Source organism: Pedobacter sp. NEAU-ZC8, assembly GCF_059278965.1.
This window is the reverse complement of sequence record NZ_JCAJXC010000005.1, coordinates 173015-219114: the sequence shown is the minus strand read 5'-3', so window position 1 is coordinate 219114 and position 46100 is coordinate 173015. Positions and strand designations below refer to the sequence as shown.

Genomic DNA, 46100 nt, shown 5'->3' with positions numbered 1-46100 from the left:
TTGAAACCGTACTTGTTTACCTCGCTGCGTTTTTATAAAATGACATCTCTTTAATGAACTTTTCGGCATCTCCTCTCGGTTTGCCTTTATATGTTGCAGATCGCCTAGCTTGTGTTTCCCAGTCTTTCTTGTCTGGTCTGTTTAACTAATCGCTCTGTTTCAATCTTTGTTATTTGCCGTGTTTAACATCCGTTAAGTGGCTCCCTGTTTGTTGGGACTGCAAAGGTAGTAATGATTTTGATATTGTCAAGAATTTATTTCTAAATTTTTTCTTTTTGTTTTTCACTGTTTCCAGTGATGGTTACCTGCTAGAGGTAAACGCAAAAAGAGACATTATCTTACTCCTTTTCAGCCTTTCAAATCTTTCTTCTTTATCCTTTTCACTGTTTCCCTTCCTCCGAAGCGGAGTGCAAATGTAGAAGAAAATTTCATCGCTGCAAAACAATATGTAGAAATATCCTGTTTAAACCTGCTAACCTCTTGAAAAACAAGCGCAATGATTTGCACAGCTTTTCACAATGCTTCGTGTCGCTTGTACAATAAGGTAAACCGGTAGGTTAAAACTTGTATTTCAAAGTGGTTTCAGCCTCAAATTTCAGTTTCAGGCCTGGTCAATCCAACACATTGCTGCTGTTTTAAGTTAATTTAACATCACTCATCTTAACATCAGCCTGTCTTCAACCCGGTCTACTTTTCGATAAAATGCACCAAACTCAGTACTGCCTTTAATAATTCAGCAACATCCCAATTCCAAAGCCTGGTACCCATGAACTTTCCTTTTGGGCCTATGCTACAATTAGCTCGGCCTTCCAACTACAAAACAACATCAAATAATTCGAATCGCCACCCTGCCCATGTTTAGATATAAATACAGTCATTGCTATATATAATAGGATACACTCCGGGACAGCAGGATTTCAGCATAGCTATATAGCGTGCTCTGTTAAGCAGAATCACAAATCCATCATTACGGAGCATACACACTTATACTATATAGGTCCTAAATAAAACTCCGCTTGAGCGGTGAGCATTTGAGGAGCTGTTAAGAACTCCAATCGACACATCATTCACTCAACGTCCAGCTAAAGAAAAATCAACAGGTGTATAGTGCCAGCCGCAATACAGCGCCCGCTTGTATAGCCATTTTGGAATTAAATCAAAAAATCACCGTAGCCTTCTGGAACAGCCAGGCCCCAAAATGCCGCAGCAAACCCTATAGAACCAGCACGCCGCAGCTTCGGATCAAACGCAGACCACAGCCACACCTGACCCACACCTCACCCACATCAAACGCACACCGTAAGTGTGTCTGCGCTGTGTTTGCTGTGCATCAGACCTGAAGCTGAACAGGGTATGCACCGGGACCGTTAAACACGAATGTTTAACCAGTGAGCATCCCGACCTCAGCCACGTCAAATACATCAGCACAGCCGTGCATGCTGCCCTTCTTTTTTTGTGTTAAAAAATGTTAATGACTTGAAAGGATGAATGCCTTTCGATAGCTTAGCGGACTATTATTTTTAATTGACGTTGTCGTATTATTACTTATCTTTGCAGAATGTTTAAAATTAAACACTTAACTTTTTTACTACTAACAATCTTGACTTTATCTATTGCCGGATGTAAAAGTCAGTTTGAAAAAATCCGCCTTAGCAATGACGTTGCTAAGAAATATCAAGAGGCTGTTAGACTTTACAATAACAAGAACTATTCAAAAGCATTAATTTTATTCGAAGACCTGACGCAAAAATACCGGGGACGGGCTGAAGCGGAGGACTTAAATTACTATTACGCATATACCTTATATCGTTTAGGCGATTACACTACTGCCCGCTTTCAGTTTAAAAGCTTTGCCGATATCTATCCAACAAGTAAAAATGCAGAGGAATGCCGCTATATGTATGCGTATTGCTTCTACCTGGAGTCGCCGGCTTCTACCTTAGATCAGGAGAACACGTATAAAGCAATTGACGCGATGCAGCTGTTCATCAACCTATATCCTAAAAGTGAACGTGTTGCACAGGCTACACAGTACATCAACGATCTACGGGGCAAATTGGAAGATAAGGCTTACGCCAATGCTAAATTATATTATGACCTTGGCGGTTATGACATCAGCAATTATAAAGCTGCCGTAGTAGCACTACAAACGGCTCAGGTAGAATTCCCGGACATTAAATATGCAGAAGAAATGGACCTGTTGACCGTTAAGTCACAGTACCTGTATGCAAAGAACAGTTTTGAAACCCGCCAGGAAGAGCGCTATACTGAAGCAATCCAGTTTGCAGACGAGTTTGTACAATCACATCCGGAAAGCAAATACCTGAAAGAAGTAAACGATTTAAAAGCCGACAGCGAAGCTGGCATTGAAAATGCGAAGCGTGTGCTGGCAGAAGTTGCAAAACAAACTGAAAAGTATAAAGAAACGCTTGAAAAAGAAGCGAAAAGAGATAGTACTAGAAACACGATTAAAACCCCAACAACATAATGAATACGAACAAACCCGCTGTACCAAATACAACCGTTACCAGAAATGTTAATGATTTAGATCAGAAGACCGAGAATATCTATGAGTCTTTAGTGATCATCGCGAAGAGGGCAAATCAGATCTCTAACAACATCAAAGAAGAGCTACACGGTAAACTGGCAGAATTTGCGTCTTCAAATGATAACCTGGAGGAGATTTTTGAAAACAGAGAACAAATCGAGATCAGCAAGCACTATGAGCGTATGCCGAAGCCTTCATTGATCGCTATTGATGAGTTCCTTAATGGTAAGGTTTACCACAGAAACCCAGCAAAAGAAGAAAACACCAAGGCATAGTTAACCATTGCATCTCCAATTGCAATAAAGCATGCTTAAAAATAAAAACATTATCCTTGGCGTTTGCGGCAGCATCGCAGCGTATAAATCGGCCTCCCTGGTCAGATTGCTCGTAAAAGCCGGTGCAAACGTCAAGGTTATTCTCACTGCAAATGCGGCAGCTTTCATTACGCCGCTTACCCTTGCTACCCTCTCTAAAAATCCAGTTTACACCAAATATTACGAGGAAGAAACCGGCGTATGGAGCAACCATGTGGAGCTTGCATTATGGGCCGATTACATCCTAATCGCACCTGCCAGTGCCAATACGCTTTCCAAAATGGCCAACGGTGTTTGTGACAACCTGCTTTCAGCAGTGTACCTTTCCGCAAAATGCCAGGTGCTTTTTGCACCTGCTATGGATTTGGACATGTGGAAGCATGAAAGTACACAGGGAAATATCCGTAAGCTACTGGCCTTTGGTAACCTGATGATCGCACCGGGAAGTGGAGAACTCGCCAGCGGATTAGTGGGCGAAGGTCGCCTGGCAGAACCGGAAGAAATCATGGATTTTCTAAACGCTCAGATCACCCAGGGTATGCCTCTGCTTGGCAGAAAGGTGCTGGTTACTGCCGGCCCCACCTATGAAGCGATCGATCCTGTCCGCTTTATTGGAAATCACTCCTCCGGGAAGATGGGCTTTGCAATAGCGCATGCCTTTGAAAACCTCGGCGCGGAAGTAACGCTGATCAGCGGCCCAAGTGCAGAGCAGTCCAGTGCAGGCATCAAGCGCATCAATGTGCGCAGTGCCGCGGAAATGCACCAGGCTTGTATGGAACATTTCAAAGCGGCATCCATCACAGTCATGAGCGCAGCTGTAGCAGATTATACACCAGAGAGCGTTGCAACGGAAAAGATTAAAAAACAGGATCAGACACTTACCATTACGCTAAAGAAGACCGCAGACATCCTGGCCGAACTGGGCAGTCAAAAAACTGCGGATCAGATCCTGGTGGGCTTCGCTTTAGAAACTACCAATGAAGAGGAACATGCAAAGCAAAAACTGCAGCGTAAAAACCTTGATTTCATCGTCCTGAACTCGCTGAACGATTCCGGTGCAGGTTTTGGTGTCGACACCAACAAAATCACCATCATCAATAAAGCCTTGGAGAAGAAGACCTATGAGGTAAAGTCCAAAGCTGCTGTAGCAGCCGACATCTGCCAGGAAATTATTAGCTTGCTCTGATATGAAACGAACCCTGTTGCTTATCCTTCTGTGTTGCCTGCTTAAGCAAACGTACGCACAAGAGTTGAATGCCAGGGTACAACTGCTCGCCCCTACTGTTTCAAATCTCAATCCGGCAACCTTGCAAATGCTGCAAGAGGCCATGCGCAACTTTCTGAACAATAATAAATGGAGCGCAGACACCTACCTGCCACAAGAACGCATTACCTGTAATTTCGTGATTACCGTTAGAGCCTGGGACGGTAATGCCGGTTACCAGGCAGAAGCACAGATACAATCCTCCCGGCCTGTATTTGGCAGTACCTACAACAGTACGCTGCTAAATTTAAGCGACAAGGACTTCAATTTTACCTATACAGAAGGGCAACCGCTGGACTTTTCGGATCAGCTGTTTATCAATAATCTAAGTTCCATGCTGGCCTTTTATGCTTATACCATTATAGGTCTTGATAAGGACAGCTTTGCCAGACAAGGGGGAACACCACTTTTTACTAAGGCACAGCAGGTGATGAATGTTGCGCAGAGCTCTGGTAATGCCGGCTGGAAAGCTGCCGATGGTTTAAGGAACCGCTATTGGCTTAATGAAAACCTGTTAAACAGCAATTACCTGCAACTGCGGGATTTCATTTACAGCTACCATATTGAAGGTCTTGATCGTTTAGCGCAGGACCAGCATACTGCATCGCGTAATCTTTTTAAAAGCCTCACAGACCTTAGTGGGTTAGACAAGCAACGACTTGGCGCTTACTTTCCGAATATCTTCTTTTCGGGTAAAGCGGAAGAGTTCGGTAACATCTTCTCAGGACTCAATGCTGCCCAAAAACGCAGTGCTTTGGATCTGCTCTCGGGTATTGATCCAGCAAATGCAGGCAGGTACGAGGCGTTAAAGTAAAGTCAGCACAGGCTCACTCGGTGCTAACCACGGTGTAACATAGCTAACGAGCTTCCAGGTAATCCCCTATATCACAATTCCTTATTTCTAAATATTTTCAAAAATAATTTGCATTCTACGAATACATTCGTAGTTTTATATACGAAACAATTCGTAGTATAAAAGATGGCAACAGCGATAGAGATAAAACCGACGGAAAGTGAATTAGAGATTCTACAAATTTTATGGGCAAAAAAGAGCTGCACCGTGCGGGACGTGCACGAGGTTTTGGCACAAAACAAAGATGCCGGCTATACAACCACCTTGAAGCTGATGCAGATCATGCATGAAAAAGGGCTTGTCGCCCGCGACACCAGCTCAAAGACCCACGTTTACAAAGCCCTGGTAAACCAGCAACGGACACAGCAGCACCTGGTTAGCCGGATGATTGACAACGTTTTCAATGGATCTGCAAGCCGGATGGTGATGCAGGCCTTAGGCAACCACAAAGCGAGCAAGGAGGAGCTGGATGCAATTAAACAATATCTAGACGATTTAAGTAAGAAATAAAATCATGGAAACATTATTTAACACAATCATCAGTGCATTTGGATGGAGTATGTTTCATTCCCTATGGCAAGGCGCAGTGATATATGGACTGTTGTTTTTAATCCTAATGGCTGTCCCCCGAATAACGGCACGGCTGAAGCATAATCTAGCCTTTGGCGCAATAGCCCTGATGTTTGCGAGTTTCCTGTTAACTTTTGTTTCCATTTTAAAAGTGCCGAGCGGGGCATTAACGTTAACGCTTAACCAACAGGTTTCCCTGGCAGCAGAATTGGCCGCAGCTCCAGAAACTGCCGGCTTTGTGCCTGTTGCGGAGCACTACTTTCCCTACCTGGTTGCACTTTATGGCTTGGGTGTGATCGTGCAAATCATAATTCTTTGGTACAGCTACCAAAAGCTTGAACTGGTTAAACATGCTGCGCATGATTGTGTTCCGCCCTTGTGGCAGGAAAAGTTCCAGGCTGTGCTGTTAAAACTGAATATTAAAAAGCCTGTACTATTTAAGCTGTCTGACAAGGTCAATGTGCCGCTGGTTATCGGCTTTTTTAAACCGATCATCTTATTTCCGGTAAGCATGGCGACACAGCTTGATCTGCAACAGGTAGAAGCTATCCTGATCCATGAATTGTCTCATGTGCGCCGCAATGATTTTCTGCTCAACCTGATTAAAACTGCTATAGAAACGGTGTTATTCTTCAATCCTTTTGTATGGCTCAGCAGCAGGTTTATCCGCATAGAACGCGAACATGATTGCGATGATCTCGTGGTGAAGTTTACCGGCACACCCCTGACCTATGCACATGCCTTATTGAAAATAGAAATTTTAAAGGAAAAAGATACCCCGGCTTTATCACTTGCCGCAAGTGGCAACAGCCAGCATTTGTACCATAGAATTAAAAGAATCACCGATATGAAGACGACGTACATGAGCGCGAAGCAACGCATCTTTGCGATTTCCCTTACCTTGGGAACGATTATTTCACTGGCATGGGTAAGTCCGGCTAAAGACAAGGAAACTGTAAAAACCGCTGCTGCCGACGTGGTCAGACATTTTACACTGGATAATGTACAGGCAATGCCTAAAATGGACCTGCCGATAGACACCCCACCACAAAAGAAGAAAAAGGTTAAGATCATCACGGTAGATGAAAAAGGCAATAAAAAGGAGTACAATGCAGTTAGCAAGCTTCCGGATAGTCTCCGCATTGAGGAGCCAGCCCATGTATACAGGTTTAAATCTGATGGTTACCCAATGGATTCCACAACGGTGATCTCCTTGAGAAGAAATGCAGAGTCGATACGCAAACATTTTGATTCGCCTGAGGAAAAAGCCAAATGGGAGAAACTGGCCCTGGAAATGCAGAAAAAGGGCGAAGCCTTCGCTAAGCGCTTTAATTCACCGGAAGAGCGGGCTAAATGGGAGAAGCTTGGCTTGGAGATGCAGAAGCGAGGTGAAGTATTCACCAGGCAGTTCAATTCACCAGAAGAGCAAGAAAAACGTAAGGCGCTTACAGAAAAGATGAAAAAGCATGCCGAGGAAATGCGTTTAAAAATGAACAGTCCTGAACATCGTGAGGAGATAAAGAAGTTGAACGAGGAGTTGCGTGAAAGCTCTAAGGAGCTGCAGAGAATGATGATCAGCCCCGAGATAGAAAATCAACTTAAAAACTTGAATCTGAACTTCAAGTTTGACACGGATGCAAATGAATCTATCGCACTTCGCAACTCTGAAGAATACAAGAAATTGAAAAAGGAATTTGAAGAAAAGGTGGAGAAACTGAAAAAGAAACAGGAAAAAAGAAAGTCCTGATTGTTGACCAGCTGAATGGTCAAAGAACGATTATCGAAAAAGGCAGATCTTTATCTGCCTTTTTTTGTTGTAAAGAAAATAAACATGCGAGGCTAAGTTTTCATTAATTTAGCGATGAAATATGCTACAAAAACTTTCTATACGTAATTACGCATTAATTGATAGTGTTGAACTTGAGCTGGAGAAAGGTTTGAACATTGTAACCGGGGAAACCGGTGCTGGTAAGTCCATTATGCTGGGCGCTTTGTCGCTGATATTAGGTCAGCGGGCAGAAACCAGGTATTTTTTCAATCAGGAAAAGAAATGTGTGATTGAAGGCACGTTTAAACTGAACGAGAACTCACAGCATCTTTTTCTTGAACATGACCTGGATTACCAGGAAGAAAGCATCCTGAGACGTGAGATCTCCATTGATGGCAAATCTAGGGCGTTCATTAACGATACCCCGGTAACGCTTTCGGTGATGAAACAGGTGGGCGAAAAGCTGATTGACATTCACTCGCAACACGCCACTCAGGAAGTTAGTGATGCGGCTTTCCAGCTATCCATCGTGGATACGTTGGCCAACCATATGCCACTGCTTACCGATTATCGCCAGAAGTATCATGCATATCGTAAGCTCAGCAAACAACTGGTGGCCATGCAGACTGCTGCAGATGAAGCCAGAAGTAAACAGGACTATGAGCAATTCTTGTTCAATGAACTTGAGGCGGCTAACCTGAAAGCTGAAGAACAGGAACAGTTGGAAGCCGAACTTGAACTCCTGAATAATGCGGAGAGCATTAAACGTAGTCTGGTAAACAGCTACGCAATGCTGAGCGAGCAGGAAATTGCTGTGCTGCCAATGCTGAAAGAAGTGGTTAGTCAGCTGAACAGCATTGAAAAGTATAATCCGGAATACGAAGCGCAGAACGAACGACTTAAATCTGCCGTGATTGAATTGAAGGATATCTCTGAAGAGTTGATGGCTTTGGACGAGTCTGTGGTTTTCAGTGTGGCAAGGGTTGAAGAAATTAATACCCGCCTAGATGTGATCTATGCTTTGCAACAGAAACACCGGGTGAAAACGGTTGAAGCGCTGATCCAGATCCGCGAGGATTTAAGCAACAGCCTAAACAAGATGCTGAGTGGCGATGAGGAGATCGAAAAGCTGCAGAAGGATTTGGAAATACGACGTGCTGAACTGGAGAAAAAAGCGGATAAGCTTTCTCAGAACCGGAGCAAGTCTATTAAGAACTCTGAAAAGCAGGTCGATGAAATCCTGATGCAGGTGGGCATGCCAAATGCTAAGATCCATCTGGAGCAAACTGTTCTGGAGGACTTAGGTAAAGACGGCAAGGATCAGATCACCTTGTTATTCTCAGCAAATGCTGGTCAGGCTCCTGCACCGGTAGGCAAAATTGCTTCAGGTGGAGAGTTATCGAGGTTAATGCTTGCCATTAAGTCCATCATGGCGAAACACACCGCATTGCCGACCTTGATCTTCGATGAAATTGACACAGGTATTTCCGGAGAAACGGCTTTGCGTGTCGGGGACGTAATTGGACATCTGGAGAAAAACATGCAGGTGCTTTGCATTACACACCTCCCCCAAATCGCTTCAAAAGGCCAGGCCCATTACTTTGTATACAAACATGAGGCTAAAGATAAGACCACTACCGGGATCCGCCGATTGTCGGCAACGGAGCGGGTTGATGCTATCGCTGAGATGCTTAGCGGGAAAAACCCGGGTAGCTCTGCCTTGGAAAATGCGAAAGACCTGCTGGGCTATAAAAATGAATAAGCCAGATACTGAAAAGAAAATTTTGCTAACTTCGGGTTTGTTAAGTTAGGCCTTAACAACAACATTAAAAGTAGAAATATGTACAACTTATTAAAAGGTAAACGCGGCATCATTACCGGTGCATTAGATGCAAATTCTATCGCATGGAAGGTTGCTGAAAAAGCACATGAAGAGGGCGCAACATTTGTGTTAACCAATGCCCCTATTGCTATGCGCATGGGTGAGATCAACACTTTGGCTGAAAAAACTGGCTCACAAATCGTTCCTGCTGATGCAACCAATGTTGATGAATTGACCAACTTGTTTACTCAATCTCAAGAAATATTAGGTGGTAAAATAGATTTCGTATTGCACTCGATCGGTATGAGTGTTAATATCCGTAAAAAAATCCCTTACACAGAATCTAACTACGACTACTTCATGAAAGGTATCGACGTTTCTGCGATGTCTTTCCATAAAATGCTTGCTGTAGCGAAAAAACTGGATGCAATTGCTGAAGGTGGTAGCGTTGTAGCCCTAACTTATATGGCTGCTCAGCGTACCTATCCTTTCTATACAGACATGGCTGATATTAAAGCAATGCTGGAATCTATCGCAAGAAGCTTCGGATACCACTATGGCGTAGAAAAGAAGGTAAGGATTAATACCGTTTCTCAATCTCCAACCAAAACCACTGCTGGTACAGGTATCAAAGGTTTCGGTGACTTCTACGATTTTGCTAATTCAATTGCTCCTCTTGGCAATGCAGATGCAGAATCTTGTGCAGACTACTGCGTAACCTTATTCTCGGATCTAACCAGGATGGTTACCATGCAGAACTTGTTCCATGATGGTGGTTATTCATCTACTGGTGTAAGTGATGATGTAATGAAGCGTTTAGGTATTGGTAACGAAGGCGAATAAGCTGTCAGTCACAAAGCTATCTGCCCTTTAAATAATATGTTAAAAGTCCCCCATGGGGACTTTTTTATTTGCATATATAACTAATATATTAGTTATTTGAGGACATGATTAAACACCTCCTACTCTGCTGTTCATTCCTCTTGACGGGCATGGCTTTACATGCACAGAACCTGTCCATTACAGGCGTAATTAGGGACAAGAAAGGCGTTGAACTACCTGGTGCAGGGGTGTATCTGAGCAATTATAAAAATGCCACATCAACAGACGCTGAAGGAAGGTTTACCTTGAGTAATCTGAAGCCTGGCAACTACGATGTGCTGGTGCAGATGATGGGCTTCCTGCCCTATACCAAAAATGTTGTACTCTCCGATAAGTCTGTAAGCATTCAGATTGTGTTGCAGGAGAATAGCATTCAACTGAACGAAGTAGTTATTCGTACAGACCCCAACCGGGAAAAGTATTTACAGGTATTTAAAGAGTTCTTTATTGGTAAGACACCTAACTCGGAAAAGTGCAAAATTCTAAATCCGGGAGTACTGCGGGTGGATTATGATAAGGATCGCCGGATATTGACGGTAAAGTCGGATGATTTTCTGATCATCGAGAATAAAGCCTTAGGTTATCAGCTGCGCTATATGCTGCAGTTCTTCGAGTATAATTACAACACCCGGATTGTTTATTACAGCGGCCTTCCAAATTACCAGGAGTTAAAAGGTAGTAAGGCGGCCAAGAAGCGCTGGATCAACAAAAGGGAAACTGCATACTATGGCTCCACACAGCACTTTTTCAAGTCACTGTATTCTGGCAAGAGCAAGGAACAAGGTTATTTATTGCACAAGCTGATAAAGATTCCAAATACCCAACGTCCTCCGGACAGCATTATCAACAAGCACATCAGACGGCTTACACAAAATGGCAATGCGGTGATTCGTCTAGGCTCGGCGGTGAATGATTCACTTAAATACTGGATGAAGGTCCGGGAGATGCCTAAGGAGATCAGTACGCTAAACAGACAGGAAATTCTGCTGGATACTTTGGTGCAGCAGCAATATCGCGACTTGAAGTCTATGCGCTTCAAAGACCAGCTCTACGTGGTTTACACCAAAGAGCGGGAAACTCCGGCATACAGCAATACGTCTGGGCATTCCGTTAGCCGTCCCTTGGATATTCCGAACTACCAGATTTCCATTGTGAACATGCTTCAATCGCCGGTCCACTTCTACGAAAATGGAGGAATTTATGAACCTAAATCGTTATTGTACGAAGGATATTGGGCTTATGAAAAAATAGCAGACATGGTTCCTATGGATTATATTCCACAACCGGTAAAATAATTTAAGGCTACAAGTTACCCTGGTGTATTACTAATATTTTTAGTAAATTCGCGCTATGGAATTGAACGCAGAGAATCCATCTGGTTATTTTAAGGGCCGCGGTGCTCAGGTGAACCCACATAATCATTTCTTGAAGAACGATTACGTGAAAGAACATGTTGAAGGCATAGATGATTGGGAGGAAAAAGACAGCAAAACCACCTTCATTTTCGGCGATGCAAAGTCGGTGGTGAACAAGGTTGACAGCCCAGACGTTGGCATGGCCTACTCCCTTAACCCCTACCAGGGCTGCGAGCACGGCTGCACCTACTGTTATGCCCGAAACAGCCATGAGTATTGGGGCTTCAGCGCAGGGCTGGAGTTTGAGCGCAAGATCATTGTCAAAAAGGAGGCTCCGCAGCTTTTCCGTAAGTTCCTGGAGAAGAAAGGCTGGAATGCCGGGATCATCTCACTATCTGGAAATACTGACTGCTACCAGCCCGCAGAGCGAAAATTCAAGCTCACCCGGCAGTTGCTCCAGATTGCGCTCGAATATAAGCAGCCCATCGGTATGATCACCAAGAATTCACTTGTACTACGTGACCTGGATATCCTCAAAGAGATGGCGCAGGAGAAGCTCTGCATGGTTTATGTATCCATTAACAGCTTGAATGAAGACCTGCGCCTGAAGATGGAGCCGAGGACTGCAACGGCTGCGCAACGCCTTAAAGTAGTAGAACAGCTGAGTAAGGCTGGCATTCCGGTGGGCGTGATGGTTGCCCCGCTTATCCCGGGCTTAAGCGACCATGAAGTGCCTGCAATATTGAAAGCGATTGCAGAACGTGGGGCCACTAACGCCGGGTATACTGTAGTTCGGTTAAATGGAGCTATCGGGGGAATCTTCAAAGATTGGCTGGAAAAGAATTACCCTGATCGTTTTGACAAGGTTTTGCACATGATTCAATCTTGTCATGGTGGCAAGGTGAACGACAGCCGTTTCGGAGAACGCATGCGTGGAAACGGAAATATTGCTCAACTCATCAGTGACACCTTCAAGCTACATTGCAGACTTAACAAACTAAACTTAAATCCCGTTGAGCTCGACTCTAGCAAGTTCCGCGTGCCGAAGGCACAACTGAATCTATTCTAGTATAACTGTTGGTTTCTGATGTTTTCTAGCATGTAAATAGAAAGTATGATGCCAGTGTAAATAGAACGTATCAAGCCAAAGTAGCGCTAAATCTTACAGCAAAAAAAATCCCGTTGATCGCTGATCAACGGGATTTTCATTTATCCAGAAGGTTTATGCACCTTCTTCTTTCTTCTTTTTCTTACCAGGGCTCCTGTTCTCCACGGTAATTTGATCGTTTTCTTTATTGTAGTCGATCTCAAGAACATCACCTTCGCTTACATCACCTTTTAAGATTTCTTCAGCGATTGGATCTTCAAGATATTTCTGGATCGCACGTTTTAGTGGACGAGCACCGAAGTTACTATCAAAGCCTTTGTCAGCAATGAAGTCCTTAGCTGCATCAGTAAGCTTGATTTCATAACCCAGGTTGTGAACTCTACCGAACAGTGATTTCAGTTCAATATCAATGATCTTGAAGATCTCTTCCTTACCAAGGCTATTGAATACAACCACATCGTCAACACGGTTCAAGAACTCTGGAGCAAAAGCACGTTTTAAGGCGTTCTCGATAACCCCTCTTGAATGTGCATCCACCTGGCTAGCTTTAGCAGATGTAGAGAAACCAACACCTTGTCCGAAGTCTTTCAACTGGCGTGCGCCGATGTTAGAAGTCATGATAATGATGGTGTTTCTGAAGTCAACTTTACGTCCAAGACTGTCGGTTAGTTGTCCTTCATCCAATACCTGTAACAGGATATTGAACACATCCGGGTGAGCTTTCTCAATCTCATCCAAAAGGATCACTGCATATGGTTTACGGCGAACTTTCTCCGTAAGCTGACCACCTTCTTCGTACCCTACGTATCCCGGAGGCGCACCCACTAATCGTGACACAGCGAATTTCTCCATGTACTCGCTCATGTCGATCTGGATCAAGGAATCATCACTATCGAACATGAAGCGTGCAAGCTCTTTCGCAAGTTCGGTTTTACCAACCCCGGTTGGACCAAGGAAGATGAATGAACCAATTGGCTTCTTAGGATCTTTCAATCCAGCTCTTGTACGTTGGATGGCTTTCGTTAACTTCTTAATCGCATCATCCTGACCGATGATTTTGTTCGCTACGGTATCGTACATATTCAACAGTTTTTGGCTGTCTGTCTGTCCAACACGTTGCAACGGAATACCAGTCATCATGGAAACAACCTCCGCTACGTTATCCTCCGTTACGGTGTAACGTTTGGTTTTGGTTTCAGCTTCCCATTCAGATTTAGCACGGTCAAGTTCTTCTAAAAGATTCTTTTCAGTATCCCTCAGTTTCGCAGCTTCTTCATATTTCTGACTTTTAACCACCTTGTTCTTTTCAACCTTGATGTCTTCAATCTTGGTTTCAATTTCGATGATCTTCTCAGGAACGTGGATATTGGTTAAGTGAACCCTTGAACCCGCTTCATCTAAAGCATCGATCGCTTTATCTGGTAAGAAGCGGTCCGTGATATACCTTGAAGTCAAGGCCACACAAGCATTGATCGCTTCGTCGGTATAAGTCACACCATGGTGATCCTCATACTTTTCTTTGATGCGGTTAAGGATCTCGATGGTTTCATCCGGAGATGCAGGCTCAATCATTACCTTCTGGAAACGACGGTCTAAGGCACCATCCTTCTCGATGTACTGGCGGTACTCATCTAAGGTGGTTGCACCGATGCATTGAATTTCACCCCTTGCTAGGGCCGGTTTGAACATATTCGAAGCATCTAACGAGCCCGAAGCACCTCCAGCACCTACGATGGTGTGAATCTCATCAATGAACAAGATCACATCAGTAGATTTCTCCAGTTCATTCATCACCGCTTTCATGCGCTCTTCAAACTGGCCACGGTATTTTGTACCAGCAACAAGTGAAGCAAGATCAAGCGTAACAACACGTTTGTTGAACAATACCCTTGATACTTTACGCTGAACGATGCGTAATGCAAGTCCCTCTGCAATGGCAGACTTACCCACACCTGGTTCCCCGATCAGGATCGGGTTATTCTTTTTCCTGCGGGATAGGATCTGAGAAACACGTTCAATTTCTTTTTCCCTGCCCACTATTGGATCAAGGCGGCCTTCCTCTGCAGCTTTAGTTAAATCCCTGCCGAAATTATCCAAAACAGGGGTTTTAGATTTGATGTCTGAAACTTTCTTCGGACCGCTGAAGCTCTCCTCCTCACGATAATCATCATCACTGCCTGCAGAGGCACTGTTCTGTATATCGTCTCTGAAGTTGTTTTTGTTTACTTCAACTTCCTGTTTGAAAATCTCATAATTGATGCTGAATTGTAATAAGATCTGTGAGGCGATGTTATCATCGTCGCGCAGAATTGACAATAATAAATGCTCTGTACCTATCAGGTCGCTTTTAAATATTTTAGCTTCTAAATAAGTGATCTTTAAAACTTTCTCAGCTTGTTTCGTAAGTGGGATGTTGCCCAAATTTACGGTTACACTTGATGTACCTTTAACGGCATCTTCAATGGCACGGCGCAACTTCGAAGTATCTACTCCAAGTGACCTAAGAACCTTTATTGCCATACCGTCGCCTTCGCGGATAAGGCCTAGTAATAGATGTTCTGCGCCTATGTAATCGTGACCAAGTCTCAGGGCTTCTTCCCTGCTAAATGAAATCACATCTTTAACTTGTGGTGAAAACTTAGCTTCCATATCTACCTTTCTTTACTGGAATGCTCTAAACTATAAATTATGTTTAAATAAGCGAGACCATTTTTTTTATTTTATCAACAATTACGCCATCCACACTAAATATAAACACCCTGGTGCCGTAATTTCACAAAACGCTGCTTTTTTTGACTTTATTGCTGATATTTGCAAACCAATATGCAATTATGTCAGACGAAAAAATAATATTCTCAATGGCCGGGGTGAATAAGATTTACCCCCCACAGAAACAAGTATTAAAAAATATATACCTGTCCTTTTTCTATGGTGCAAAAATAGGCGTTATCGGACTAAATGGTTCAGGAAAATCCTCGTTATTGAAAATTATAGCTGGGCTTGACAAATCTTATCAAGGTGAGGTTGTTTTCTCCCCAGGTTATTCTGTCGGATATCTTGCGCAGGAACCTATTTTGGACAATGAAAAGACTGTTCGTGAGGTCGTTGAAGAGGGTGTAGCTGAGATCACAGCCATTCTGAAAGAATACGAAGAGATCAATGAAAAGTTCGGCCTGCCCGAGGTGTATGAGAACCCTGACGAGATGGACAGGCTCATGACCAAGCAAGGTGAACTACAAGATAAAATCGATGCTACCAATGCCTGGGAGCTGGACAACAAACTGGAGCGTGCAATGGACGCTTTGCGCTGCCCGGATCCCGACAGCAAGATTGGTGTACTTTCCGGTGGTGAGCGTAGAAGGGTCGCCATGTGCCGCCTCCTGCTTCAGGAACCAGATGTATTGCTACTCGATGAGCCAACCAACCACCTTGATGCAGAAAGTATCGATTGGCTGGAGCAATTCCTGAAAGACTACAAAGGAACCGTTATCGCAGTAACCCACGACAGGTACTTCCTTGACAATGTGGCCGGTTGGATCCTCGAACTTGACCGCGGTGAAGGTATTCCCTGGAAAGGAAACTACTCTTCATGGTTAGATCAAAAAGCAAAACGTCTTTCACAAGAAGAAAAGACCGAAAGCAAACGTCAGAAAACCCTGGAGCGCGAGCTGGAGTGGGTACGTATGGCTCCAAAAGCGAGACATGCAAAATCTAAAGCAAGGTTATCCAACTACGAAAAACTTGCTTCTGAGGACTCTAGAGAGCGCGAAGACAAACTGGAGCTCTTCATCCCTGCTGGTCCACGTTTAGGTAACGTCGTTATCGAAGCCAACAACGTAACCAAGGCCTATGGAGATAAGATCCTGTTCGAAAACCTGAGCTTCTCCCTCCCACCAGCAGGTATCGTTGGTATCATCGGACCAAATGGTGCAGGTAAAACCACCTTATTCCGCTTGATCACTGGCCAGGATACCCCGGACACTGGAGACTTCAGAGTAGGTGAAACGGTAGCCTTGGGTTATGTGGATCAGAACCACAATGACCTGGAACCTGAAAAAACCGTATACGAGAACATCACCGATGGACTCGACAACATTCAGCTTGGAAACAAGGCTGTTAACGGACGTGCTTACGTGTCCAAGTTCAACTTCAACGGTGGCGACCAGCAGAAGAAAGTAGGCGTACTGTCAGGTGGAGAAAGAAACCGTGTACACCTGGCCATTACCTTGAAAAAAGGTGCCAACGTGCTATTACTGGATGAGCCGACCAATGATATCGACGTAAACACCCTGCGAGCACTGGAAGAAGCATTGGAGAACTTCGGTGGTTGTGCGGTAGTCATCAGTCACGACCGTTGGTTCCTCGACCGCATCTGTACACACATTCTTGCCTTCGAGGGCAACTCACAGGTGTACTTCTTTGAAGGTAACTACAGCGACTACGAAGAAAACCGCAAGAAACGACTTGGTGACGTCACCCCTCACCGCATTAAATACAAAAAACTAGCCTAATCTGGCTTTGCATCAACCTCCAAACTGCTGGAGGTTGATGTTTATACTGACCTGCAGATATCTGGTATTCTGATTGTTTTTACTGTCAATGATGGAGTTGTCAGACACATTCCTGATGAAATAGTTACCCTGATTCAGAATATCATAGGCTTGAATCTTAAAAGTTCCGCGCTCCCGGCGCAGGAAAGATTTCTCCAGACTCATATTGATGATCGTTGGATTGCTCGAAGCAATTGAGTAGCCTATATTGATACGTTTCAAAGCATCAAAGCCCAGGATCACACGTTGCGGTAAAGTAGCTTTCATGCTCAGGTTAAACTCATACACCTGAATATTCTTCAAATTACTATATCCCAAAGAGTACCGGTTGCTGTTATAATTGTAACTCGCATCGCCGGTAATGGAAAGTGCCTTTTTACTCATCCGCAGCAATACCGCTTGCGAAAAATTGAAGCCCTTGTTCTCGTTTAACACGAAATTCGAGTAGGAGACCGTGTTCCCAAAGCCAACCGTTCCCCTAACTTCCAAATTGATCACATTGTCAGCAAAGGGCTGGGACCAGGAATAAATCCCATCCACATTGTAAGCGCCATTCGCATTCAGAAAGGTTGTTTCCTGTTTTAGCCCGTTGAGCGTGTCCCGCCTCAGGATCACATTGCTGACAACCTGATTTTGTACCACCTCACCATTCAGCGCAAACATCAGTACGCGCCCGGTTTCGAGGTTACTGTTCTGAAAGGACAAACTCGCCGTTTGGTGGAAGGTAGATTTCAGGTTCGGATTACCAACAATAACATTCTGCAGGTTTCTGGTGTTTGGCACCGGCTGGAGCTGTGCAAGGTTAGGCGCCGAACTGTTCCCGTTGTAAAGAAAGGTTAAACTCGTACGCTCCGATATGTTGTAGCTGACATTTGCAACCGGCGTAATGTTAAAGCCAGCATGCCTGATGGTACCGTAAGGCCGTTTATTTATTACGGTCAAGACATTCGGTTGTGCACTTATGCCGAAGTTATAACTCAGGTCCTCCGCCCCATATCTGAAGTTGACGCCCAGCAGGTGCGCTCCGAATCGGGACGTGTAGGTACTGCTTAATGAATCCACTATCCGGTTTCGACCGAAGGCATTCTTCACTCTGGTAAGCAGGTTATTGGCATTATCTTCCAGATCATAGGTGTAAACGATATCCAGATTCTTACTTACCAGGGAATCATGATCGTTCGACATTGGTTCCGAGAATCTCACTGTGCCTGACACGCTTCTCAATCTGTTCTTCGTATCCATCAAACGGTTTAGCAGGGAGTCCTTTGCAAACAGGCCCGTTCTGGGGTTATAATAACGGATCAGGTTGTCCATATTATCATCCTGCTGCGAAATGCCGTTCTTAGCTGACAAGCCTACCGACAGTGTTCTTCCAGGCTTCTTCAGGCGATGTGAAAACGCGAAATTACCTGCAAACTCTGGTGTGTACTGATCCGTAATGATCGTATTTCTTAAATCCTGTTTGTTAACACCAGTCTGTTCGGATGAAGCCTGATAGTCGCTGTTTGTATTCAGGAAATTACCGGAAACCGAAGCCTGAATATAGCTCGTTTTACCAATAGACTGCAGATTCCAGCTCAGGTTATGCTTGCTGGTATTGGTGTTCCGGTTATAGTCGTTTAACGTATAGAGTGAACCCGAAGGATTTAAAGTCTCGGTATAATCAAGCTGATGGTTTTCATTCTTGTTGTTATCATAAGAATAAGCCAGACTGGCAGTCACCGCATCGCTTAGCTTATCCCGATAATTCATTCCCGTTGAAATATTCCTGTTGATACCTGCAGGATTATTCGTGCTGTTGATATTTCCTTTAAGACCCACCTGCTTCTTCTCCCGCCAAAGGTTACCATTAGTTTGCAGCCCATAACGTTCATTCGTGCCGGTATATACCGCCGTATTTCCGAAATTCCCTTTTCCCCTGCCGGGTTTTGTTACCAGGTTCAGCATCTTCTGCGATTCACCAGACTTATTACCCGTGAAGCTGGACTCATCACCATAGTCGTTGATGATCTGAACTTTGGCAATGATATCTGCCGGAAGTTGGTTGATGAAATCTTTAACGCTGTTGGTGAAGAAATCCTCCCCATTTACGCGGAGTTTTGTGGTAGGTTGCCCCATGGAGATCAGTCGCCCATCGCGATCGAAGCGTAAGCCCGGCAACTGCTTGAGCAGCTCATCCACACGATCGTTCTCCCGAACCAGAAAAGCCGCAGCATTATATTCAATCGTATCTTTAAGTACACGAACGGGAATCACCTGGGTGGTGATCACCACTTCTTTAAGGGTGTTTTTATCTTTTTGCAGAAAGTATGGTACGTTATTGTACTTCTGACCTGGTTTAAACTCGAGCTCAACGTCAAGCGGGACATAGCCCATACTTTTGATGTTGAGTTGCGCCCGCGGACCAGAGATACCAGAGATACTGAATTTACCCCTGAAATCCGTTACCGCGTGCAGCGTGTCTTTTCCTGATACAACACGAATGGAGGAGCCCGGAATGGCCCTGTTCACAGAATCTTTTACTGTTCCGCTTACCTTATTCGTAGCTTGAGCAATCGCATAACCAGAGCATAAAAGATTGAACAAAAGGAATAGTAATATGCGCATAACAGCTCCTTGCTATGCGAACATAGCGAAAATTGCTAAATATGACTAATATTATAAGGCATTATGCGCCCTAATCTTTCTGTTCATTTTTCGGTGCCCTCGGTCCACGCTTGTAGATAATCAGTCCGTTTAGGAAGTTTCTGAGGATCTGATCACCGCAGGGTTTAAAGTTCGGATGGTCGGTACTCCTGAAAAATGAGCCCAGTTCGCTCTTCGTAATTTTGAAGTTTACCAGTTCCATAATCTTAATGATCTCATCATTATTAAGTTCCAGCGCTACCCGAAGCTTTTTAAATATATCGTTATTGCTCATATTACATTGCTATCTCTATTTTCACCTTCTTATTCTTGATCCGCTCATTGGCTAATGCCGCGAGCACTTTCCGGCTCATATTGCGTTTCACTGCAACATAACTGCTTTGATCTTTAACCTCAATCAAGCCAACATCTTCCTTCTGTAAGCCACCTTTTTTCAAGAGTAGTCCAACGATATCAATCTTGTTAACCTTATCTTTTTTGCCGGCAGCGATGTACAAAGTCTGCCACTCACTGTCATTCGGAAGCTTGTAACCTTTATCTTTCAAAACTTCCGTTTCAATGTCTCCAGCCAGGAAGGGATATTTCTCTTCTTCCGTCATGATCAGGTATGCCGTTCCTTTGGCATTCATCCGGGCTGTACGACCATTACGATGCAGAAAAGCATCTTCGGTGTATGGCAGCTGGTAATGTACAATGTATTGCACTTCAGGAATATCCAAGCCGCGGGCCGCAAGATCCGTGGTGATTAACAGTTTTATACTGCCGTTGCGGAACTTCAGCAGCGCACGCTCACGCTCATCCTGCTCCATGCCACCATGAAAAATATCGTGTGCAAGATCTTTATCGATCAAAAGGTCACTGATACGATCCACCGTTTCCCGGTGATTACAGAAGATCAGCGTACGCTCATCTCCAATTTTACAGATCAGTTTAAACAAGGTGTTTAATTTCTCCTCTGCAGTCGTAATTACCTTCTTAAGTTTCAAATCGGGAGTAACTGCAGCACTGGCTAAAAAGTCGATCTCTTCTGCAATACGTACACCTGCGAACTCCGGAATGACTTCCATCTTCGTAGCGGAAGTCAGAAACCGCTGCTTCAGGGAGCGCAGCTGACCGATGATGTAAGACATATCATCTTGAAAGCCAAATTCCAGGGCTTTATCAAATTCATCCAGCACCAGGGAGGTTATGGTAGATTCATCAAAGTTTTCGTGCTTCAAATGGTAGGCGATCCTGCCTGGCGTTCCAATCAGTAATGCTGGTGCTTCGGCCAGGTTGTTCTTCTCAACCTTCACTGCATGCCCGCCATAACAGCAGTTAACCTTAAATCCTGTTCCCATAGCCTTAAAGACCTGTTCAATCTGCAGTGCAAGTTCTCTGGAGGGCACCAGGATCAAAGCCTGTACACCCTTGGTGGCCGGATTAAGGTTGTTCAGCAGCGGCAGCAAAAAGCCCAGCGTTTTACCTGAACCCGTAGGTGCCAGCAAGATGAGGTCCTTACCTTTTGCAGCGGCAGCTGTCGCAGCAAGCTGCATCTCGTTTAGCGCGGAAATATTCAGATTCTGAAGAACTCTTTGTACCATAAGCAACAAAGGTAACAAATCTGCCGGGAAGCACCCCGAATGGCTTAAAACTTAAGGTAACGCTTTTTAATGCGGCGCAGGGTTCTGTTTACCCTCGACTCCATCTGGATGAGCATATCGCCTCTTTTGCTCACCAGAGCACTCATATAGGTATTCGCCTTTTGGATCGGAGAATAAAGGTGATCATCCAATAATTCAAGATATTTTTCATTAGATCTGCTTGCCTGAAGCAAATAAAATTCATTCATCAAATCTGGGTTAATCGTGTTCATTGGATTTCTTTTTTAAGATACAACCATTTACAACTATAGGATAAACAACAATTCACCAGATAAGTTGTTCTTTATAATGACAAACAAATAAAACTAACAAGAATTAGATGGATAGACACACCTATCAAACAGGGATTATTGGAAACTGTGCTTACCTGGCGCACATCAACAAAAACACTAATGTAGACTGGCTTTGCTGGCCACGATTCGACAGCTCATTTGTATTCGGCGGCTTACTTGATGATGAAAAAGGCGGTGAATTCTCCATCCGGCCTGCGGGAGAGTACAGCTCAAAACAGTATTACCTGGAGAATACTAATATTCTCTGCACAGAGATCACCAATCCGGAAGGCACTTACCGGATAACCGATTTCGCACCACGCTTCAGACAATATGAGCGTTACTACAAACCGCTCATGTTTATTAGAAAAATCGAAGTGATCAGCGGCAACCCTCGTGTAAAGGTGAAATGCCGCCCCGTATATAATTATGGTGAAGACAAATTTACCCGCAGTCGCGGCAGTAATCACATCTTATATCATTCAGGTAACGAGACGCTGCAGCTCAGCACCAACATTTCCTTAAGCTACATCGAAGACGAACGCTATTTTGCGCTGAATGAACCAAAATACCTGATCACCACCTTCGGCTACAAACTGGAAGCACCAATTGATAGTACAGCGGAACGCTTCCTGCTAAGCACAAAGCAGTACTGGCGCACCTGGATCAAACACTCTTCCATTGCTGGCTTTCAGCAACAGGTAGTCATACGCTCCGCCCTGGTATTAAAAATCCACCAATATGAAGATACCGGAGCAATCATTGCCGCAAGTACCACCAGCCTTCCAGAACACCCGGGCAGTGTACGGAACTGGGATTACCGTTATTGCTGGATGCGCGATACCTATTATGTCATCACAGCCTTAAACCACATCGGCCACTTCGAAGAGATGGAGCGCTATTTCAACTACATCACGGATATTTCCTTCCGCAACGACGAGCGCTACCAACCTTTGTTTGGCATTGCCGGCGAACGGAAACTAACCGAACGTATTCTCGGGAACATCAAAGGCTACCAGGGCAACCAACCGGTAAGGATCGGGAACCAGGCCTTTGAGCATATTCAAAATGATATCTATGGTCAGGTGATCATATCCATGCTGCCATTATACCATGATAACCGCTTCATTTTCGATGAACGTCATGGCTCTGCGCAATGGCTCGACTATCTGTTGAAAAAGATCGAGCGCACCATAGATGAGAAAGATGCAGGAATTTGGGAATTCAGGAATATTGCCAATCACCACTGCTACACGAACCTGTTTCAATGGGCAGGTGCAAACGCGGCATTGAAGATGGCGACAACCATCAATGATGAGCAAAGTAAACAACGTGCGCAGCTATTGATTGATAAAGCGGCTAAGCACATTGAAGACTGTTATGATCCGGAAAGAAAAGTGTACACACATGGCGTGAACAGCCCACACCTTGATGCAAGCACACTGCAGCTCATCCTGATGAACTATCTGGATCCGCAATCACAGAAAGCGAAAGATCACCTTTCTGCGGTGGAAGCTGAACTTAAAGCCGACAATGGCTTATTCTACCGTTACAAACACGCAGATGATTTTGGCAAGCCGAAATCGACCTTCCTCATCTGCGCATTCTGGTATGTGGAAGCATTAGCCTGTGTAGGCCGGATTGATGATGCCATCAAGGAGTTTGAATCCCTGATGCAGTATGGCAATCATCTTAATCTGTTCAGTGAAGATATTGATGAAAATGATGGCAGTCAGTGGGGCAACTTCCCGCAAGCCTATAGCCATGTAGGCTTGATGAATGCTGCACACCGAATCGCCATCAAATTAGACAAACCTGTTTTTCTCTAACTGCAAAGCAGTTTTAAAAGGGACCTGACTTCGGTTGGGTTCCTCAAATAATATCTTGCCGCAGAAATGTTTCCACCAACTTTTATGGTGTAGGCCTCTTCTGGAATCGCTTTAAAGATATCTTCATCCGTATGGTCATCACCCAGCGCCAGGATGAAGTCCGGGTGATTGTCGTGCATCCAGTTTAAGGCTGCTTTCCCTTTATTCACCTCAATATTCTTAAATTCCAGCACCTTATTGCCAGGCATCAATTGCAGTCCATTATCGGCAACCATGATCCGAAGGTGATTGATAATTTCCTGAGCACGCAATTCGCCCAATCCCTCTTCTACCTTACGGTAATGCCAAACCAAGGAATAGCTTTTTTCCTCAATGAAAGAACCTGGCGTACGGTCCGTATAGGTCTCCAACACTGCGCGTATGTCCAGTTTCCACTTGTCGGTTAACAAGGGTAAACTTTTCCACTCATTACCTGATTGTTTCTGCCAGGCACCATGCTCTGCAATCATATCTAGCTTCAAATGCCCGAACCAATCCTCAAGCGTTTGATGCCGTCTTCCGCTAATGATGATCACTTTATTCCCTTCCACCTCGGACAGGTTCGCAAGCAAATGCAGCAATTCTTCATCTGGTGAAGCCTTGTCAATATCTCCCTTAAAGCCCACCAATGTTCCATCATAATCCAGGAACAAATAGCGATCACCAGCTTTATTGTATGCGGTTTTTATTCCTTCCCGAATGGAAGCTGAGGCATATTTTGTTAGTAAGGCTGCCTGCATCTCTTTCACCTCTTCTAGTTTATCCATAAAGTTTTTCACCCATAAATGTATGTTGAATTTTTTCACGATGGCCCTCATGCTCTTCATACGATGCTCCTGCTCCGCATCTGTCATGTTTAAGGCCTGTACAAGTGAGCGCATGATCTCACCAATATTGTTTGGGTTTACAATCAGTGCGTCGTTCAGCTCTTTGGAAGCGCCAGCCATCTCACTAAGGATCAGCACACCCTTGTTGTCCGTTTTTGAAGCCACAAATTCCTTGCTTACCAGGTTCATCCCATCCCGCATTGGCGTTACCAGGCAAACATCTGCGGTTCTATATAATGCCGAAAGGAACTCAATCGGGAAGGAACGATAGAAGTAATGTACCGGTGCCCAGTTCAACGTTCTGAACTTCGCATTGATATTGCCGACCAGCTGATCGATCTGCTCACGCAGTTCTTTGTATTGTGGAACACTATCTCGCGAGGGTACAACGATCATGTAGAGTTCGACCTTCTCGATATACTCCGGATAACAATGCAGGAAGAGCTCGAAGGCCTGCAGTCTTGGAATAATGCCCTTACTGTAGTCCAGCCGGTCAATAGACAGGATCATTCTCGAACCCTGTTTAGATTCCTTGAAAGATTGGATGTGCGCGGAAACACGCTCATTGCTGGCCAGCACTTCAAATTTCTGGTCATCGATACCCATTGGAAAGGCCTCTACCACAATCTGTCGCTCACTGTAATTGATTACGTTATTAGCATATTTAGAAGTAGAGAGTTTACTCGCTGCACTCAGGAAGTGGCGAACATCATCGAACGTGTGAAAGCCGAGCAAGTCAGCGCCAAACATTCCTTCCAGCAGCTCTTCCCGCCAAGGGATAAGCCTGAATATCTCATAGGATGGGAAAGGGATGTGTTGGAAGAATCCAATTGTGATATGTGCCTGTCGCGCGCGTACCATGCCCGGTAGCAGCAACAACTGATAATCATGTACCCAAACGGTATCACCCTCTTTAAGGTGTGCGACTACCGAATCAGCGAATTTTGTGTTTACACTTTGGTAAAAGTCCCAATAACTCTGCTCGTAGTTGGCATAAGTAGTCATATAATGAAACACTGGCCAGAGCACCTCGTTGGAAAAGCCTTCATAATACTGGTTGATCTCCTCATTACTCAGGAATACCGGGATCAGGTTCAGCGCTGCCAACTTCTCCGTAACTTCCTGCTGTCGTTCCTCCGGCACTTCAACGCCGGGCCATCCAATCCAGATGTTGTGCCCGGTCTTGTATATGGATCCCAAACCGGTAGCCAGACCACCCTCGCTTGGACTTAATTCATAAACCCCATCCTTTTCTACAATTTTCACAGGAAGACGGTTGGAAACAATAATGGTTTTATTCTTTGTCATATGTACTAATACTACCCCTTTAATATGGTATTGTTTTGAGTTTTTGCAGATTTAGCAGCACGCAAACAATCTTGAAAACCCGACCTAAAAAGCCCAACATACTGATATTAAGTAATTAAGTAGCTGAATTAACATTTTTTTTACATCTAAAGCCTTATCTTAGGGTAGCTACATTCTTAACTCCAACTCTTATGTACTGGAAGAAATTCAGCGGTGAAGTTATTCACAAGCCGATACTTGAAGAAATTGAACAGGCGATTATCCGGGAAAGCGAAAAGGGGCATAAACTTAAGATCTGTATAGGCACAGATTCTCAGGTGAAAGGTCCAATTACCAACTTTGCTACTGTAATTGTGCTGCTACGCGCACACCATGGAGGATTTATGTATATCCATCAGGAGAAATCACTGCAGCGCATGGGCATCAAAGAGCGGATGCTGGCAGAAGTGCAGAAATCCATTGAAACCGCATACGCCATTTGTGACTTGCTGGACCTTTATGATGTCGGCCTGGAGGTACATGCCGACATCAATACAAGTCCTTCATTCAAATCAAACAAGGCACTTAACGAAGCAATGGGTTACATCTTAAGTATGGGCTTTATTTTTAAAGCTAAGCCCGAAGCTTTTGCAAGTTCAACCTGCGCTGACAAGATGGTGCATTAATACCAACCTAAGCTGGTACTTTTTTCAAGGACTCGACTTCAATAACGCTTTCAACAACGCTATTTTCAACGACAACGCTATTTTCAATAATCAGCGTACCTTGGTAATATTTTTCATTGTGCTGTGAAGCATCAAGCCCTTCTTCTTCTTCTGCGGAGCTTACACGGATTGGCTGAATCAGGTTCACCAGCTTGAAGATGCCGTATGACATGACAAAACTGAATGTCACTACAATGACCACCCCTTTAAGCTGGGTTAAAAAGAAGGTTGCATCACCGTAGAAGAGGCCATCAAACCCTGCAGGATTAATCTGCTTACTGGCAAAAACACCGGTTAAGATCATACCAACGATACCGCCTACGCCGTGACAAGGAAACACGTCGAGCGTATCATCCAGGCTGGTACGGGATTTCCACATCACCGCAAGATTGGAGATGATGGCAGCAACGACACCAATAAATATACTTACCGGAATGGCGACGAAGCCGGCACTTGGTGTAATGGCAACCAGGCCAACAACAGCACCGATACAGAATCCTAAGACCGAAGGTTTCTTGCCACGCAATACATCAAAGAACATCCAGGATAATCCGGCGGCACCAGCGGCCATATTTGTGGTTGCAAAAGCACTCACTGCCAATGCACCGGATCCAAATGCGGATCCCCCATTGAAACCAAACCAGCCGAACCACAACAGCCCTGTACCGATCAGCACGTAAGGGATATTTGCAGGTGGTATTTCCTTATTTTCAATGTGAGATTTACGACGCTTAAGCACAAGTGCCCCTGCCAGCGCAGCCATACCTGCAGAGATATGCACCACGGTACCCCCTGCAAAGTCCAGAACACCCATCTTTAACAGGAATCCATCAGGGTGCCAGGTCCAGTGCGCCAGTGGAGAATATACAAATACAGAGAACAAGACAATAAAAAGAATGTAAGAGGTAAAACGAATCCGCTCGGCTACCGCTCCAACGACCAGGCCAGGCGTAATGATGGCGAACATCAACTGAAACACGGCAAACAGCGTAAGTGGGATCGTCGGCGCACCTGCCCATGGTGCCCCCGAATTAACATTCTGGAAAAACGCGAAGGTACCAGGATTACCAATGATACCGTTAATGCTCTCTCCAAAGGCCAGACTGAAGCTTACCACAACCCACATCACGGTGATCACGCCAGCAGCAACAACACTCTTGATCATGGTAGACAATACATTCTTGCGGTGAACCATACCACCATAGAAGAAAGCAAGACCCGGTGTCATCAAAAACACCAATGCAGCGGAGATTAGTATCCAGGCGATATCTGCGGTATTGTATTTTCCTTCATCAAAATTCGGCAAAACAGGAAAAAACAGGCACAAAACGCCTATTGCCAGTAGTAAAACAAAGGGAAGACTTTGTCGTAAGGTTAAATTTTTCATATAAATCCATTTAAAACAACTAATCAGGACAACAAAACAGAAATAAGCACTTGTTTTTAGATCGTAAATCAAAAATACATTGTTTACATCGGAATTTTAAAAGTTATTTTGATAAAAAATCACAAGATCAACTAAATCAACCTGAATTTTAGATACACAAGCATTGACATTAACCAAAATTCAACCCAAAGACAACACAAAAAACCCAAAAATCCGGAATAAACATATAAGCTTGACGATTGTTAATGCAACATGAAATCATATCACCTGGAATTTACTCAGAAAATACCGGTTAGCTTAGCTGAAGCATGGTCATTTTTCTCTTCACCCTTGAATCTGGCGAAGATTACACCCAAGGAAATGGCATTTACGGTTACATCGAATACGACCGAAGCCACGAAAATGTACCCGGGCATGATCATTACCTATAAGGTATCGCCAGTTTTAGGCATCAAGCTCGATTGGATGACAGAAATTACGCAGGTGCAGCACGAGCAGTACTTTATTGATGAGCAAAGATTTGGGCCCTACAAATTCTGGCACCACCAGCATCACTTCCAGGAAATACCAGGTGGTGTATTGATGAATGATATTCTTACCTACGGCATGCCCTTCGGGATCTTTGGACAGCTGGCGAATGGAATTTTCGTTGCCAACAAGCTACAGCAGATATTCAACTACAGAAAACAGAAAATAGAAGCTTTGTTCGGGACTTACAGTACCCCTACTTCGTAGGCTGAACCCTGAACAATACCACGGCGTTCAATCTCTTTATCGATATAGGTCTGTATGGCAGATTTGTTTAAGCCCCAATTTGGCGCTATAAGCAGGTCCCAGTCCGAAATCCCGAATAAACGCTGGATGACGATGTCCGGCCTAAGCAAAGGAATCAATTTACAGAGCAGATCTGTATATTCTTCGAGGGTAAATAATTTGAAAGGATTCTTCTTGTATTTAACACCCATAATAGAGCCTTCAACAATATGCAGGTGATGGAACTTCACGAACTTAATTTGCGGAAAGCGGTTGATCTCATCGATGTATTTCAGCATCATCTCTTCGGTTTCCCATGGAAAGCCAAAAATCGTATGTACGCAGAGATCCAGCGGTGAGTTTTCCAGCAGTTTTACGGCTTCCACGAACTCCCCATGGCTACAGCCACGATTGATCTGGTTTAACGTTTCATCGTAAATAGATTCCATGCCCATCTCCAGATCCACATCAAAGCGATCAGCATAACTCTCCAACAGTGCTACCTTTTCTGCATCAATACAGTCGGGGCGTGTACCTACCGAAAAGCCTACAACATCCTCCGGATTGATCGATAAAGCCTCATCGTACATCATCTTCAGATAATGGGTAGGCGCATAAGTATTGGTGTTCGGTTGAAAATAGACAATGAACTTGTCTGCTTTATAAAAGCGCTTGCCACGCTCCATACCCTGCTCCAGCTGTTCGCGGATGGTTGGAAGTTTCCTGGACAGCTCCGGTGTAAAGGAGTCTACATTGCAATAGGTACAGCCGCCATAGCCTTTGGAGCCATCCCGGTTTGGGCAGGTAAATCCGCCGTCAACAATAACTTTAAACACGCGCTGCCCCTCGTACTTCGCTTTTAAATGCGTGCCGTAGTTGTTATATCCCTTTATGCCTGAATCTAATGGAGTTCCCAAATTGCTATATATTTTACGCAAAAATACAGCTTTTTTATCGGGATTATAATTCCAGCGCTTTCCTTACCAATTATTTACATAATCTATACGGCATCTTTAGCCGCCGCAGGGTTGATGATGTTGCTCGCAATCTGCGACAAATAAGCTGCGGTATCGTTTTCTTCCTTCAGGCATTGCTCCAGCAACACACTGGCTTGTTCGAGCTTCAGCTCCTTACTCACTTCATGTAATACCGTGTAGCTGGCGATCTTGTAGTGCTCCACATGCTGCGCGGCATAAATTATTGCCGCATCCCGCATGGCCGTACCTGGCTCGTTCTTGACGATCAGATCCCTGGCTTTCTCCACAAGTGCCGACACAATGTTACATTCCTGCTTCGCAGGTTTTACTTTTAGCGACTTCATGATGGTCTCTAACCGGTTAACATGCGTTTCCGCTTCTGTAGAAGGTGAATTCAATGCCGTTCTTAATTCGGCTGTATATGCCGCGATGGACAATGCAACGAAACTTTTGATAAACTTCTTTTCAGCATGATACAGATCCACCAAACGCGTTAAAAAAAATTCCATTAATCCTGTCTGTTCCATATTCAGCTTCAATTTACCACAATAACAAAAAACATTGAATTTAGGTTTTATAGCGCCGCACCAATCCTTGGATGGTCTTTTGCTTTCACATCAGGCTTGCCAAGTCGTTGATAGGGGTTTGAGACGTATCCACACGTAGCAAGTACGTTGCAAGCTCCTATCAAGCACCTAGGAAGCACGTACCAAGAAATAGGCTGTACCCCTACTTTTAGCCACGATGTGCTTTGGATTACCTAATTAATATTGATATTAGAGCTATGAAACAACTCTTTATAGCCATATTATGCTGCCTGTTTGCCGGTCAGGTCAACGCGCAATTACAGCCACAGACACTACCAAGTGCTGTTTTCTATAAAAAGGACGGTAAAGCTTTCTCGACAGCACAGATCCCGACAACCAAGAAAGCATTTATTATGTTCTTTGATGCCACCTGCGATCACTGCCAGCAGGTTGCCACCCAGCTTTCCAAGCAAAGCGGAAAGCTCGCAAACGCAAACATATACCTGGTGTCAATGGATGAATTCCGCTCCATTGATTACTTCATGACAAACTTCGGGAAGCCCTTGCTCGCCATGAAAAATGTAACACTACTGCAGGACAAACACCAGGCTTTTATATCAACCTTTAAACCAGACAAATATCCTTCGATGTACCTTTACGGTACAAACAAGCGTTTGCTTAAGTTTTCAAGCAACGATAAGGAGGTCCCGAAATTTTTGGAGCTGATGAAGTAAGGAAAAGCCTTTAAATCAAAAAAGCCGGTAGCGATTGTTAATCGCTACCGGCTTTTTTGATTTAAATGATATCTGTTAAGCTTCTTTCGGTTTACTTAGGTAATATACAGGAATACCTGCAAGCATGATCACCACGCCCCAACCACAGGTGCTGGTTTTGGTAATCAGCAAAGAAATGCAGATTGCAGCCGCTACGATGATATAGAAGAACGGCAACACGGGATAGCCGAAGGCACGGTATGGCCGCACCGCATCAGGCATTTTACGGCGCAGGATAAAAATCCCATAGATCGTAAGGATGTAGAAGATGATCACGATGATCATCACGTAGTCGAGCAGGTCGCCGTATTTCCCGGTAAGACACAGGGCGGACGCCCACACACACTGGAACCACAATGCCCATGCTGGCACACTGGATTTGTTTAATAAGGCTGCTTTTTTAAAAAACAGGCCATCTTTTGCCATGGTATAATAAACACGAGCACCAGCCATGATCAGGCCGTTGTTGCAGGCAAAAGTGGAGATCATGATCATCAAAGCGATGATCAGCGTACCAGTATTTCCGAAGATGTTTTGCGCAGCAACAACGGCAACACGGTCTGACTTCGCGAAAGCAATATCTTGGAGTGGCATAACCGACAGATACATCAGGTTCGCCAGGATATAGATCACTGAAACGATGAACGTACCTAAGAACAGGCTTAAGCCAACATTCTTTTCAGGATTCTTGATTTCAGCAGCAATGAAGGTTACGCCGTTCCAGGCATCACTGGAGAACAAGGAGCCCACCATTGCGGCAGATACCGCAGCGAGTAAGGCAGAACCAGCAATAGGCATCCAGGAATCTGAGGCCGCGTTGTAGTTACTCGGACTCCAGGCATCGGCCCAGTTGGCATTCCAGACTTCCGCCTTTGCACCAAGGGTAAAGCCAAAGATGATTAATCCGAACAAGGACACAATTTTAATTACCGTAAGGAAGGTTTGTAACAACTTACCATTCTTTACGCCCCTGCTATTGATGTAGGTAAGCAGAATAATGGTAAAGATTGACATCAGCTGTGCCGCATTGATCTTGAAATCACCAATATTAAACAGGATGTTTTCATCACTTAAGGGCTCAAAAAGGTAGGCCGCGAATTTGGAAAATGCCACCCCTACTGCAGCAATGGTTCCGGTTTGTATCACGGCAAAGAAGCTCCAGCCATATAAAAAGGCGATCAGCTTATTATAGGCTTCCTTAAGATAAACGTATTGTCCACCGGCTTTAGGGAACATGGCGCTTAACTCGCCATAACTCACCGCAGCAATGACCGTTACCAGTCCGGTAAGCACCCATATTAAGGTTAGCCATCCCGCTGAACCGACTTGCCGGCCGATGTCGGCGCTGACAATAAATATTCCGGATCCAATCATTGAGCCGACCACCAGCATGGTACCGTCGAGCAAGCCCAGCTCCCGTTTAAAGTGATGATCCTGTGTTTCTTTTTCCATTGAATTTGATAAATAGTTTGGTTGTTGGCTAAGATATTTAAAAAATCCAATATTAAAACAGGCCTGCTCAGCGCCAGTCGATTATAAATTTGGTAAAGTGTTAAACTCTTTTATTTTTGTATAGGCTTGCCTTGCTAACCAATTAAACCAAATATATCGTATGGAGTTTCTACAAAACAACCTGATCTACATGATTCCGGGTTTCGGGCTCATTGGAATCCTTTTTATGGCGGTACAAAGTGCATGGGTGAGTAAGCAAGATGCGGGCGACAAAAACATGCTCGAACTTTCAGGCTACATTGCAGACGGCGCAATGGCCTTTTTAAAAGCCGAATGGAAAGTCCTATCCTATTTCGTTATCATTGCCGGCGCATTGCTGGCCTGGTCGGGCACCATGGAAGGCAGCCCGGAAAATCCAATTCATTCCAGTCCTGTAATCGCAGTCGCTTTTCTATTAGGCGCAGTATTTTCTGCCCTGGCAGGGTACATTGGCATGCGTATCGCCACGAAGGCTAACGTTAGAACTACGGAAGCCGCCAGGTCGAGCCTTGCAAAAGCACTGAAGGTTTCTTTTACCGGTGGTACCGTAATGGGCTTTGGTGTTGCCGGCCTGGCCATCTTTGGCCTGGGTGGCTTATTCATCGTGCTCTATTATGCCTTTGTAAATCCTGGCGCTGCAGCAACTGGCCCGGAAATGAAGAAGACCATTGAGGTGCTTGCGGGTTTCTCGTTGGGTGCGGAGAGCATTGCCCTTTTCGCGAGGGTTGGTGGCGGCATTTATACCAAGGCTGCCGATGTGGGAGCTGATCTGGTGGGTAAGGTGGAAGCCGGGATCCCGGAAGATGATGTGCGTAACCCCGCGACCATTGCGGATAACGTGGGGGATAACGTCGGTGACGTGGCCGGCATGGGTGCGGATTTGTTCGGCTCGTATGTAGCGACCATTTTGGCGACTATGGTATTGGGACAGGAAATCCAGTCTGACGATAAATTTGGCGGTATGGCACCGATCCTTCTACCCATGTTTATTGCTGGCTTGGGTCTGATCTTCTCTATTGTGGGTTCCTGGTTTGTGAAAATTTCCAAAGATAGCGACAGCGTGCAAAAGGCGCTGAACTTGGGCAACTGGCTGTCCATTATCCTTACCGCCGTGGCGGCCTATTTCGCGGTGCACTGGCTATTACCGGAAAGTATGGAGATCCGGGGATTCCGTTTCCCTGCAGAAAATGTTTATCATTCCATACTGGTGGGACTGGTTGTGGGCACCTTGATGAGCCTGATTACGGAATATTATACCGCAATGGGCAAGCGCCCCGTGAATTCCATTATACAGCAATCTTCTACCGGGCATGCAACCAATATCATCGGCGGCTTATCGGTGGGCATGGAATCTACGGTATTGCCGATCCTGATATTAGCTGCCGGAATTTATGGCTCATATTATTTTGCAGGCTTTTACGGTGTTGCGATAGCGGCAGCGGGTATGATGGCAACAACAGCCATGCAGCTGGCGATAGATGCTTTCGGCCCTATCGCCGATAATGCCGGAGGTATCGCCGAGATGAGTGGCTGTCCGAAGGAGGTTCGTGAGCGGACAGATAACCTGGATGCCGTAGGAAATACAACTGCGGCGACCGGCAAAGGCTTCGCCATCGCCTCCGCAGCGTTGACCTCTTTAGCACTATTCGCCGCATTTGCAGGGATTTCCGGCATTGAAACCATAGATATCTATAAAGCTGATGTATTGGCGGGTTTGTTTGTTGGGGGTATGATACCCTTTATATTCTCGGCGCTTTGTATTTCGGCCGTAGGCCGTGCGGCAATGTCCATGGTACAGGAAGTAAGAAGGCAGTTCCGGGATATTCCTGGGATTATGGAGTATAAGGCTAAGCCGGAATATGAAAAATGCGTAGCGATTTCTACACAAGCATCTATTCGTGAAATGATGTTGCCTGGGGCAATAGCCTTGATTGTACCTTTAATTGTAGGTTTTATTTTCGGACCTGAAGTGTTGGGTGGCCTTTTGGCTGGGGTAACGGTTTCCGGGGTGCTTATGGGGATCTTCCAATCCAACGCGGGTGGCGCTTGGGACAATGCCAAAAAATCCTTTGAAAAGGGTGTGATGATCCAGGGAAAAATGGAGTACAAAGGTTCGGACGCACACAAGGCTTCCGTTACAGGTGATACCGTTGGCGATCCGTTCAAAGATACCTCCGGACCTTCAATGAATATCCTGATTAAACTGATGTCTATCGTGTCTCTGATTATTGCACCGCACATTGCTGTCGGCCCAGTGGCGCAAACGTCGGCGAAAGATGTAGAAAAACACAAAATCCTGGCTCCGAAAACGGTGAAAATCAGTGATGCTCAATTAAAGATTAAATAGAATCTTCAAAACGGATGAAATTGTTACTATAGCAGGGATTTTCGATGAAAATCCCTTTTTATTATTAGACAATTTTTATTTAGGTTTGGAACTATATTAAAAAAAATAAAACAAAAAACTTATTTATCGAAACACTTTAACTAAACCTTAATTTATGTTATTTAAAAAATCGATAGACTCTTTAATTCAGGAGTCTACTGAGAGTGGCGAAGGTACACTGAAACGTACGCTTGGGGTGGGTAACCTCATTGCGTTAGGTATTGGTGCGATCATCGGTGCTGGATTGTTTGTTAGAACTGCAGCGGCAGCGGCAGAGCACTCGGGTCCGGCAGTTACACTCTCCTTTATCCTGGCAGCAATTGGTTGTGCCCTTGCAGGATTATGTTATGCAGAGTTTGCATCTATGATCCCAATTGCAGGAAGTGCGTACACCTACTCCTATGCGACTATGGGTGAAGTTGTTGCATGGATAATTGGCTGGGATTTGGTCCTGGAATATGCTGTGGGTGCAGCTACAGTTGCCATTGCCTGGTCTGAATACCTCAATAAGCTACTGGAAACCTTTGGGGTCACCATCCCCTACGCTTATTGCCATTCACCATTTCAGACCTCAGTAGACGGAATTCAGGGCATTATCAATATTCCTGCGCTTTTTGTTGTAGTACTGTTAACTTTTGTACTGATCCGCGGTACACAGGAGTCTGCAACCTTAAACGGTATTATTGTGATTGTGAAAGTCGCAATTGTAATTGCTTTTATCGCAATTGGCTGGGGGTATATGAACCCTGCTAACCATACCCCCTACATTCCGGTTAACGCTGGAGAAGTAGCATATGCAAACGGAGAAAAAGGCTTTATGCAGTTTTTTACGCAGGATTTTGGGGACTTCGGTATTTCGGGTATCATTGCTGGTGCTGGTGTGGTTTTCTTTGCGTTTATCGGTTTTGATGCGGTATCAACTGCAGCACAGGAAGCGAAGAACCCAAGCAGAGATATGCCTATCGGGATCTTGGTTTCATTAGCAGTATGTACAGCATTATACATTCTTTTCGGACACGTGTTAACTGGCGTTGCAAACTATTCAGAGTTTGAGAATGCCGGAAAAGAAGCTTCAGTTGCTTATGCCATTGAAAACTATATGCATGGCTATCACTGGTTATCAGTATTGATTACGGTAGCTATTCTTGCAGGTTTCTCTTCTGTAATCCTGGTAATGCTTTTAGGTCAGTCAAGGGTTTTCTTCTCGATGTCTAAAGATGGATTAGTACCTAAAGTATTTTCATCCGTTCACCCTAAATTTCAGACGCCATATAAATCGAACCTGATCTTCCTGGTATTTGTAGGTTTATTCGCTGCATTTGTTCCAGGTGATGTGGTTGGTGATATGACCAGTATCGGTACTTTATTCGCCTTTACTTTAGTATGTCTTGGTGTATTGATCTTACGTAAAGTAGATCCGGACCGCGAGAGACCATTTAAAACACCATTTATGCCGGTAGTACCAATCTTGGGTGCTGGTGTTTGTATTTTGATGATGATTGGTTTAGGTGCTCACAACTGGGAGCGTTTATTAATCTGGATGGCCCTTGGTATGGCAATCTATTATGGTTATAGCCGCAAAAATTCAGTTGTAAGACGTAAATACAGAGAAGGTCAGAAATAAAGATCTTTAATCCACATAAAACAAAAGCGGCTGTCCAAAAGATAGCCGCTTTTGTTTTATAATGTAGTTAATAGAATTACCTTTGTGCTAAAATCTTAAACTGATGGAATTCAATATAAGCCAGATCCTTACAACCTCTATGGTGTTATTTGCTGTGATTGACATCTTGGGCTCCATTCCGATCATCATTGAGCTGAGAAGAAAAGCCGGTCACATCGAGTCTGAAAAGGCTACGCTGGTTGCAACGGTATTGATGATCATCTTTCTGTTTGCAGGAGAAGGTTTACTGAAGATCATTGGTCTTGATGTTGCCTCTTTCGCAATCGCCGGTTCTCTTGTAATCTTTGCCCTGGCTATGGAAATGGTGCTGGGTTTAACCTTGTTCAAGGATAAGGAAGAAGCACATGAAACGGTTTCCATTGTACCGCTGGCCTTCCCGATCATTGCCGGCGCAGGTACCATGACTACTTTGCTTTCCTTAAAGACGGAATACACGAGCCAGAATATCCTGGTCGGCATTATTGTTAACATGCTTTTCGTGTACTTTGTATTGAAGAATACCAAAAGGTTGGAGCGGCTACTTGGTAAAACCGGCCTGAACATTCTACGTAAAGCCTTCGGTATCATTCTACTAGCCATCGCTATCAAGTTATTCAGAAACAATACAGGATTGTAAACAAAATAGCTTAAATTGGTGTTAAGCAAATAAACCGCACAATGAACAGCTTTGAGCAATATACGCTGATTATTGGCTTACTCGCCATATTCTTTGAGGGCATCCGGCACCTGAAGGAAAAACTGCGTGCCTGGCTGGCAGCGCATGCAAAGAGTCATTAAACTTTTCGAAGACGCGCCACAAACATCGTATCCGCCTTTTCATGATAACCTTTTATGACTTCCATTTCTTCGAGATGCAGGCCGCAGGTCTGTTGCAGGTGATCTACTACAGCTTCGTTTTCTGCTGAAAATACCGAGCAGGTAATGTAAATCAACGGCTGACCTGGCTTTAAATACTTAAGCACATTGGCTGCGATTGCCTTTTGAAGACCGTTAAACTGCTTCACCTTATGCTCGTTGAAGTAGTACAGCATTTCAGGCGTTCTGCCCCATGTTCCGGAGCCGGAGCAAGGTGCATCAAGGATGATCCCATCGAACTCGTAGTGGTGCATATGCTGCTCATTATCGACCAGTAGGTCAAGGACCTTCTTCTGGTATTTGTTAATTCCAGCTTCCTGGAAACGTTCATCAAGATTATTCAGGCTGTTCTCACGGACATCACTTACTAGAAGTTGAACCTTTGGCTCCATTTCATGGAGCAGTAGTGATTTTCCGCCGGAGGCGGCGCAGCAATCCCACCAATACTCATAAGGCTTCGGTTGAAAGTACTTGCCGGTACGTTGTGAGGATAGATCCTGCACCTGATAGTATTTGGTGTTGGGAAGAATATGCCCCAGCTTGGTGCCATTAGGCAGCGAGAACACGTTCTCCGACAGCTCCTTCACATGCACCCCGGCTTCAGTAAGCGTGGTATGTATTTCAGCGGCATGTTTTGCTTTCACCCGAATAAACAGATCTGGTTGCGTGAAGAAAGATTCAAGAAAAGCCTGACGGTCGATACCTTCAGACAGCGGCTCGCTGAAAGGGAAGATCGCTTCCAGGTCGAATTCGGGATACTGATCTTTGACCAGTACAAGTTTTGCAGCAATAGGTAAACTCACCTGCTCATGCCACTCCGGTTGCTGGCTTTGCAGCAATAAACTGCTGCTGGTATTGCAAAGGAAATCCCCCACCACAAGACGTTCCAGCAGGCTTCGCTCTGGCAGGGCTTTGCCGATCCTGAAGAAGCTGTACAGGTACCTGGAAGCCCATCTTCTGTCGGAAGAACCCATTTGTTTATTCGCCTTAAAATAACCCACCAGAAATCGGTGTAAAGGCTGAGAACCGTCGTATTCCTTAAATATCTTTTCGAACGTTCTGATCTGATGTTCTACTTTCATTCAATTGTGTTTAATGCAAAATTCTTGTACTGTAACAACATCAGACTGGTATTAATATAACCGAGCTTATCGTCATGTACAAAGTGGAAACCATTATGCAAGCCCCGGTAATTATGCTTGGTCATCTGATTCAGGAAATTTGGCCCTGATCTGGCGATCAGATTCCCAAAGAACAAGCCAATATCGTAACCTTTAAAAGCATATTCACTCGGCTCAAACTCGTACGCCTGTCTGTACTTTTTCACAAATTCGATAACCGCTGGTCTACGGTAATCAATCTTATAAGAACTGCTTACAATAGTGTTTAAAGCCTGAAGTTTTTCTGCAGGATAAGACTGTTTGGTCCAGTTTGGATGGCCATACAGGCTTACGTTTAAGCCAGCACGTTGCATTTTCAAAAGCTTATCAATGCTCGCAGTTACAAAAGCCTTATTCGAAGAGCTCAGTAGGACGATGTATTTTTTGTCCTTCTGCACTTTCATTTCCATGGAAAACACCGAGGCGTATTCCTGAAAGCTGAACTTTTTATTCTTCAAATTGGTAAAATATTGCCTCAAGGGTGCTCCGAAAACCTCATCGTCTGAACTTTTGGGATTGATAAGCACCACCACGGTATGCTCTGAATTATGATTCTTGCTGATGTGCGCACCAATCTTCTGAACATGCAGGTTGATGTTGTTAACCACAGAGATCAGATTGGGATTATTAAACTCCTGTGGCAGGGAGGCCGCGAGTGGAGAAACGATGGGCAGCTTGTTGGCAATCGTGTAGTTGGCGATGTACTTCTGTCCATCCGGGTAAACGGGGCCGACCAGCAGGTTGCTCTTTGCAAGCTCGCCCGATTTCATGACGCTTTCTATTTGAGCATTGTAGTCGCGGGTGTCCAGTACATTGATCTTGAAGTTAAACCCTGAACTGGCAGCAGAATCAATACCCAGCATAAAGCCTTGGTAGAATTCGATTGCGAGCGCAGCCTTTTCTACTTCAGTCTTTGTAGGTGCATTGATGTTTATCTGATTGAGCTTAAACGGAAGCAACATCGAAATTGTTGCTTCCGTAAATTTCCTGGACTCCGGCTCAGTTGCCGCCCGCTCCTCCTTTTTCTCAGGTGCGGAAGGTGTTGGTGTTGATTTCGGCTGTATCCTTGGTGAACAGGCAGAAATCAGTAAACCGAAGGCAAGGGTAATGAATATTTTATTCCCACTCAATCGTTGCTGGTGGTTTGGAGCTGATATCATATACAACGCGATTAATTCCTTTTACTTTATTAATGATTTCATTAGAAATTTTAGCGAGTACAGGGTAAGGTAAATGACACCAATCGGCAGTCATGCCATCTACAGACTCAACGGCCCGCAGACAAATTACATTTTCGTAAGTACGCTCATCGCCCATCACACCGACAGACTGCACGGGCAAGAATATTGCACCCGCCTGCCACACCTGATCGTATAACCCGGCTTCCCTCAAATTGTTTATATAAATTGCATCAGCTTCCTGAAGAATGGCAACCTTCTCTGCGGTTACATCACCCAAAATACGGATGGCTAAACCTGGTCCAGGGAAAGGATGACGTCCAAGGATCACATCGTCGATACCAAGGGTTTTTCCTACACGCCTTACTTCATCCTTGAATAAAGTATTTAATGGCTCTACAACCTTTAATTTCATGTATGCAGGCAAACCACCAACGTTATGATGCGACTTGATCGTTGCAGAAGGACCTTTTACCGATACCGACTCGATCACATCAGGATAAATGGTGCCTTGTCCCAGCCATTTCACGTTCTGAACTTCATGAGCGGCATCATCGAATACTTCGATGAACACACGGCCAATTGCCTTGCGCTTCATTTCGGGATCTTTCAATCCCGCCAGCTGGCTCAGGAACCGGTCTTTGGCATCAATACCTCTGATGTTTAAGCCCATATGTTTATACTGTTCCAAAACAGCTTCGTATTCATCTTTTCTCAACAAACCGTTGTCTACAAAAATGCAGTGCAGGTTTGTGCCGATCGCTCTATGTAACAACACCGCTGCTACGCTGGAGTCTACACCGCCAGAAAGCCCAAGAACGACCTTATCGTCGCCAAGCTGTTCCTTCAGGTTTGCTATAGTAGAGTCAACGAAAGCATCCGGGGTCCACTCCTGCTTACATCCGCAAATGTCCACGAGGAAGTTTTCCAATAGTTGCTTACCGTCGGTACTGTGTGTTACTTCCGGGTGAAACTGGATAGCATAGGTTTCCGTGTTTTTAACCTGGTAGGCTGCTACACGAACGCTGTCTGTGCTGGCAATAATTTCGAATGTATCAGGCACTTCAGTAATGGTATCACCATGTGACATCCAGACCTGAGAGCTTTCATTGATGTTTTTAAATAATTTGCTGTTTTGAGAAACATAGCCAAGGTTGGCTCTGCCATATTCTCTTGTAGAGGATGGTTGTACATCTCCGCCAGAATGTAAAGCGATGTATTGCGCGCCGTAGCAAACTGCAAGCACTGGATAATGCTGCATGAACCGCTCTAGTTCAATCTGTGGTGCGTCTTCTTGTCTAACAGAATAAGGACTTCCGGAAAAGATGATACCTTTTACGTTGGCAGTTATTTCCGGAATGTTGTTAAAGGGATGAATTTCACAGTAAACGTTTAGCTCGCGAACTCTTCTTGCAATAAGTTGTGTGTACTGGGATCCAAAATCGAGAATTATGATTTTTTCTAGCATGGCCAAAGTTAGTATTTTATAACTTCTACGCCGAATCTTTTTAAGAAATCCACGCCTTCATCACTCGCCAGGCCTTTATATTCGGCATAGGAGTTTTTGAAAACAACGTGTTTAATTCCAGATGATAAAATAAGTCTTGCACATGCGATGCATGGGGAAAGGGTGCAATATAAAGTGGCACCTTCCAGGTTTGATCCATTCTTCGTAGCAAAGAGAATGGCATTTTGCTCTGCATGGAGTGCGAGTAAGCAACTGCCACGGGAGTCTTTTTCACAGCCGGTTTCCGGCCATTCTTCGTCGCAGTTGTGTGTACCTGCAGGCGGACCATTATATCCGATTGAGATGATGCGGGTATCTTTGGCTAGAACAGCACCTACTTGTGCCCGCACACAATGTGAGCGGGCAGCAAGATCGGTTGCTAAATTCATGTATATATCGGTGAAGCCAGGTCTTGAACCCATATGGTCTTAGTGTCCTCCTTCAGCCGCGATTTCTTCAACATTGATGCCCTGATTTTTCAGAACACCACTAACTCTCCATGCGAAGAAGATCAGGTATGCAAAGCCGATCAATGGAACGATGTACGAAGCATGGATACCTTCAGCATCTGCAAGTGTACCCTGGATCGGCGGAATGATGGCACCACCTAAGATCATCATGATCAGGAATGATGAACCCTGACTGGTGTATTTACCCAAGCCAGTGATGGAAAGGGCGAAAATAGATGGCCACATGATGGAGCAGCAAAGACCACCACTGATGAATGCAAAAATTGCAACCGGACCAGTTGTTACCAGACCTACAATCATTGCGATGACACCAAGTACACTGAAAATGGCCAGGGTTTTAGCTGGTTTCTCCTGTCCAATAAAGAACGCAATGATCATGATGGCAACAGAAACCGCATAAACGTAAAGGTTGCCCACTTCTGTTCCAGTAGCATGTGTTACCAACAGAATGACACCAAAGGCGATAAAGGGCACAATTACCGTTAAAATCGTTTTAGTAGTCTTGGTAAGGTTAAATGCACTTACAGCACCGGTCCAACGACCGATCATCATACTTCCCCAGTAAAGAGAAATGTATTGTTTAATGTCCGACTCTTCTAGACCGCCAAATTCAGGCAGGTTAAGCAAGGTACCCAGGTTACTTTGAATGGTTACCTCCACCCCTACGTAGATGAAAATGGCAAGCATACCTAAGATCAGCTGTGGGTATCGCATGGCACCCCAGTCTTCAGGACGTTCCTTTTTGTTCAGGTAGGCATATAACAATGAACCAACAATAATCACTAAAGAAGAATAAACGTATACAGATTCGCTGATCTGTGTCATGCGTGCTAAAGGACTTGCCGCAAGCACCATTAAAAATCCTAGGATCATGACGAAGATCGGCCCGTTTGATTTCGGGCTGGTCTCAATTTTATCGGTGTTGGTTACTTCAGGAAGTTTAGTGAAGGCATAAAATACAGCTACAGCCAGGAATAAACCCGCAAGGATATAATATAGGTTATTGATAGAAGTAATATCCACCGCTTTAGGGACTGCATCACTCGCAGATCCAAACAATACAATACTTACAATTACTGGTCCCATCAATCCACCGAAGTTGTTCACCCCACCTGCAAGATTTAGTCGGTGGGTACCGCTTTCCTCAGGTCCAAGTGCAACAACAAAGGGGTTGGCTGCAGTTTGTTGCAAAGAAAACCCGATTGCGATAACGAAGAAGGCAAGTAAGATAAAGGCAAAGGAGCCTGAATGTACCGCTGGAACCATTAACAAGGCGCCACCAGCAGATAGTACAAGGCCGGCAATGATCCCCTTCTTGTAACCGATCTTATTTAGTATATCAACTTTACTAGCTTGAGAAGCGAAATAAAGAATTAGTGATCCGATGAAGTATCCTCCGTAAAAGGTGTAGTCAATTAGTTGGGATTCGAATTGGGTTAGATTAAAATGCGACTTACAGAAGGGAATGAAGACCCCGTTCGATGCAGCTACGAAACCCCAGAAAAAGAAAACGGTGATGATGCTGTATAGCGCCGTTCCATAATTTTTTTGTTCGTCTTGTTTCATGTTATGGTTAGTGAATAGTTTTGTGCGATAAACATAATTAAAAAATTTGTGCTACTACCTGCATTGTCTGTACAATCTTTAAATGTAACTTAAAAGATAGCCCTTGAAGGTAATTTTTCCTCGTTTTGGTGGTTTTATATGGGTTAGGGTTATAGACCCGCTTTTTTAGCTTAAATTTGCATATTAGCACATCATACACACACAAATTAATGTTTGAAGCAATAATACAAGGGATAGGTGCGGGCATTTTGTTTTCATTTTTAACAGGGCCTGTGTTCTTTTCCATGATTAAAACCAGCATTGAGAAAGGCTTTAAGGCTGGTTTTTCTTTAGCCATCGGCGTGGTATTAAGTGACATCATCTTCATCACCGCAACCATCTTCAGCGCACAGTTTGTAGTCTACAATTCAAAATACAATCAATATATCGGAATTATTGGAGGCTTATTTTTACTGGGTGTAGGCCTTTATTACCTGATCAATAAGGTAAAGGTAAACTACGATCTGAAAGCTACAGAGAATATCAGGCGCAGAGGTTATGTACTGAAGGGTTTTCTGATGTGCCTGCTTTCGCCAACTACACTGATGTTCTGGATTATGGTGGGCGGCTTTGTTTCCGTCCAACTGCACTTTGAAACCGCCGAGAAGATCGGCTTTTTTGTTGTAGCTATGGCTACGCAGCTCACGGTTGATGCCGTTAAGACCTTTTATGCCGCTAAACTGCGGTACAAGATCAAAGAACAGTCTATTCAAAACCTTAACCGCGTGGCGGGCGCAGTAATCATCATATTCGCGATCCGTCTGTTTATAGAGGTATTTAACCGGTAAATCTGGCAGTGTTTAGGGGTATTCCTTTGTTAAAGGCAAAAAAAGAGGCCGTATCTATGATACAGCCTCTTTCGTCTTATACGTTTATTAATATTAGTACGCTCTTTTATTGCTGCCCTCTTTCCAGTTGACAAATGCTTTGTTCACGACTTTATTTCCACCTGGTGTTGGGTAGTTTCCGGAGAAATACCAGTCGCCGGTGTGTCCTGGACAAGCGATATGCAGGTTATCTAAAGTTTGATAGATCACTTCCACCTTTGCATTGATGCCTTCTGGGGTGATGATCTTCGTGATTTGCGCAGAGATCTCTTCCTGGCTAAAAGGCTCGTAGATCTCTTTGACATGATTGACGATCTCTTCTTTAGGCAATTGCAAGGAAGCTTTACATTTTGCATAAACTTCATCGATGATGTGCTCCATGCCGCGTTCCCGAAGCAACTGGATCGCCGCTTCAAAAGCAACAAACTCACCCATTTTCGACATGTCGATTCCGTAGCAGTCCGGGTAACGGATTTGCGGCGCTGAAGAAACAATGATGATCTTCACCGGGTGTAGTCTGTCGATGATCTTGATGATACTCTGTTTCAGGGTCGTTCCACGAACAATCGAGTCATCTATGGCAACCAGGGTGTCAGCATGATTCTTGATCACCCCGTAAGTGGTATCATAAACGTGGGCAACCATATCGTTACGGTCAGCATCTTGGGTGATAAAGGTCCTGAGTTTAACGTCTTTGATGGCCAGCTTCTCTACCCGGGGGCTCATAGAAAGCAGTTCATCCAGTTCTACATCATTTACCTGACCCTGTTTTCCAAGGAGGGTATCTTTTTGAACCTGACGTATATGTTTATGTAGTCCTTCAACCATACCATAGAAGGAAACTTCTGCAGTATTCGGAATGAAAGAAAACACGGTGTTTTTAAAGTCGTAATTAACGGTATTTAGAATCTGAGGACAAAGTAATTCCCCTAAACGTTTCCGCTCTTTATAGATATCGGCGTCACTGCCTCTGGAGAAATAAATGCGTTCGAAGGAACAAGCGCGTTTTTCCAAAGGCTCACGGATCATTTCTTCCGTCACTTTTCCATTCTTTTTAACGATCAATGCATGCCCTGGTTTGATCTCCTGAACATCACGGAATGGAATGTTAAATGCTGTTTGGATTGCAGGTCTTTCTGATGCTGCAACAACAATTTCATCATCTGCATAGTAGAATGCCGGTCTGATACCAGCAGGGTCTCTAAGGATGAAAGCATCACCATTACCAACAATTCCAGAGATTGCATATCCACCATCCCAGGTTTTAGCGGAACGGCGAAGGATGTTCGCGATATTTAAGCCTTCTGAAATCCGGTGTGTAATGGCAACGTTATCTAACCCTTCTTTTTTATAAGCATCAAATAGATCCTGATTCTCATCATCCAGGAAGTGGCCAATCTTTTCAAGAACGGTAACGGTATCAGCCTGCTCTTTTGGATGTTGACCAAGTTCATACAACTGCTCCAGCAGTTCGTCTACGTTGGTCATGTTGAAGTTTCCGGCAATAACCAGGTTACGGGTCATCCAGTTATTCTGGCGCAAGAAAGGGTGACAATTTTCAATGCTATTCTGACCGTGGGTACCGTAGCGTAAGTGGCCCAAAAGTACCTCTCCAATGAAACTTACGTTGGCTTTAAGCCATTCCGCATCTTTCATTAACTCCGGTTTTTCATTCTGGATGTTCACGAACTTGTTCTGAACATATCCGAAGATATCAGCAACGGCGTTTTGTGCCATTGATCTGTATCTGCTGATGTAGCGGTGCCCTGGTTTAACGTCAAGCTTTATGGTAGCAATACCTGCCCCATCCTGCCCCCGGTTATGCTGTTTTTCCATTAACAGGTACAGCTTGTTCAGGCCGAAAAGGGCCGTGCCATATTTTTCCTGGTAATAAGAGAGGGGTTTTAAAAGACGAATAAAAGCAATTCCGCACTCGTGTTTGATCTGGTCGCTCATTAGGTGTTGTTTGAGCCGCAAATTTACCGCTAATTAAAATTAGAACCTAACAAGAATTACTTCTTTCGGTATGCTGATCGTAAAAATTTCAGTGTGTTGTCTATCGTGGACTCCCGCCTTGTTTAATGCGGCGATTAGCAAGATATCCTTAATGCGCACAGCCTTGCTGCAAACAAGAAAACGTTTTTTTTCAGGAGCTCAATTAAACTTTTTTCAGGAGCTCAGCTTAAACGACCGCACAGGAACCAGCACTAGAGACGCA

At 44.5% G+C, this 46100-nt stretch carries 37 protein-coding genes (1 of these 37 cut by a window edge); 19 read left to right on the top strand and 18 right to left on the bottom strand.

Features of this window, described 5'->3' with window-relative positions; genetic code table 11:
* The first annotated feature begins 1558 nt into the window (after nucleotides 1-1558).
* The 10 genes from AC5WJX_RS06390 (at nucleotide 1559) to AC5WJX_RS06345 (ending at nucleotide 12445) form a co-directional block, all read left to right on the top strand.
* A complete protein-coding gene (locus AC5WJX_RS06390; RefSeq protein WP_440432028.1) occupies nucleotides 1559-2488 on the top strand; it encodes an outer membrane protein assembly factor BamD in 930 nt (309 codons plus the stop codon).
* The gene (locus AC5WJX_RS06385) at nucleotides 2488-2823 is read left to right on the top strand and encodes a DNA-directed RNA polymerase subunit omega (RefSeq protein ID WP_440432026.1); all 336 of its coding nucleotides are present in this window, start codon (nucleotides 2488-2490) and stop codon (nucleotides 2821-2823) included. The genes AC5WJX_RS06390 and AC5WJX_RS06385 overlap by 1 nt, the downstream gene beginning before the upstream one ends.
* Nucleotides 2824-2854: 31 nt before the next feature.
* On the top strand, nucleotides 2855-4048 hold the full coding sequence (coaBC, locus tag AC5WJX_RS06380) for a bifunctional phosphopantothenoylcysteine decarboxylase/phosphopantothenate--cysteine ligase CoaBC (RefSeq protein WP_494483826.1): 1194 nt from the start codon (nucleotides 2855-2857) through the stop codon (nucleotides 4046-4048).
* Between the two features lies 1 nt (nucleotide 4049).
* Entirely contained in the window at nucleotides 4050-4940 is an 891-nt protein-coding gene (porD, locus tag AC5WJX_RS06375; protein WP_494483825.1) for a type IX secretion system protein PorD, read from the top strand.
* A gap of 165 nt (nucleotides 4941-5105) precedes the next feature.
* The gene (locus AC5WJX_RS06370; protein WP_494483824.1) at nucleotides 5106-5489 is read left to right on the top strand and encodes a BlaI/MecI/CopY family transcriptional regulator; all 384 of its coding nucleotides are present in this window, start codon (nucleotides 5106-5108) and stop codon (nucleotides 5487-5489) included.
* A gap of 4 nt (nucleotides 5490-5493) precedes the next feature.
* On the top strand, nucleotides 5494-7296 hold the full coding sequence (locus tag AC5WJX_RS06365) for a M56 family metallopeptidase (protein ID WP_494483823.1): 1803 nt from the start codon (nucleotides 5494-5496) through the stop codon (nucleotides 7294-7296).
* A gap of 121 nt (nucleotides 7297-7417) precedes the next feature.
* The gene (gene recN, locus AC5WJX_RS06360) at nucleotides 7418-9079 is read left to right on the top strand and encodes a DNA repair protein RecN (protein WP_494483822.1); all 1662 of its coding nucleotides are present in this window, start codon (nucleotides 7418-7420) and stop codon (nucleotides 9077-9079) included.
* A 78-nt stretch (nucleotides 9080-9157) separates the two neighbouring features.
* A complete protein-coding gene (locus tag AC5WJX_RS06355; RefSeq protein ID WP_440432014.1) occupies nucleotides 9158-9982 on the top strand; it encodes an enoyl-ACP reductase FabI in 825 nt (274 codons plus the stop codon).
* Nucleotides 9983-10086: 104 nt separating this feature from the next.
* Entirely contained in the window at nucleotides 10087-11316 is a 1230-nt protein-coding gene (locus tag AC5WJX_RS06350) for a carboxypeptidase-like regulatory domain-containing protein (protein WP_494483821.1), read from the top strand.
* 55 nt (nucleotides 11317-11371) lie between these two features.
* Nucleotides 11372-12445 (top strand): PA0069 family radical SAM protein, encoded by a 1074-nt coding sequence (locus tag AC5WJX_RS06345; RefSeq protein WP_494483820.1) that lies wholly within the window; start codon nucleotides 11372-11374, stop codon nucleotides 12443-12445.
* Nucleotides 12446-12598: 153 nt separating this feature from the next.
* Here the strand turns inward: AC5WJX_RS06345 and AC5WJX_RS06340 are convergent, their stop codons facing one another.
* Nucleotides 12599-15133: an ATP-dependent Clp protease ATP-binding subunit gene (locus AC5WJX_RS06340; RefSeq protein ID WP_494483819.1), complete on the bottom strand. Its 2535-nt coding sequence runs from the start codon at nucleotides 15131-15133 to the stop codon at nucleotides 12599-12601.
* A gap of 182 nt (nucleotides 15134-15315) precedes the next feature.
* On the opposite strand from AC5WJX_RS06340, the gene ettA reads away from it, so the two are divergent.
* On the top strand, nucleotides 15316-16995 hold the full coding sequence (gene ettA, locus AC5WJX_RS06335) for an energy-dependent translational throttle protein EttA (protein WP_440432007.1): 1680 nt from the start codon (nucleotides 15316-15318) through the stop codon (nucleotides 16993-16995).
* 12 nt (nucleotides 16996-17007) lie between these two features.
* Here ettA and AC5WJX_RS06330 read toward each other — a convergent pair whose 3' ends face one another.
* The 4 genes from AC5WJX_RS06330 to AC5WJX_RS06315 form a co-directional block, all read right to left on the bottom strand.
* A complete protein-coding gene (locus tag AC5WJX_RS06330) occupies nucleotides 17008-19641 on the bottom strand; it encodes an outer membrane beta-barrel protein (protein ID WP_494483818.1) in 2634 nt (877 codons plus the stop codon).
* 70 nt (nucleotides 19642-19711) lie between these two features.
* Entirely contained in the window at nucleotides 19712-19954 is a 243-nt protein-coding gene (locus AC5WJX_RS06325) for a DUF1456 family protein (RefSeq protein ID WP_440432003.1), read from the bottom strand.
* 1 nt (nucleotide 19955) lies between these two features.
* On the bottom strand, nucleotides 19956-21263 hold the full coding sequence (locus tag AC5WJX_RS06320; RefSeq protein ID WP_494483817.1) for a DEAD/DEAH box helicase: 1308 nt from the start codon (nucleotides 21261-21263) through the stop codon (nucleotides 19956-19958).
* A gap of 44 nt (nucleotides 21264-21307) precedes the next feature.
* The gene (locus AC5WJX_RS06315) at nucleotides 21308-21511 is read right to left on the bottom strand and encodes a hypothetical protein (protein WP_440432000.1); all 204 of its coding nucleotides are present in this window, start codon (nucleotides 21509-21511) and stop codon (nucleotides 21308-21310) included.
* 131 nt (nucleotides 21512-21642) lie between these two features.
* Here AC5WJX_RS06315 and AC5WJX_RS06310 point away from each other — a divergent pair, with 131 nt between their 5' ends.
* Nucleotides 21643-23424 carry a glycoside hydrolase family 15 protein gene (locus AC5WJX_RS06310; protein WP_494483816.1) on the top strand — a complete coding sequence of 594 codons (1782 nt, stop codon included), beginning with the start codon at nucleotides 21643-21645 and terminating at the stop codon, nucleotides 23422-23424.
* Here the strand turns inward: AC5WJX_RS06310 and AC5WJX_RS06305 are convergent.
* Nucleotides 23421-25598 (bottom strand): bifunctional alpha,alpha-trehalose-phosphate synthase (UDP-forming)/trehalose-phosphatase, encoded by a 2178-nt coding sequence (locus tag AC5WJX_RS06305; protein WP_494483815.1) that lies wholly within the window; start codon nucleotides 25596-25598, stop codon nucleotides 23421-23423. The two genes, AC5WJX_RS06310 and AC5WJX_RS06305, sit on opposite strands and share 4 nt — an antisense overlap.
* A gap of 191 nt (nucleotides 25599-25789) precedes the next feature.
* Here AC5WJX_RS06305 and AC5WJX_RS06300 point away from each other — a divergent pair, with 191 nt between their 5' ends.
* Complete coding sequence (locus AC5WJX_RS06300; RefSeq protein ID WP_494483814.1) at nucleotides 25790-26263, top strand: ribonuclease H-like YkuK family protein; 474 nt, start codon at nucleotides 25790-25792, stop codon at nucleotides 26261-26263.
* A gap of 7 nt (nucleotides 26264-26270) precedes the next feature.
* Here AC5WJX_RS06300 and AC5WJX_RS06295 read toward each other — a convergent pair whose 3' ends face one another.
* Nucleotides 26271-27689: an ammonium transporter gene (locus AC5WJX_RS06295; RefSeq protein ID WP_494483813.1), complete on the bottom strand. Its 1419-nt coding sequence runs from the start codon at nucleotides 27687-27689 to the stop codon at nucleotides 26271-26273.
* A 252-nt stretch (nucleotides 27690-27941) separates the two neighbouring features.
* On the opposite strand from AC5WJX_RS06295, the gene AC5WJX_RS06290 reads away from it, so the two are divergent.
* The gene (locus AC5WJX_RS06290; protein ID WP_440431990.1) at nucleotides 27942-28424 is read left to right on the top strand and encodes an SRPBCC family protein; all 483 of its coding nucleotides are present in this window, start codon (nucleotides 27942-27944) and stop codon (nucleotides 28422-28424) included.
* Here the strand turns inward: AC5WJX_RS06290 and mnmL are convergent.
* Together mnmL and AC5WJX_RS06280 are read right to left on the bottom strand one after the other, a co-directional pair.
* The gene (gene mnmL, locus AC5WJX_RS06285) at nucleotides 28403-29359 is read right to left on the bottom strand and encodes a tRNA modification radical SAM protein MnmL/YtqA (RefSeq protein ID WP_440431988.1); all 957 of its coding nucleotides are present in this window, start codon (nucleotides 29357-29359) and stop codon (nucleotides 28403-28405) included. The two genes, AC5WJX_RS06290 and mnmL, sit on opposite strands and share 22 nt — an antisense overlap.
* A gap of 83 nt (nucleotides 29360-29442) precedes the next feature.
* On the bottom strand, nucleotides 29443-29928 hold the full coding sequence (locus AC5WJX_RS06280) for a DUF892 family protein (RefSeq protein WP_494483812.1): 486 nt from the start codon (nucleotides 29926-29928) through the stop codon (nucleotides 29443-29445).
* A gap of 275 nt (nucleotides 29929-30203) precedes the next feature.
* Here AC5WJX_RS06280 and AC5WJX_RS06275 point away from each other — a divergent pair, with 275 nt between their 5' ends.
* Nucleotides 30204-30680, top strand: coding sequence for a peroxiredoxin family protein (locus AC5WJX_RS06275; RefSeq protein WP_494483811.1), 477 nt, complete (start codon nucleotides 30204-30206; stop codon nucleotides 30678-30680).
* A gap of 75 nt (nucleotides 30681-30755) precedes the next feature.
* Here the strand turns inward: AC5WJX_RS06275 and AC5WJX_RS06270 are convergent, their stop codons facing one another.
* Nucleotides 30756-32171 carry an APC family permease gene (locus AC5WJX_RS06270; protein ID WP_494483810.1) on the bottom strand — a complete coding sequence of 472 codons (1416 nt, stop codon included), beginning with the start codon at nucleotides 32169-32171 and terminating at the stop codon, nucleotides 30756-30758.
* A 160-nt stretch (nucleotides 32172-32331) separates the two neighbouring features.
* Between AC5WJX_RS06270 and AC5WJX_RS06265 the strand changes: the two genes are divergently transcribed.
* From AC5WJX_RS06265 to AC5WJX_RS06255, 3 genes are all read left to right on the top strand, one after another.
* Nucleotides 32332-34557 carry a sodium-translocating pyrophosphatase gene (locus AC5WJX_RS06265; RefSeq protein WP_494483809.1) on the top strand — a complete coding sequence of 742 codons (2226 nt, stop codon included), beginning with the start codon at nucleotides 32332-32334 and terminating at the stop codon, nucleotides 34555-34557.
* 154 nt (nucleotides 34558-34711) lie between these two features.
* Nucleotides 34712-36220, top strand: a complete 1509-nt coding sequence (locus AC5WJX_RS06260) for an amino acid permease (RefSeq protein WP_494483808.1) — start codon at nucleotides 34712-34714, stop codon at nucleotides 36218-36220.
* Nucleotides 36221-36323: 103 nt separating this feature from the next.
* Nucleotides 36324-36896: a MarC family protein gene (locus AC5WJX_RS06255; RefSeq protein WP_494483807.1), complete on the top strand. Its 573-nt coding sequence runs from the start codon at nucleotides 36324-36326 to the stop codon at nucleotides 36894-36896.
* A 157-nt stretch (nucleotides 36897-37053) separates the two neighbouring features.
* On the opposite strand, the gene AC5WJX_RS06250 is transcribed toward AC5WJX_RS06255, so the two are convergent.
* From AC5WJX_RS06250 to AC5WJX_RS06225, 6 genes are read right to left on the bottom strand one after another with little or no spacing between them, the layout of a single operon-like run.
* A complete protein-coding gene (locus AC5WJX_RS06250) occupies nucleotides 37054-38217 on the bottom strand; it encodes an RsmB/NOP family class I SAM-dependent RNA methyltransferase (RefSeq protein ID WP_494483806.1) in 1164 nt (387 codons plus the stop codon).
* Complete coding sequence (locus AC5WJX_RS06245; protein WP_494483805.1) at nucleotides 38214-39455, bottom strand: ABC transporter substrate-binding protein; 1242 nt, start codon at nucleotides 39453-39455, stop codon at nucleotides 38214-38216. The genes AC5WJX_RS06250 and AC5WJX_RS06245 overlap by 4 nt, the downstream gene beginning before the upstream one ends.
* Nucleotides 39412-40941 (bottom strand): glutamine-hydrolyzing GMP synthase, encoded by a 1530-nt coding sequence (guaA, locus tag AC5WJX_RS06240; protein ID WP_494483804.1) that lies wholly within the window; start codon nucleotides 40939-40941, stop codon nucleotides 39412-39414. The genes AC5WJX_RS06245 and guaA overlap by 44 nt, the downstream gene beginning before the upstream one ends.
* Before the next feature lie 8 nt (nucleotides 40942-40949).
* Nucleotides 40950-41369, bottom strand: a complete 420-nt coding sequence (locus AC5WJX_RS06235; protein ID WP_440431969.1) for a deoxycytidylate deaminase — start codon at nucleotides 41367-41369, stop codon at nucleotides 40950-40952.
* 39 nt (nucleotides 41370-41408) lie between these two features.
* Nucleotides 41409-43016: an MFS transporter gene (locus AC5WJX_RS06230; protein WP_494483803.1), complete on the bottom strand. Its 1608-nt coding sequence runs from the start codon at nucleotides 43014-43016 to the stop codon at nucleotides 41409-41411.
* Between the two features lie 37 nt (nucleotides 43017-43053).
* Complete coding sequence (locus tag AC5WJX_RS06225) at nucleotides 43054-43302, bottom strand: hypothetical protein (RefSeq protein WP_494483802.1); 249 nt, start codon at nucleotides 43300-43302, stop codon at nucleotides 43054-43056.
* Here AC5WJX_RS06225 and AC5WJX_RS06220 point away from each other — a divergent pair.
* The gene (locus AC5WJX_RS06220) at nucleotides 43301-43843 is read left to right on the top strand and encodes a LysE family translocator (protein ID WP_494483801.1); all 543 of its coding nucleotides are present in this window, start codon (nucleotides 43301-43303) and stop codon (nucleotides 43841-43843) included. The genes AC5WJX_RS06225 and AC5WJX_RS06220 overlap by 2 nt on opposite strands.
* Nucleotides 43844-43936: 93 nt before the next feature.
* On the opposite strand, the gene AC5WJX_RS06215 is transcribed toward AC5WJX_RS06220, so the two are convergent.
* Both AC5WJX_RS06215 and murI read right to left on the bottom strand, forming a co-directional pair.
* The gene (locus AC5WJX_RS06215) at nucleotides 43937-45838 is read right to left on the bottom strand and encodes an amidophosphoribosyltransferase (RefSeq protein WP_494483800.1); all 1902 of its coding nucleotides are present in this window, start codon (nucleotides 45836-45838) and stop codon (nucleotides 43937-43939) included.
* 251 nt (nucleotides 45839-46089) lie between these two features.
* Nucleotides 46090-46100, bottom strand: the 3' end of a protein-coding gene (murI, locus tag AC5WJX_RS06210) for a glutamate racemase (protein ID WP_494483799.1). 811 nt of this gene lie beyond the right edge of the window; the window shows 11 of its 822 coding nt (coding positions 812-822); its start codon lies off the right edge, out of view; its stop codon occupies nucleotides 46090-46092.

Excerpts from the sequence above, each read along its gene's own strand:
- AC5WJX_RS06390 (WP_440432028.1), top strand. The coding sequence starts at position 1,559 with ATGTTTAAAATTAAACACTTAACTTTTTTACTACTAACAATCTTGACT.
- AC5WJX_RS06385 (WP_440432026.1), top strand. The coding sequence starts at position 2,488 with ATGAATACGAACAAACCCGCTGTACCAAATACAACCGTTACCAGAAAT.
- coaBC (WP_494483826.1), top strand. The coding sequence starts at position 2,855 with ATGCTTAAAAATAAAAACATTATCCTTGGCGTTTGCGGCAGCATCGCA.
- porD (WP_494483825.1), top strand. The coding sequence starts at position 4,050 with ATGAAACGAACCCTGTTGCTTATCCTTCTGTGTTGCCTGCTTAAGCAA.
- AC5WJX_RS06370 (WP_494483824.1), top strand. The coding sequence starts at position 5,106 with ATGGCAACAGCGATAGAGATAAAACCGACGGAAAGTGAATTAGAGATT.
- AC5WJX_RS06365 (WP_494483823.1), top strand. The coding sequence starts at position 5,494 with ATGGAAACATTATTTAACACAATCATCAGTGCATTTGGATGGAGTATG.
- recN (WP_494483822.1), top strand. The coding sequence starts at position 7,418 with ATGCTACAAAAACTTTCTATACGTAATTACGCATTAATTGATAGTGTT.
- AC5WJX_RS06355 (WP_440432014.1), top strand. The coding sequence starts at position 9,158 with ATGTACAACTTATTAAAAGGTAAACGCGGCATCATTACCGGTGCATTA.
- AC5WJX_RS06350 (WP_494483821.1), top strand. The coding sequence starts at position 10,087 with ATGATTAAACACCTCCTACTCTGCTGTTCATTCCTCTTGACGGGCATG.
- AC5WJX_RS06345 (WP_494483820.1), top strand. The coding sequence starts at position 11,372 with ATGGAATTGAACGCAGAGAATCCATCTGGTTATTTTAAGGGCCGCGGT.
- AC5WJX_RS06340 (WP_494483819.1), bottom strand. The coding sequence starts at position 15,133 with ATGGAAGCTAAGTTTTCACCACAAGTTAAAGATGTGATTTCATTTAGC.
- ettA (WP_440432007.1), top strand. The coding sequence starts at position 15,316 with ATGTCAGACGAAAAAATAATATTCTCAATGGCCGGGGTGAATAAGATT.
- AC5WJX_RS06330 (WP_494483818.1), bottom strand. The coding sequence starts at position 19,641 with ATGCGCATATTACTATTCCTTTTGTTCAATCTTTTATGCTCTGGTTAT.
- AC5WJX_RS06325 (WP_440432003.1), bottom strand. The coding sequence starts at position 19,954 with ATGAGCAATAACGATATATTTAAAAAGCTTCGGGTAGCGCTGGAACTT.
- AC5WJX_RS06320 (WP_494483817.1), bottom strand. The coding sequence starts at position 21,263 with ATGGTACAAAGAGTTCTTCAGAATCTGAATATTTCCGCGCTAAACGAG.
- AC5WJX_RS06315 (WP_440432000.1), bottom strand. The coding sequence starts at position 21,511 with ATGAATGAATTTTATTTGCTTCAGGCAAGCAGATCTAATGAAAAATAT.
- AC5WJX_RS06310 (WP_494483816.1), top strand. The coding sequence starts at position 21,643 with ATGGATAGACACACCTATCAAACAGGGATTATTGGAAACTGTGCTTAC.
- AC5WJX_RS06305 (WP_494483815.1), bottom strand. The coding sequence starts at position 25,598 with ATGACAAAGAATAAAACCATTATTGTTTCCAACCGTCTTCCTGTGAAA.
- AC5WJX_RS06300 (WP_494483814.1), top strand. The coding sequence starts at position 25,790 with ATGTACTGGAAGAAATTCAGCGGTGAAGTTATTCACAAGCCGATACTT.
- AC5WJX_RS06295 (WP_494483813.1), bottom strand. The coding sequence starts at position 27,689 with ATGAAAAATTTAACCTTACGACAAAGTCTTCCCTTTGTTTTACTACTG.
- AC5WJX_RS06290 (WP_440431990.1), top strand. The coding sequence starts at position 27,942 with ATGAAATCATATCACCTGGAATTTACTCAGAAAATACCGGTTAGCTTA.
- AC5WJX_RS06280 (WP_494483812.1), bottom strand. The coding sequence starts at position 29,928 with ATGGAATTTTTTTTAACGCGTTTGGTGGATCTGTATCATGCTGAAAAG.
- AC5WJX_RS06275 (WP_494483811.1), top strand. The coding sequence starts at position 30,204 with ATGAAACAACTCTTTATAGCCATATTATGCTGCCTGTTTGCCGGTCAG.
- AC5WJX_RS06270 (WP_494483810.1), bottom strand. The coding sequence starts at position 32,171 with ATGGAAAAAGAAACACAGGATCATCACTTTAAACGGGAGCTGGGCTTG.
- AC5WJX_RS06265 (WP_494483809.1), top strand. The coding sequence starts at position 32,332 with ATGGAGTTTCTACAAAACAACCTGATCTACATGATTCCGGGTTTCGGG.
- AC5WJX_RS06260 (WP_494483808.1), top strand. The coding sequence starts at position 34,712 with ATGTTATTTAAAAAATCGATAGACTCTTTAATTCAGGAGTCTACTGAG.
- AC5WJX_RS06255 (WP_494483807.1), top strand. The coding sequence starts at position 36,324 with ATGGAATTCAATATAAGCCAGATCCTTACAACCTCTATGGTGTTATTT.
- AC5WJX_RS06250 (WP_494483806.1), bottom strand. The coding sequence starts at position 38,217 with ATGAAAGTAGAACATCAGATCAGAACGTTCGAAAAGATATTTAAGGAA.
- AC5WJX_RS06245 (WP_494483805.1), bottom strand. The coding sequence starts at position 39,455 with ATGATATCAGCTCCAAACCACCAGCAACGATTGAGTGGGAATAAAATA.
- guaA (WP_494483804.1), bottom strand. The coding sequence starts at position 40,941 with ATGCTAGAAAAAATCATAATTCTCGATTTTGGATCCCAGTACACACAA.
- AC5WJX_RS06235 (WP_440431969.1), bottom strand. The coding sequence starts at position 41,369 with ATGAATTTAGCAACCGATCTTGCTGCCCGCTCACATTGTGTGCGGGCA.
- AC5WJX_RS06230 (WP_494483803.1), bottom strand. The coding sequence starts at position 43,016 with ATGAAACAAGACGAACAAAAAAATTATGGAACGGCGCTATACAGCATC.
- AC5WJX_RS06220 (WP_494483801.1), top strand. The coding sequence starts at position 43,301 with ATGATTAAAACCAGCATTGAGAAAGGCTTTAAGGCTGGTTTTTCTTTA.
- AC5WJX_RS06225 (WP_494483802.1), bottom strand. The coding sequence starts at position 43,302 with ATGGAAAAGAACACAGGCCCTGTTAAAAATGAAAACAAAATGCCCGCA.
- AC5WJX_RS06215 (WP_494483800.1), bottom strand. The coding sequence starts at position 45,838 with ATGAGCGACCAGATCAAACACGAGTGCGGAATTGCTTTTATTCGTCTT.